The sequence below is a fragment of the Streptomyces polyasparticus genome, from assembly GCF_014493765.1.
Taxonomy (GTDB): Bacteria; Actinomycetota; Actinomycetes; order Streptomycetales; family Streptomycetaceae; genus Streptomyces; species Streptomyces polyasparticus.
Map to the genome: position 1 here is coordinate 115,034 of NZ_JACTVJ010000019.1, position 54,903 is coordinate 169,936.

Below are 54,903 nucleotides of genomic sequence, written 5' to 3' on the forward strand. Positions count from 1 at the left end.
AGCCGCGACCTCGATCTGCTGCTCGCGGTCGGCCAGCTCTTCGCACTGGTCGTGCACGGCCAGCTGGTCCTGGAGCAGGCCGCCCTGACCGGCCTCGACGAGGACGTGCTCGACGAGCTCTTCGCCGTGCTCGTACGGGACTTCTCCGCGCACGCCGTCGAACTGCACGGCAAGGACTCGGCCACCGAGCAGCAGCAGGCCTGGGCGCTCGGCGCGGTCCGCCGCCCGGTCGTCGACACGGCGCGTGCGGAGCGGGTCTGGCAGCGGGTGGAGGCGCTCTCGGGCGCGTATGAGATGAAGCCCTGACCTTCTGCGTCAGCCGGCTGCGGTGCGGGGCCCCGCCGCGCGCCGCAGCCGGTTGGCGATCGCGAGGCCCAGGCCTTCCTCGGCCGGCAGCGAGGCGACGATGAGGTCGCACCCCTGCTCGTCGAGCTCGCGCAGAAACCCGAACAGGCCGCGCGCGTACGCGGACATCGCGTCCGGGACCGTCACCACGGCGTGCGCCTTCACCGGCGTATCGGCCAACGCGGGAGGCAGGAAGACCCCCACCTGGCGGCCGGCCTCCTGCGCGCGTGCGGCCTCCTGGACGATCTCGTCGGGCTCGACGAGGACGACCCGCGCCCGCGGCGCATAGTGCGACGGGTGCTGGCCCGGCACGCGGACATTGCTCGTGGCGGGCACCGCGAGCGGAAGGCCGAGCACCGCCTCGAGGTCCTCGCGCGTCACACCGCCGGGCCGCAGGATGGTCGGCACTTCGCCCGTGACATCGACGATCGTGGACTCGACCCCGACCTCGCAGGCGCCGCCGTCCAGGACGAAATCGACGGCGTCGCCGAGCTCGGTACGTACGTGGGCGGCCGTGGTGGGACTGACCGACCCGAAGCGGTTGGCGGACGGTGCCGTGACACCGCCGCCGAACGCCGCGAGCAGTTCGAGGGCGACGGGGTGGTCGGGCACGCGCACCGCCACCGTCTCCAGACCGCCCGTTGCTTCGAGAGGAACCCGGCGGCCGCGCCGCAGGACCAGGGTCAGCGGACCCGGCCAGAAGTGCTCGGCCAGCACGCGTGCGGTCGCGGGCACGTCCTCGACCCAGTCGTCCAGCTGCTCTGCACCGCCGATGTGCACGATCAGCGGGTGGGACGGCGGGCGGCCCTTCACCTCGAAGATCCGCGCGACGGCCACAGGGTCCTCCGCATTGGCCCCCAGGCCGTAAACGGTCTCGGTCGGCAGGGCCACGAGCCCCCCGGCCCGCAGCACATCGGCCGCCTGCTCGACGGCGCTGTTTTGTGCGCTCACGTCCCTCAGTCCTCTCGTTGCACGGAGCCGGTGCCCGCGGTGCCCGCGCGGATGAACCGGTGTGCTCGAGAACGGCAACGATCCACAGGACCGAGCGCCGGCTGCGCGCTCCGGTCCTCGCCGGACAGACGCTGCAGAATACCGGAAATGCACCGCACCCATTGAGCCGCGGTCTCCGCACACCCGGGGCGCCCGGCGCGGGCCGGGCGGCTCGCGTAGGTCTCGCGGAGTGCGGGTACTCGGGTGGCGTCCCCGTCGTCGAGCCAGGTACGGAGCCATGGCGGACCAGCAGCTCAGCGCACACGAACAGCGCATCCTGCACGAGACCGAACAATCCTTGGGGCAGGACCCGCAATTCGCGGCCCTCTTCGACGGCTTCGCCCGGGAGCCGGCCGACCGGGGCTTACCGCTCGTGCGCGTCCTGTACTGGATCGGGCTCCTTGCGGCACCCCTCGCCTTCGCGCTGCAGTTCGCCGCCGGGGTGCTCGTGACCGCGGTCCTGTGCACCCTCGTCGGCACGGTGAAAGCCGTCGGGATGACCCGCCGGACACCCCGCGGAGGTCCGCAGATCAGGCACCCGAAGCAGCCGTGATCAGCTGCCCGCGCGACCGGCCGGCAGACGGCCGCCTCCCGGACCGCTCTGCCCGCTGACCAGGGGCCATGCCTCGACGTCCTGGTAGCGCCGGTGGCCTCTGTGGCCTCTCGGCGTGCTGCCGACCAGATGGAGGCGTTCGGTCCGCCAGGCGTGCCCGGTGAAGCCGTCAAGGCAGGAGACAGCAGACGTCACGGACGCGGTGTCGTAGCGACGAGCACGTGCCAGCGTGAGGTGGGGACGCAGCGGACGCTCGGCGAAGTCGACGCCGCAGTCCCTGACCCTCGCCCGCACAGCTACGGCCAGCTCGTGCAGCCGGTCGAGATCACCCCCGATGCCGCTCCACAGGACACGCTCGTCGAAGTGACCGCCGCCGAGGAGAGACAGTTCGAGCGAGGGACGGGTGGCCGCAAGCTCGGCGAGGGGAGCGCGGAGCCGCTGCACGGTCTGCACCGGCAGCTCGCCCAGGAACGCCAAGGTGATGTGCCAGTCCTCGATGCGATTCCAGCGCAGCTCCGGAAAGTCGGCGTAGGCCGGGCTCAGCGCGTGCGCCAGCTCGTTCTTCGCCTCGTCGGGCGGCGCGAGGGCGATGAACGCGTGCTGGGTGGCGGTGTGGGGAGGCGGCTCGGTCACGCACGACTTCTTATCAGCCGGGACGCTGCGTGACCTCGCCGGACCCAGCCGTGGGCGCGCGCATAATCCGTTGCCCCCGCCAGATGGCGTGGCCCACGATGCCCGGATGCGCTTCTCGATCAACATCCCGAACTTCGGCGACTTCGCCGACCCCCGCAATGTGGCCACCGCAGCGGCGGCGGCCGAGGAAGCCGGGTGGGACGGGCTCTTCATCTGGGACCACGTCCACTACCGGGCGTACTCGGGGCGGCCGTTCGGCGATGCGTGGATGCTCCTGACCGCAGCCGCCCTCGCGACCTCACGGATCCGGCTGGGCACGCTGCTCACACCGGTGGCTCGCTACCGGCCGCAGCAGCTCGCGCGGCAGGTGGCCACCCTGGACAACCTCAGCGGAGGCAGGGTCGTCTTCGCCGCGGGCCTGGGCGGTCCGGTCGACGACGAGTACGGCACCTTCGGCGACGAGACCGACCGCCGCGTCCTCGCCGAACGTCTCGACGAAGGGCTCGACCTGCTGGCGCGGTTCTGGACGGGTGAGACCGTGGACCATGCCGGCCGCCACTACCAGGCCCGGAACGTAAGCCTGCAGCCCGCCACAGTCCAGCAGCCCCGGCCGCCGATCTGGATCGGCGGCTTCTGGCCCAACCGCCCACCCATGCGCCGAGCGGCGCGGTGGGACGGGGCGGTCCCGCTGTTCGAGAACGCCCTGCACGGACATCCCCCCGAGCCCGATGACGTATGGGAGTTGGCCGCCTATGTGCACGATCACCGAGACGCCGACGCCCAACGCCCCTTCGACCTCGTCATCGGCGGCGCCACCCCGACCGACGCGTCCAAGGCCAAGGACGTGATCGCCCCACTGCGCGACGCGGGCGCCACCTGGTGGGACGAACGCCAACTCGACCCCGGCCCTGACGTGGACTGTCTGGCTTCGGTCCTGCGCCGCATCGAGGCGGGGCCACCGGAGCTCGATTAGAGGCAACCGGACCACCTGTCCCGCCTCGCCCTCGCGCATGTGCTTCGTATGTGTGTTCTGAATGGAGGATTCAGCAGTTATGTTCGGCCCCATGGACAAGCCGAGCATCTTCGAGCGCATTGGCGGCGAGCCCGCGGTCGCTGCCGTGGTGGACGTTTTCTACCAACGGGTCCTCGCCGACGAGCAGTTGGCGCGCCACTTCGTCGGCACCGATATCGCCGCCCTCAAGGGGCACCAGCGAAGCTTCATCGCCCACGCCCTCGGCGCCGAATTGCCCTATGCCGGCCGCTCCATGGAGCACGCCCACGCCGAACTCGGCATCACCGAGGACGACTTCGACCTCGTCGTCGGCCACCTCGCGGCCGCCCTGGCCGACAGCGGCGTGGACCAGGCCACCATCGCCGACATCGCGTCGGCTCTCGTTCCCCTCAAGGAGGCCATCGTCACCGGGGCGTGAGGGCGAGCACCTGATCGCGCGCCCGCGGAAACCGCCTCGTCGCCCGGTCCCGCACCGCTGGCCGCAGCCACTGTGGGCGCCCCCGACGTTGAGGTCATCGTGCGTGTGCGAGGCGTCGGCAGTGCGCGCGATGCGGGGCGAGCGAGACCGGACGGGGCAGGCGGTTGGCTTCGCGGACACTGGCCATCTGGGCCCGAGGGTGTGGTGAGTTGAGCCTGTGGCGCGACAGAGGCTGGTGAGTCACCTCGCCTTGGGAGCCACCTCGCTCAGAGGTGGCTCTCCACGAGCTTTCGTACCTCCGCGGTGGCCAAGAGCCCCGGCCCGTGCGCCGCCACCACCTCTCCCTCCTTCAGCAGGACACACGACGGGGCTCCCGTGACCCCGTATCGCTCGGTCGCGGCCGGACAACGCGTGATGTCGGCGCGGACGGCCGTCAGGCGCCCCGCGTATTCGTCGGCGATGCCGCCCACGACGAGGTCCGCCACCAGGCAGGGCTCGATGGCCTTGGGCCAGGTCCCGATGAAGTAGGCGAGGACCGGAACCGTGCTCATCCCGAGGATGAAATCGAACTCCGCGTCCTCACGGGGTCGGTGAACCCGTTGCGCCATGAGAGCTCCTGACCTTGCGTTCCGTCATTCCGGCATTCCGTCTGCATCATCCCTCGCGCGGCGTGCCGGCCGGCCGCGTCGATCGTCTGACCGGCCCCGTACACGTGCGCGGACGGTAGGCGTACGCGTCAGCCGCTCCGCAGACCGACCGCCAGCGTCAGCTCAAGGACCTTGTGCGGCGATGCGAGATCCGGGAAGAGCTCCCGCAGCTGCGACATCCGGTAGCGGACTGTCTGGGGATGGACGAACAACGCCGCCGCCGCCTCGTCCCGCCTGCCCTGGTGCAGCAGCCACGCCCGCAACGTCTCCTCAAGGCGCCGCGCTGTCGCGACAGGCAGGGCCTGCAACGGTGCGAGAGCTCGGGCACGCAGGTCCGCGAACGCGTCCGCGTCGGCGCTCAGCACCAGTGCGGGGAGGTGTTTCTCGGTGTCGCGGATATCGGGGGAGAGGGAGCGCGCGCGTACGGCTCGCGCGTAGGAGGCGGACGCGCGAGCCCATGGCCGGGCCGGGCCGACCACGGCGGTGCGGTCGGCGAGTTGCCGCAGGAGACGTGCACGGTCGGCATCGGGGACGAGCAGGACACCGGTGGCGTCCGGCAGATCGTCGAGGACGAGGGTGCTCGGGTCGAGCGCGCGATAGGCGGGCCGGGCCTGGGCGGCGGGGAGCAGGACCGCGGTCAGCGAATCCGGCGGCTGCCAAAGGGCTCGTTGTGCGGAGGCAAGGAGTACGTCAGGGGCTGCGCCGGCGAGGAGGTCGCGGGCCAGGTGTTCCAGGTGGCGCTCATGGTCCCTGCCGCGGGCTGCCAGTTCGTCGGCGTGGCCTGCGGCGCTCGCGGCGGAGAGCTCGTCGATGTAGGCGAAGGTCAGCTCGGCGAACTTGGCGACCTCGGCGGCAGGCAGACCCGCGGGTACGGCACCCGCCGCCAGGCATCGCCAGGCCACGCGGGCGCCGACGCGGTAGGCGCTGAGCAGGGCATCCATCGAACGGCCGTCGCGCACCTCGCCGCGGCCGAGCTCGTAGGCCGCGTCACCGGCGTCGCCGCGGCCTGTGGCGTTTCCGCTCGCGAGGTCCAGGTAGTGCCCCAGGGCAGTACGGACGGCTTTGCGGATGGTGGCGCCCATGCGGCCCGAGAGGGCGTTGGCGTAGGGAGGCACCTCGTCGATGATCGCCTGGACGATCTCGTCGGCGGTGGTCTTCAGGGAGGCCCGAAGCACCGTGACCGTCGTCTCGTCCAGGGCCAGTTCGCTGACCCTCCGGATTGCTTGGTTCACGTTTTTGTTCCCACCGAACAATTCTGGCGACCAGTTTCACGTCCTGCGGTCAGGACTTTACGCCTTGAGGCGCAGCAAGCTGAAGTCATGACGAGTAAAGCCCTCCGCAGCAGGGCGTGGAAGCTCCTTGAGATGGTCACGACACCGCTGCTGCCGTCGGACTACCTCGACCTGGTCAGCCCGCTGCGTGCGGGCGCCGACCTGCGCGGGCGCATCGAGGCCGTGCACCCCGAGACGGGTGACGCCGCGACCATCGTGATCAGACCCGGACAGGGCTGGCGCGGCCACACGGCCGGCCAGTACGTGCGGATCGGCGTCGACGTCGACGGGGTGCGCCTGTGGCGTGCCTACTCCATCACCTCGCCGACGGACTGCCAGGACGGCCGCGTCACGATCACCGTGAAAGCGATCCCGGACGGCAAGGTCAGCAACCACCTGGTCCGCAGGGTCGAGCCCGGCACCCTGATCCAGCTCGACCAGGCGACCGGTGACTTCGTGCTGCCGCAGGCCAGGCCTGCCAAGGTGCTCTACCTGACGGCCGGCAGCGGCATCACGCCCGTGATGGGCATGCTGCGCGACACCGAGTTCGACGACGTCGTCATGGTCCACTGCGCGCCGAAGGCGCAGGACGTGATCTTCCGCAGTGAACTGCACAGCCTGGTCGCGGACGGAAAGCTGCGCCTCACCGAGGTGCACACCGACACGGACGGCATGCTCGACATCACCCGCCTCGACGAACTCGTGCCCGACTGGGCCGAGCGCGAGACCTGGGCCTGCGGGCCCGCGGGGCTGCTCGACGCCGCCGAGAAGCACTGGTGTGAGCACGGCGTACAGGATCGCCTGCACACCGAACGCTTCCGCCCGAGCATCGTTGCCGCCGGCGACGGCGGCGAGGTCACGTTCAGTGCCACCGGAAAGACCGTCGAGGCGGATGGCGCCACGCCGCTCCTCGACGTGGGCGAGGAGGCGGGCGTGCTCATGCCGTCCGGGTGCCGTATGGGCATCTGCTTCGGCTGCGTCACGCCGCTCAAGGCGGGCGCCGTCCGTGATCTGCGCACCGGCGAGATCACCGAGGCCGAACCGGGCGTCCTCATCCAGACCTGCGTGTCCGCCGCCGCGGGCCCCTGCGACATCGAACGGTAGGAACAGCTTGACTGCCATCGACCCCACCGCCCACCTGACCGCAGAGCAGATCGAGGAGCTCGGCCGCGAGCTGGACGCGATCCGTGACGAGGTGATCGCCGACCGCGGCGAGAAGGACGCCGCCTACATCCGCAAGGTCATCTCGGCGCAGCGCAAGCTCGAACTGGCCAGCAGGGGTGTGCTGCTGTTCTCGATCTTCCCGCCCGCGTGGCTGATCGGCACCGCCGGTCTGTCCGTGGCGAAGATCATGGACAACATGGAGATCGGCCACAACGTCCTGCACGGGCAGTGGGACTGGATGCGGGACCCGAAGATCCACTCCACCACCTGGGAATGGGATCACGTCTCGCCGGCCGACCAGTGGAAGCACTCGCACAACGAGCTGCACCACACGTACACCAACGTGATCGGCAAGGACAACGACCTCGGCTACGGCATCATGCGCGTCGACGAGGACCAGAAGTGGCACCCGTTCCATCTCGGCCAGCCGCTGTGGAACTTCATCAACGCCTGCTTCTTCGAGTACGGCATCGCGGCGTACGACCTGGAGCTCGGCAAGAACCTGAGCAAGCGGCGCCGCAAGGACCCGGAGTTCCGCGCGCGGGCCAAGGCCGTGGGCCGCAAGATCCGCAAGCAGATGCTCAAGGACTACGTGATCCACCCGCTGCTTTCGGGTCCCTCCTTCCTCCCGACGCTCGGCGCCACGTTCACCGCGAATCTGGTCCGCAATCTCTGGACCCACTCGGTGATCATGTGCGGGCACTTCCCCGAGGGCGTGCAGGTCTTCGAGCGCCGGTCGATCAAGGGTGAGACGCGCGGCCAGTGGTACCTGCGCCAGATGATGGGCTCGGCGAACATCAGCGGCAGCAAGGCCATGCACTTCATGACCGGCAACCTGTCGCACCAGATCGAGCACCACCTGTTCCCGGACCTGCCGAGCAACCGGTGCGCCGAGGTCTCGGTGAAGGTGCGCGCACTGTTCGAGAAGTACGAGCTGGAGTACGTCACCGGGCCGCTGCCCAAGCAAGTGTTCTCCGCTTGGCACAAGGTCTTCCGGCTTTCGTTGCCGAACAAGAAGCCCAAGGTCAAGAAGCCCGAGGTCAAGAAGCCCGAGGTCAAGACGCCGGACCGCGAGCAGGAGCTCGTCGCGGTCTGACTCCTGTGGGTGCCTGAAGGGGGGAGCCCCCTTCAGGCAACCGACTTGAGCCTCCAGAAGAACCCGAGCTTGTCCAGCGAGTAGCTCACCAGCATGTTCTTCGTCTGCTGGTGGTACGCGCCTCTGAGCGCTCCTGAAGTGCGGCTAAGGATGAGATCAGTTGGCATGGCATCGAGTTGGTCCGGATCTGGTCCGCATCATGTCGTGCAGCCAGGCGTCTGAAGTGTGGGTCACCGCGGTACCACATGGCATGCTGGCGGGTCTCGCTGGCCAGGGCTTGAGGAAGTCCTGCAGTTCGGTGTATGCCGTGCGGAAGTAGAGCGGACGCCGCAGGTGATCTGTTCCGGGCCGCCCGGCATCCTGCCGGGTGTCGATCCACTGGCCGACGGTGGTGGCGACGAGAGCGGCCTGCGGTTGCATCACACCCCGGACGGGGCATACGGGGATCGGCTATCACGCGCCCCCTGGCCCAAGCGGTAACCGAAGGCCGAAGCCAGAGGTCTTGCGGTGCCCCCTACCTGTGACGCCGGTCCACATCCGCAGCCAGGGCGAGTGCGCCAACCGGGCACCATGCGCCCCTGACGCATACGCCCCAATTCTGCTGCCTGCCAGCGCTGATGGGGACACACCGGTCCGTGAGAAGAGCGGGCAGTCAAGACGGTCCTCCTGGATCGACCTACTGCTGCTCCAGACCCAGAAGGCCAACACCCCAGCACGACCAGCGGGATGCGACCTCGGTGGAGACCACGCGCCCGCGACCTTCAGGTACTCCTGGCCAGGATGGTCGGTTCTCGGAGCCATCCGGCCTCGGATAGGGGACACGTGGTCCCGTCCCGGCGGCCGCAGTGCGGTGGAGCATTGAAGCAGATAGTTCAACTGGCCTTGAAATGACCGGAGGCGCCCGATGAGCGGTGCCGTGCTCGTGATCGTGGCCGGACTGCTTGTGCTGTCCGTGGTCTCGGGCATGCTCGGGCTCGGGGCTCTGGCCGCCGGTGCGGTCATCGGCATTGCGCTCGGCGCCCTCGGGGGTGGTGGCAGTGTGCTGGCCGTTCCCGCGCTGATCTATCTGCTCGGTTTCAGTCCGGTCGGGGCGACGGCCGCGAGTCTCGTCATCGTCACGCTCACCTCGGTCACCGGGCTCGTCGCGCACGCCGGTGAAGGCAACGTTCGCTGGCGTACGGGACTGCTGTTCTCGGCGGCCGGGATCGGCCCCGCGATGCTGGGCGGCGCGCTTGCCGTGCAGATCCCGGCGGCCGTGCTGACGGCGGCCTTCGGCGTGGTCGCGGGAGCAGCCGCCTTGCGTATGCTGCGGACCCGGCGGGCCGTGGAGGGCGCCGTGACGGTGCGGCCGGGGCGGGTGGCGGCCGCCGGCGGCGGACTCGGCGCGGTCACTGGCGTCCTCGGCGTCGGCGGTGGCTTCCTGGCTGTGCCGGCACTGGTGAGCGTGGTGGGCCTGCGGATGCAGAACGCGGTGGGTACCAGTTTGCTGGTCATCACCGTCAACTCGCTGGCCGCGCTGGCGACGCGCGCCGGCACGGTCGAGGGGCTGGACTGGGCGGTCGTCGGACCGTTCGTCGCGGCTGCGGTGCTCGGCGCCTGGGACGGCAAGCGGCTGGCCGCGCGGGTCTCGGGCCCCACGCTGCAGCGGATCTTCGCACTGGTACTGCTGGCGGTGGCGGCCTTCATGCTCCTCGACGCGGCGCTGTGACGGCAGACGTGGCGGGAGTTCTCATGCCAGCGACAGGAACAACTTCTCCAGACGGGTACGCATCTGCTGGGCGTCCTCTCCCGTCTTGCGGCCGGACTCGATGTCGGTCATGCACTGCTGCATACCGGTCGCGATGATGGCGAAGCCGGCTCGGTCGAGGGCGCGGGACGCGGCGGCGAGCTGCGTGACGACGTCTTCGCAGTCGCGCCCCTCCTCGATCATCCGGATCACGCCGGAGATCTGACCCTGCGCACGGCGCAGGCGGTTCAGCACGGCCTTCAGGTCCGCACCCTCAAGTTCCAGTTCCACGGCCACTCCTCGCATAACATACCCCTAGGGGTATTATACGTCCCGATTCGAGGCGGCGTCGATCAGAAGGAAGCGCACCTGCCGTGAGCACTCCGGTCGACCACGTCCGCCGGGTCCTGTCGGTGATGCGACGCTAGGCGCTGTGGCCCTTCTGAGCGGCCGCTGAACCAGCGTTGAGGGGCGCCCGCACGGGCTCCCCGCGCGGCCCGAAGGCCAGTTCACTCTGTCGAGCCCGAGGCTCGTCGGCGCACGTCGTCCATGTCGACGGCTCGGACCCTGCTGATGAGCTCTTCCAGGGCCTTCGGCGGTATGGCGCCCGGGCGCGCGTACAGGACCGTCCGGTCGCGGACGGCCACGAGTGTGGGGATGGACGTGACGTGGAAGGCGCCCGCCAGTTCCGGCTGCGCCTCTGTGTCGACCTTGCCGAACACGATGTCCGGGTGGCGCTCGGCCGCCTTCTCGAATACGGGGCCGAACGTTCGGCACGGGCCGCACCATGCCGCCCAGAAGTCGATCAGCACGATCTTCGAACTGGTCACAGTCTCCTCGAAGTTGTTCCTGGTCAATTCCACGGTGGGCATGGCTTCCCGTCTCCTCTCGTATACCCGGCGGGGTATCCTCTGCACGGTTCAACCAGTGCCGTTCCGGTTCTGTTCCAGGCAGTCGCGCGGCAGCTGAGGGCGCCACATGCGCTCGGAGACGTTCGGCTGCCGGGTGGGCCCCGCTCCGGGAGGCCGATGGACGGCGAACACCCTGCGAGCGCGGTCGAGTTGCCAGGCCGGCGCTTCCCGGCCCAGTCGGCCATGGCGGAGTGCAGGGTCGCCGCCCAGGCGGTCTGCCGTGAAGCGCACGGCGGTCGTGCGCGGCGGCGGATCGGCATGGCGGCGCCCCTGGCCGGTGTACCAGTGGAAGGCATACCCCGGCGGGTACCGGGGTGGGGACCTGTGGCCTGTGGCCCATGTCCAGCTCTCTTCACCCGCACAACAGTGGGGGCATGGGTAAACACATCGTGATTCTCGGCGTCGGAACCGCGGGCACCATGACGGCCAACCGCCTGCGCCGCACATACGGCGCGAGGGAAGTGCCGGATCACGGTCGTCGACCAGGACGGCGACCACCTCTACCAGCCGGGGCTGTTGTTCGTCCCCTTCGGGATGGCCCAGCCGCACCACCTCGTCCGGTCCCGACCATGGCAGATTCCTACCGGTATCGACTACAGGGAGGCGCGGATCGAGGGGGTCGACTTGGGTGCGTGGACCGTCCGTCTCGCCGGCGGCATCCGGCTCGGCTACGACGTCCTCGTGATCGCCACCGGCGCGGTGCTGCTGCCGGAGGAGACCGAAGGCCCGACGGGCCCCGGCTGGGGCGAGAACGTCTGCACGTTCTACGACCTACCCGGTGCCGTGGGTCTGCACCACGCCCTGGAGCGCTTCGCCGGTGGCCGGGTCGTGATCGACGTGGCGGACCTGCCGGTCAAGTGCCCGGTGGCTCCGCTGGAGTTCGCCTTCCTCGCCGATCGGTACTTCCAGCGCTGCGGCATCCGCGACAGAGTTCAACTGGCCTACGCCACACCGCTGGACGGCGTCATCACCGACCCGGTCGCGGCGAAGGCACTGGGCAGCCTGCTGGCGCGCAAGGGTATCGAGTTGGTCACCGAGTTCACATTCGGCGAGGTCGACGGCATTGTTGGTCGGCTGGTGTCGTACGACGAACGTGAGGTGCCCTTCGACCTGGCGGTGGTCGTGCCGTTGCACGGCGGTGCCGAGTATGTGGGCCGTTCGGAGGGTCTCGGTGACGAACTGGGCTTCGTGCCCCGTCGATCAGCACACTCTCCAGCATCCCGAACATCCGGAGGTGTTCGCGATCGGTGACGCGGCGGGCCTGCCTGCTTCCAAGGCAGGTTCGGTGGCCCACTTCGAGGGAGAGGTGCTGGTGCGCAACATCGGCCGCTTCCTGGGCGGGCAGGAGCCGGACGCCCCCTGCGACGGGCACGCCTACTGCTTCGTGGAGACCGGCTTCCACAAGGGCTGCTCATCGACTTCAACTACGAGGCCGAGCCGCTGCCGGGCATTACCCGGCCGGAGTCGGCCTGCCGCTCCTGAAGGAGTCGCACGCCAACCACCTCGGCAAGCTCGCTTGCGAGTGGCTGTCATGGCTCAGCTTGCTGCCGGGACGGGACATGCCGGGCATCGGTTCGGCGATGCCCGAGCGCGGCAAACTTCACGTCCATGTCTGAGCGAAGGAGAGCAGTTATGCCTACAGCCACCTACGACTAGAGGGCCATCCCCTAGGGAGCGGCGTGTGTCGGCTGTGGGCGCCCTCATGGTCACGCGGGCCAGTCGTCGGGCAACCCGGCGCCCCGGCACAGAACTCGTCGGCCACCGCGCGTACCGGCAAACGCCGGAGCGTCGCGTCCGACCGCAGAAGTCAGGAGGCAGGGCCGCTGTTCCGCGGCGACCCGAAGGCTGCAGCGTCACGCTCGGCCAGGTCGACGTGCAGAAGGAGCAGACGCGCCAGGTGACGCGCCTCGTCGGCGGTGAGTGCCGCCCACACGCCCGGCTCACCGCCCTGGTCCCGGCCCACGTCCAAGGCGATCCGGGTGATGGGAAGGTCCGCCGGAGCAAGCCGTAGACACCGCACAGCGATCCTGCGCCCGCAGGTCGTCACCACACATGTGTCGTCGGTCGCCCTGGCTGGTCCGTCAGGCCCTGCTGTCGTCATCGGTCTCACGCTCCTTCACCGGGTCCGGTCACTGTCTGCGGCTCGTACACCTGGAGGGGTACAAAGGACAGCGCGGTGCGCGGTTGAATTGTTCCGCCCTGGCCCGGCCCGCATGCTTTCGCGCGGTGCGATGCCGAATGGCGTTGGCCGTCGCAGCAGCTCACGAACACCGGCTGGTCGGTGGGCCGTTCGCCGCATCCGCGCCGGTGTGGTGCGCAGTGGTTTCGTTCGCACTCGCGGGGGAGGCGTCCTGCTCCGTCGGTTTACGCATTCGCCGTCCCAGGCGTCGACGATGAGCGTGGCCGCGGCCCTGGCCGCCGCGAACGCATGCCCCTCTACGGATACTTGCCTGGACGTCGCGGCACGACGCCTGGGCCTGGTAGGTGGCGTGATCCATGAGGTGCGACCCTTGGCAGCCGAAGGGTCAAGCGCGTCCCGCCGTCTGGCCCTGAGTCCGCAGTGACCGTGCCGCCGTGGGCGGTGACCAGCTCCTTGACCACGGCCAGACCGATGCCGCTACCGCCTCCGGCCCGAGCGCGGGTACCGCGCCACAGACGGTCGAAGACATGGGGCAGCTCTTCGGCGGGGATCCCCGGACCGCTGTCCGCCACCTCCACGAGGGCCTCGAAGGGCGTGGCGGAGGTGGTGACTGTGACGGTGTCGCCGGGACGGCAGTGGCGGGCGGCGTTGCTCAGCAGGTTGCCGAGGGCCTGGTGCAGCCGGTCGCCGTCCGCGCGGACCAGCAGAGCGGTGGGGCCGGGGGCGGAGTGCACGGTCAGTCCGGCGCTGCGCAGCTCGGCCTCGCGCTCGGCCACAGCGGCGCCGGCCAGGGCGGCCAGATCCACCTCGGCCAGATGCAGGGACAGCCGGGCCGATTCGGCCTCCGCCAGTTCCCCGAGGTCACCGACGATTCGGCTCAGCCTCAGTGCCTGGTCGTGCAGGGAGACCAGGCGCACGACCGACGCGTCGACGTAGCCGTCACGCAGCTCCTCGAGACCTGCTTGCAACGAGGCCAGCGGCGTACGGAGTTCGTGGGCGACGTCCGCGGCGAGCCGGTGGCGTGTCTGCTCGGTGTGCGCGACGTTGTCGGCCATGGCGTCGAAGGCGCGGGCGAGGTCGCCGAGTTCGCCCGGTGCGTCGATCTGGGTTCGCGCGGTACGGTCCCCCGCGGCCAGCGCGCGGGCGGTGGCGGCGACTCGGACCACCGGAAAGGTCAGCCGCCGGGTGACGAACCAGCTCACGACCAGAGCCAGCGCCACGGCTCCGGCGGCGGCCGCGGTCACCCAGCCCCAGGCGACGGACCGGCCCGTCGACCCGGAGCCGGCAGGGAAGACGACGCGTACGGAGCCAACGGTGCTGCCGTCGACCACTACGGGCGTGCTCGTGCTGGGACCCGAGCCGGCGCCCCGCCCATGCCCGGGTCCCGAGCTGGACATGCCGGGCTCCCTCTCGACCCCGGAACCTCCGAAGATCATCTTGCCGTCCGTGTCGCGCACCGTGAGCACCGCGTCGGCGGCTTCTGCGACGGAGCGCGCGGTGGACAGGTCGGCCGATGCCCAGTCGCCCGCAGTCCGGAAGGCATCAGCGGCCGCCGTGGCCACCTGGGCGGCGACGCTTTGCCGTGCCTCCTGGCGGGCGCTGCTGATCCCGCGGTCGGTCCCGACGAGCGCAGCGATGGTCAGCAGGGCCACCGATGCCAGCGCCACCACGGCGAACGCGGCGAACAGCCGACGGCCGAGCGGGCCGAGTCCGCCGGGCGGCCGAGCACCGGAGCGCGGCGTACGTGGGTCACGCGTCATGGGCCCATCCCAGCCGGTAGCCCACGCCCAGCACGGTTTCCACCAGCTCGGGACCGGCGGCCCCGAGCTTGTGCCGCAGGTTCTTCACATGCGAGTCGATCGTCCGCTCGTACCCGGCGAACTCGTAGCCGCGCACCCGGTTGACCAGCTCATAGCGCGAAAACACTCGCCCGGGCGCGGAGGCCAGGGTGGTCAGCAAACCCCATTCGGTGGGTGTCAGTTCCAGAGAGGAGCCGTCAAGAAGCGCCTCATGCCGGCCCTCATCGATCCGCAGCCGTCCTCCGCCGTACGACGCGATGGCTGCCGCTTCCGCCGCCGCCCGCCCGACCCGTTGCAGCACCGCGCCTACCCGAAGGACCACTTCGGTGGGGCTGAACGGCTTGGTCACGTAGTCGTCGGCGCCCAACCGCAGTCCGTGGATACGGTCCTCGACGGTGCTGCGCGCCGTCAGCACCACCAAGGGCGTTCGCCCGTGCTCACGGGCCGCACGCAGCACCTCGTCACCGTCTACGTCCGGCAGCCCGAGATCCAGCAGCGTCAGGTCGATCCGATGCTCACTCAGCAGCCGTAACGCCTCGGCGCCGGAGCCTGTCGTCAACACCCCGTATCCGGCGCGCTCCAGATAGCGGCGGAGCAACTCGCGGATCTCCCTCTCGTCCTCGACGACGAGCACCGTGGCGGCCATGTTCCACACATACGCGCCACGCGCACGCCTCAGGGAGGGGCCGACCAGCCCCAACCCGCTCCGACGATGTCTCCATCCGGTCTCCACAGGCACCACACGGCAACTGCAGCGCCCGCGGCGAGGGTGACGGTGTGGAGAAGGCAAGACCCCTCCCAAGAGCCGAGGAGGTTCGCCATGAAGCGCAGTATCAAGGTCGCGACAGCGGTCGCCGCGAGCGCTCTCGCCATCGGCGGCGTGCTTGCGGCGGGACCGGTGATCGCGGACCCCGACAGCGGTGGCCCGGTTGCCGCACAGACCACGTCCCAGAACATGGTGACGGACGCCCAGCACCAGGCCCGCCACCACGGCGACCCCACGACCGGCATCCGCCGGCACGACGGAATCTGCGACGGAGCCGCCCTGGCCGCGCAAGGCACCCTGACGGCTGCTCAGAAGGCCACACTGGCGGGCATGGCCGAGGAGGAGAAGCTCGCGCACGACCTCTACGCGGCCTTCGCCGAACGCTACGACGCGCGCGTCTTCGAGCGGATCGCGGTTGCCGAGACCCATCACCTGGCTGCAGTACGCACCCTGCTGGACCGGTACGGCGTCGTCGACCCGACCGTCGGCAAGCCGGCCGGTGAATTCACAGATCCCGCCGTGCAGTCCACCTACGACCGCCTTCTGAGGCAGGGTGAGGGCAGCCTGATCGGGGCACTGCAGGCGGGCCGTACAGTTGAGGCCGACGACATGGACGCACTGAACAAGGCGCGGACCGGGCTCGCCGCCCCGGACACGCGCCAGGTGTACACCACCTTGCTGGCCGGCTCCGAGCGGCATCTGACGGCATTCGAGCGATGGATGGTCAACGAGTAGGACAAGCAAGGGAGACGGTCCTGGCCTGTACGTCGCCAGGACCGTCAGGTCCTGTGGGGCCCGCACCCGTTCGGCGTGTGGCAGGTCGTCCGAGGGAGAGCACCCGCGGTACGCACGGCGCGGCACCGACGAGGCCATCGGCACAGGCCCAGCCAAGAGTACGTGGGAACGGGCACTCCTCACGGATAGTGATTGCAGGGACGGGTTGCCCCGAGGGGGACAGCTCTCCAGGTAGCCGACTTGAGGTTCTAGAAGAACCCAAGCTTCTCCGCGCTGTACGAAACCAAAAGGTTCTTCGTCTGCTGGTAATGATCCAGCATCATCTTGTGGTTCTCCCGCCCGATCCCCGACTGCTTGTAGCCGCCGAAGGCCGCATGGGCCGGATATGCGTGGAAGTTGTTCACCCACACGCGGCCGGCCTGGATCGAACGGCCCGCCCGGTAGGCCGTGTTGATGTCGCGGGTCCATACGCCCGCGCCGAGGCCGTAGAGCGTGTCGTTGGCGATCTTGATGGCGTCGTCGTAGTCGTTGAAGGACGTGACCGAGACGACCGGGCCGAAGATCTCCTCCTGGAAGATCCGCATGCGGTTGTCGCCCTCGAAGACCGTGGGCTGGACGTAGTAGCCGCCCGCCAGTTCACCGTCGTACTCGATGCGCTGGCCGCCCGTGAGGACCTTCGCGCCCTCGCGCTGGCCGATGTCGAGGTACGAGAGGATCTTCTCCAGCTGGTCGTTGGAGGCCTGTGCGCCGATCATCGTGTCCGTGTCGAGCGGGTGGCCCGTCTTGATCTGCTCGGTGCGGGCGATCGCCGCTTCGAGGAACTCGCTGTAGTGGCCGCGCTGGATCAGGGCCCGCGAGGGGCAGGTGCAGACCTCGCCCTGGTTGAGCGCGAACATCGTGAAGCCTTCGAGCGCCTTGTCGCGGAAGGCGTCGTCGCGTGACCAGACGTCGTCGAAGAAGATGTTGGGCGACTTGCCGCCGAGTTCCAGGGTCACCGGCTTGATGTTCTCGGAGGCGTACTGCATGATCAGCCGCCCTGTCGTGGTCTCGCCGGTGAAGGCGACCTTTGCGACGCGCGGGCTGGACGCAAGGGGCTTTCCGGCCTCGGCGCCGAAGCCGTTGACGATGTTCACGACGCCCGGCGGCAGCAGGTCGGAGATCAGCGAGAGCCAGTAGTGCACGGAGGCCGGGGTCTGCTCGGCCGGCTTGAGGACGACCGCGTTGCCCGCGGCGAGTGCGGGGGCGAGCTTCCAGACCGCCATCAGGATCGGGAAGTTCCAGGGGATGATCTGCGCGACTACGCCGAGCGGCTCGTGGAAGTGGTACGCGATGGTGTCGTCGTCGATCTCGCTGAGCGAGCCTTCCTGCGCGCGGATCGCGCCGGCGAAGTAGCGCAGGTGGTCGATGGCGAGCGGGATGTCGGCGGCGAGGGTTTCGCGTACCGCTTTGCCGTTCTCCCACGATTCGGCGACGGCGAGCTTCTCGAGGTTCGCCTCCGTACGGTCGGCGATCTTGTTGAGGATGTTGGCGCGTTCGGTGGTGGAGGTGCGCCCCCACGCGGCAGCGGCGGCGTGTGCGGCGTCGAGGGCCCGCTCGATGTCCTCCGCGGTGCCGCGCGCGATCTCGGTGAAGGTCTGTCCGTTGACCGGGCTGGGGTTCTCGAAGTACTGGCCGCGGGCGGGCTTCACGTACTCCCCGCCGATGAAGTGGTCATAGCGAGACTGGTAGTCGACGATCGCACCTTCGGTGCCGGGTGCGGCGTAACGGGTCATCTCGGTGGCCTCCCGGTTCCTGCCGCCCGCCGTTGGGCGGCACTGCCGGGGACGCTAGGTGCGCGGGGGTTGCAACCACGTTGCGGCCGACTGTTCCCGGTCGACGGCCCGCATTTCCGCCTGTACGTGGGCCCGCGAGGCCCGCGGGGACACCTCTGCGAGCGCCTGCCAGATGTCGAGGTCGTCGCCGCCCCACGGGCTGTGCACCCAGTCGGCGAGCAGCTGCGGATCGGCCCGGTCCACCAGCGCGGCCCGCAGCCCCATGGCGAGCCGGTCGCGGAGCCGGACGATCTCCGGCGCGCAGGAGGAGGGCAGCAGTGGTCCGTCGTACGCCCCCATCGCACCGGACACCGCACCCGCCGCGAGCCGTCGCTCCACCAGGAGGAAGTCCGCCTCTACGGGGACGGTCAGACGGTACGGCCGCGAGGCGAGCAGATCCGTCCCCAACAGGCCGCGCATGCGCGAGAGTTCGGCCCGCAGTGTGACGGGGGGCATGGACTCGTCCTCGTACAGGGCGATGAGCAGCTGATCCCCGGTGAGCCCCTCGGGGTGGCGGGCGAGCAGTGCGAGGAGTTCGCTGTGCCGGCGGCTCAGGCGCAGCTTGCGGCCCCGGGCGACGAGCAGGGCCTCGTCGCGGCCGAGCGCGTGCAGGGTGAGGGTCTCCGTGTGCTGGGGCGGGTGTTCCAGGGCGAGTTGGGCCTCGGCGGCGCGGGCCACGGCCTGGACAAAGGCCAGGCTGTGCGGATGGGCGAGTCCGTCGCCGCCGGTGATGTCCACGGCGCCGAGCAGCCGCCCGGTGTGCGGATGGTGGATCGGTGCGGCCGCGCAGGTCCAGGGCTGTACGGGCCGGCTGAAGTGCTCGGCCGCGAACACCTGTACCGGGCGGTCCACCGCCACCGCCGTACCCGGCGCGTTGGTGCCCATCGCGGACTCGGCCCAGCGGGCGCCCGGCACGAAGTTCATCCGCCCGGCCCGCCGACGTGTCACCGCGTGCCCCTCGACCCACAGGAGCCGTCCCTGTGCGTCGCACACCGCGAGCAGGTGCTCGCCGTCCTTCGCGTACGTGGAGACGAGTTCCCGTACGAGGGGCATCACGCGCGCGAGCGGATGGTCCGCGCGGTAGGCGCCCAAGTCACCGTCCGCGAGCTCCACTTGGGCTGTGCCGTCGGGGCTGACATGGGCGCGCGCGGAACGCCGCCACGAAGCCGCCACCACCGGCCGTACCGGGCGCTCGACGGTGCCCGCCGTGGTGAACACGGCGTGCGCGTGGCGCAGCGCGCGTGTTTGCTCGGCCGGGTCGGTGCCCGGCTCCAGGGCCACCCAGGGATCGCTCAACTCGGCCTCCGCGGCGAAAGATCCGGTGTCCGACCGGTGCGCTTGCGGCCATCGTCACCCCGGGCGCGAAAACCGGCAACAGCTCGCACCGCGCCAACCCGCAACAGCTCGCACCGCCCCATCCCGCAACAGGCCGTCGATCAGTAGAAGTTGACCATGCGGATGTATCGCGTCCAGTCCCACAACGGCCCGGGATCGGTGTGCGTCGCGCCCGGCACCTCGTGGTGCCCGATGATGTGCTCGCGATCGCGCGGAATGCCGTACGTCGCGCACAGGTGCGCGGTCAGCGCTGCCGAGGACTCGTACATCGCGTGCGTGAACCACTCGGGCTGATCCACCCAGCCCTCGTGCTCGATGCCGATGCTCTGCGTGTTGTACGTCCAATTGCCCGCGTGCCAGGCGATGTTGCGGTCCCGTACGCACTGCGCGACGTTGCCGTCCGAGGAGCGCACCACGTAGTGCGCGGAGACCTGCTGCGCCGGGTTCTGGAAGATGCCGAGCGTATCCGCGTACGTCTCCTGCGTGACATGGATGACGATGCGCGTGATCGGATACGTGGTGGGGCGGTTCGAAGTCGTCTGATTGGAGCTGCTCGCGGGGACCCAGTCGGCGTCCGGATAGTCGGCCGCGACGGGCGGCCGCGCGGCGGTCGTGCCGCCGACGAGCAGTGCGGTGGGGACGGCGAGTGCGGCGCCCTGAAGCAGGCGCCGTCTGCTGGGCAGAGCGCGGGCCGGTTCCATGGTGCTCCTTCCACGGTCGGTGCGGCCGCGGGGGATGCGGAGGGCCACGCGTGGTGACGACGTTACGTGCAGGGGCAGTTGGGCCGGAAGAGGGTGCGTCGCGCCGTTGACGGGCCGGGGGCGGTACCGGACTCTCATCAGGGGGAAGTGCACGTGCGGGGGATCGGGGGATCATCGTGCGACGAATGCGTACTGCTGTGCACACGGGGGCGGTGACGCTCGTGGGCGTCCTGCTCGCGGCGGGCTGCGGTTCCGGCGACGGGGACGGGGACTGGCTGCGCGATCTGCGCTCCTCCGCGTCGGCGGACGGCGGTGCAGACGGGGATGGTGACGCAAAGGAGCCGCCGCCGTCGCCGAGCACCACGCCACCGATGAGTGACGCGGCGTACGACGCGCTGCTCGCCGAGGCCATCGATCCGCTCAACGCGGCGCTCGGCCTGATCGGCAAGGCGAAGTCCGACAAAGCGGCCGACGAGGCGTTCACCGCGGCCGGCACCGCGGCGGGCGACGCGGACAGGCTGCTGCGCCAGGTCGACACGCCCGACCGGGCCGACCTGGCACACCAGGATCTGCTCACGGCGCTCGCCGGGGTCTCCGGCGACCTGGAGAACACCGAACAGGGCCGCACCGACGGCACGTTGTGCACCGGCAAGGCGGCCGTCGCCCGTTTCGGCTCGCAGAAGGCGCTCGGCACACTCGATGCCGCCGCGCAGGCGGTGAGCGCGCTCGGCTACACCGTCGACATCGCCGTACCGAAGTTCCCGAAGGAGACCACCAAGCGGCTCTCCAACGGGCGGATGGTCAAGGACGGATCCCGGGGCGGCCGTGGCGTGCTGAAGATCGACGGCGCCGACCAGGACGCCGTGGTGACCTTCGCACGCGGCGGCAAGGCCGCCTTCTCCGTGTACGTGCGCAAGAACTCCAAGACCCAGGTGCAGCGGATCTCCGACGGTACGTACACGATCTACTTCACCACGGGGGAGGACTGGAACGCCTCGGCCCGCGGCTTCAACCGGAGCTGTGCGCACGAGAAGTTCGAGAAGAAGGCGCCCTTCAAGACCACGACGACCTCGACGAGGATCACGTACACCATCTTCACGATCGGCCTGAAGACCACGATCGGCGGGAACTCACCGGTCGCTCCCGTCGCACCCGGCGACATCCCGAAGTAGGCCTGGGGGTGCGATCCTTCAGGCCTTCGGGCCGCCCCGCACCGGTTTGCCCGCGACGGTGCGCTGTTCGTTGTCGCGCAGCCGGGGTTCGTAGTGTCCGTAGAAGACCTTGGCGACGAGGTCGCGCCGGCTTCGTACGTCGGCTTTGCCGAAGATGCTCTTGAGATGCTGGCGCACCGTGTGCACGGAGATCACCAGGTCCTGGGCGACCTCCGCGGTGGAACTTCCCTGCAGGATGTGGCTGGTCACCTCCCGCTCGCGGGCGGTGAGGCTGTACGCCGACATCAGGAGCGAGTGGATACGGGCAGGACGGGCCGGCTCGATGATGATCGCGATCCGGGGCGGACCGGCCGACTGCAGGCACGCCCCGTGCAGCACCAGCCAGGTCCCGGACGATGACAGAACGCGGGCGACCGTCATCTCGCCCGGCCGCCCCGGGTGTTCGGCGGTACGCAGGACCCGGCCCGCCAGGGCCGGCACCACGGACGGCAGCCGCCCCGCGTCGAAGTCCCCGTCGGGGAGCTCCCGCATCCAGCGTTCGACGCCGGGCGTGACCGATTCGACGTCCAAGGCGGCGGTGAGGATCAGCAGGCCCGGTGCGTAGGGACCGTCCGGATCCGCGGCCTCGCCCGCCAGCAGGGCGCGGCGGGCGCTCCGCCAGATACGGGGCAAGCGCCAGCAGTAAGCGCTTCTCCGTCTCGTCGAACATCGGCTGTTCCTGCTCGCGGTACAGACCGAGCGCTCCCCAGACGTCCCCGGACTTCGAGCGCAGCCCGGCGATCAGCTCCTGGTCCCCGCCGAGGGCCATGTTGCGCCGCCAGCGAGGGCTGCGGGAGGGATCGCCTCCGGTGGCCTCGTGCAGCGTGCTGATGCCCGGGCCCGAAAGTGCCACGTCGGCAAGGTGGTTGACGTCCTCGCCGTAGTACTCCTCGGCGAGCCAGTCGGCCGGGAAGGCCGTCATGCCGGGGTGGTAGTGGCTGGTGATGAGCAAGGACGCCGGGTCGAGGGTGTACCAGCAGGGCGCCGTGTAGAACGGCACGGCGCCGGCGATAACCTCCGTCGCCTCCTGCCAGAACGTGACGAGGTCGCCCGGCTGCCGGGACATGCGCGCGATCTTCTCCAGTGCCCGCTCCCTCACACCATCGACTGTAGGACCGATCGCAGGCCGTGCGGATACCCCAAGTGAGGTATATCGGGCCGGGCGGCACGTGGTTAGCGTCCCCTGCGACATCTGGGAAGGGCGACACCTCGGAAAGGGGGAGCCATGAACGACAAGCCGGACGTCCGCGTTCTGGGCGCGCAAGAGGGCAGGGTCATTCCGAGCATCGGCCATGTGGCCAACCGGTTCCTGGTCGACGGGACGGAGACCGAGGCGCCGGACCGGGTGACCTGATCTTCAAGCCGCGTGGCCAGTGGCACACGTTCTGGAATGCCACCGATGAGCCCGCGAGCGTGCTGGAGATCATCTCTCAGGCCGTTCTGGAGAACCTGTTCAAGTCCTTCGAGCAGCTGACCGGCATGCCGACACCGCAGGAGCTCACGGAGATGGCCGGCAAGCGTCACGTCGACCTGGACTTCGACAGCACCTTCCCGCTTATCGAACGCCTGGGCCTCCCCTTCTAGAGGGACCCAGGCGTGTCGTTCCTCAGCGCTGCGCTCCCGCCACCGACGCCGGATCGTCCAGGACCGCCCGTACGACCGAATGCGCCGCGCCGAGGAGCGGGCCCTCCGAGCCGAGCCGGGACACGGTGACGGTGCCGCCCCTCGGGCGCGCGGGATCCGCCGTGCGGCGGGCCAGTTCGCGCTCCAGGGACGGAAGGAGCCAGGGGGAGAGGCGGGACAGGGCGCCGCCCAGGACCACCGTCTGCGGATCGAGGAGATTGACCGCGCCGGACAGCGCGATCCCGAGTGCCGCACCTGCTCCGCGCAGCGCCCGGCGCACCTGGGCATCGCCCTCTTCCGCGCGGGTCGCGAGCAGCCCTATGCCCCCTTCTCCGTACGGGAGTCCGGCCGCGCGGAGCACCGCCTCCTCGCCCGCGTACTGCTCCAGGCAGCCGCGTCCGCCGCACGGGCAGGCGGGTCCCTCCGGGCGCACCGGCATATGTCCCAGCTCGCCCGCGAAGCCGTGCGTACCGCGCAGGAGCCGGCCGCCGACGACGACCGCGGCACCGATGCCGATCTCCGCCGACACATGGACGAAGTCCTGCGGGGCCGGATCGCCGCCGATCCACAGCTCGGCGAGCGCGCCCAGATTGGCCTCGTTGTCCACGCTCAGCGGCAGCCCGTCGAGCAGGTAGGGGCCGAGGTCGAGTTCGCTCCAGCCCAGGTTCGGGGCGCGCACCACGGTGTGCGAATCGCGGGCCACCAGGCCGGGTACCGCCACCGCGAGCCCGGCGGGGCGCAGGCCTGCGCTGCGGCTCGCGGTGATCACCTCCCGTACGAGACGGGCGAGTTCCTTGAGTACGGGCTCCGGCGGGCGGCCGCGGTTGTCGCTCGCCAGGGAGGCGCGGGCGCGGACTTTGCCGTGCAGATCGACCGCGCACACCGCGAGATGGTCGACGCCGATCTCGGCGCCGAGGCCGACGGGCCCGCGCTCGCCCACGGTCAGGGCGCTGCCCGGTCGGCCCACGGTGCCGGGGCGTTCGGGGCCGAGCTCGACGAGCAGGTCGGCGCGGATCAGTTCGTCGACGAGGGTCGAGACAGCCGCCCGGGTCAGGCCGATCCGGGAGGCCACGGCGGCGCGGGAGAGCGGGCCGTGCGCGGTGATGGCCTGGAGGACGAGGGAGAGATTGCGCCGGCGGATGCCCTGCTGGGTGTTCGGCAGGAACGCGGGGTCGCCGAAACCGCCGTTGCCGGGGAGCTCGGTGGTCATGATGGGGCTCCTCAGGGGGTGGAGTTGCGGTCGGCGGACAGGAGGGGTGTCGCGTCGCCGAGGACGGCGGCGATGCGGTCGAGCGCTTCGTCGTCCCTGGCCGTCGGTTCGAGCACCGGCCCCTCGGCCGTGCCCCAACGCCGGGCCACTGCCGCCGGATCCTCGCCGGTCAGCAGCCCCGCGGCCTGGGCGGCCGCGCCGAGCGCGACCAGTTCGGCGGCCCGGGGGACCTGTACGGCGCGGCCGCTGAGCCTGCGTACGGTCTCCTGCCACGCGCGCCCGCGCGCCCCGCCGCCGATCAGGAGCAGGGGCTCTTCGGTGGGTGCGCCGTCCACGGCGAGCACCAGATCGAGGGCCTGCAGGAGCGCGAACACCGCCCCGTCGTAGGCGGCTTGGAGCAGCTGGCCGGGGGTGGTGTCGTGGCGCAGGCCGTGCAACAGGCCGGACGCGCCCGGCAGGTTGGGGGTCCGCTCACCGTCCAGGAACGGCAGCAGTGTCGCCGAGCCGCCCGCCTCGACGGCCTCGCGGTCGCGGCCGAGCAGCGCGGCGATCCGATCCACGGCGAGGGTGCAGTTCAGGGTGCAGGCCAGCGGCAGCCAGTCGCCGCGCGCATCCGCGAACCCCGCGACCGTGCCGGTCGGATCCGCGGGACGCTGCCGCGCCACCGCGTACACCGTGCCGGACGTGCCGAGGCTGAGCACGGGCGCGCCGGGACGCAAGCCCAGGCCGAGTGCGGCGGCCGCGTTGTCGCCGGTGCCCGGGGCCACCAACACGCCCTGCGAGAAAGGCAGTTCCGGCAGCGCGCGCACGGTGCCCGCCACCTCGCCGGGCTGTACGACCCGGGGCAGCAGTGCGGGATCGAGGCCGGCCAGCTCCAGGACCTCTTCGTCGTACGAGCCGGTCGCCGCGGACCACCAGCCGGTGCCCGAGGCGTCACCGCGGTCGGTGGTGCCCTCGCCCGTGAGCCGGCCCGTGAGGTAGTCGTGCGGCAGCCGCACCGCGGCCGTCGCCGCGGCCGCGTCCGGCTCGTGCTCCGCGAGCCAGGCCCACTTGCCCACGGTGAACGAGGCGCCCGGCACACTGCCGATCCGCTCCGCCCAGGCCTTGGGGCCGCCGAGCGCTTCGACCAACCGCTGCGCCTGAGGGGCCGAACGCACGTCGTTCCACAGCAGCGCCGGACGCACCGGGCGGCCCGCCGCATCCAGCGTCACCAGGCCGTGCTGCTGGCCGCCGACCGACACCGCGGCAGCCTCGCGCGCCGCGGGGCCGCAGGCGTCGACAGCGGCGCACAGCGCCTGCCACCACTGCTCGGGATCGCTCTCGCGGCCCGCGCCGGAGGTGACGGTGTGCGGCGCCTGGCCGCTCGCCACCACACGGCCGGTCGAGGCGTCGACGACCACGGCTTTCGTGGACTGCGTGGAACTGTCCACACCGACGACGAGCGGTCCTTCGGCTGCGGTCATGGCGTTCTCCGTTCGGCCTCGGTCCGGGCGGCGGCGTTGCTGGCCGTCCATCGTCCGCCCGACGACTGGGGGGTTTCCAGGCGCGTCCCCGGATACTAATTTGTCAATCGGCATGACGAAATAGCTCTGACAGCCACACCCGCAGGTGTGATGGACCCGAGACCAAGCGGCCCGGGCCGTCGCCGCACGAGAAGGAGCAAGGGCGATGACGTATCAGCCGGTACCCGAGGACAAGTTCAGCTTCGGTCTGTGGACCGTGGGCTGGCAGGGCAAGGACCCGTTCGGCGACCCGACCCGGGCGGCGCTCGACCCGGTCGAGACGGTGCAGCGCCTCGCCGAACTGGGCGCGTACGGCGTCTCCTTCCACGACGACGACCTGATCCCCTTCGGGTCGACGGACGCCGAACGCGAGTCGCACATCAAGCGGTTCCGGCAGGCGCTGGACGCCGCCGGCATGAAGGTGCCCGCGGCCACCACGAACCTGTTCACGCACCCGGTGTTCAAGGACGGCGCCTTCACCGCCAACGACCGCGACATCCGCCGCTATGCCATCCGCAAGGTCATCCGCAACATCGACCTCGCCGTCGAACTCGGCGCCGAGACCTATGTCGCCTGGGGCGGCCGCGAGGGCGCGGAGTCGGGCGGCGCGAAGGATGTGCGCGACGCGCTCGACCGCATGAAGGAGGCCTTCGACCTGCTCGGCGAGTACGTCACCGAGCAGGGCTACAACCTGCGCTTCGCCATCGAGCCGAAGCCCAACGAGCCGCGCGGCGACATCCTGCTGCCCACGGTGGGCCACGCCCTGGCGTTCATCGAGCGGCTCGAACGCCCCGAACTGTTCGGCGTCAACCCGGAGGTGGGCCACGAGCAGATGGCAGGCCTCAACTTCCCGCACGGCATCGCCCAGGCCCTGTGGGCCGGCAAGCTCTACCACATCGACCTCAACGGCCAGAACGGCATCAAGTACGACCAGGACCTGCGCTTCGGAGTCGGCGACGTACGTGCTGCGTTCTGGCTCGTGGACCTCCTCGAGTCGGCCGGGTACAGCGGTCCGAAGGTCTTCGACTTCAAGCCGCCGCGCACCGAGGACTTCGACGGCGTGTGGGAGTCGGCCGCGGGCTGTATGCGCAACTACCTGATCCTGCGCGAGCGTTCGGCCGCCTTCCGGGCCGACCCCGACGTGCAGCAGGCACTGCTGGACGCCCGCCTCGACCAGCTCGCCAAGCCCACCGCCGCGGACGGCCTCGCCGGGCTGCTCGCGGACAAGGGCGCGTTCGAGGAGTTCGACGTGGATGCCGCCGCCGGGCGCGGGATGGCCTTCGAGCGGCTCGACCAGCTGGCGATGGACCATCTGCTGGGGGCGCGCGGCTGATCGGGGTGCGGGGGTGGCGGGGGCTGTCCGGTGAGGTGGCCCCCGCTCGACCGCTCGCTCGACAGCCCGACCGCCCGACCGCCCGGCGGGGCAGGGCCCACCCGGTTGGTCCGGCGGACGGCCCCGACCGGACTGTCCGCCGGGCAGGCCTTATCCGGACGGGAGCCGCCAACTTCCATGCGGGGGTCGCGTCCTGAGCGATTCGGGGTGACTCTTGACGGTATGGCCATGCCTCCCGTGCCGCCGCAGCCACCGATCCAGCCGCCGTCGGGCGGAGGCTTCGGACCCCCTTCCGACGGCGCCGGTTACGGTCCGCCCGGTGGGCAAGGGCCCCCGGGTGGCCACGGATCCGGCGCATACGGCCCGCCGGGCGACAGCGGCGGATACGGGCCTCCCGGCGGTTACGGTCCGCCGGGGGAGCCTCCGGACGGCGGCGGCCCTGGCCGGCGCACCGGGCTCCTGTTGCTGCTCGCCCTCATCGTGGCCGTGGGCGTCATCGCCGCCGTGGTCCTGGTCGCCAGGGGCGACGGCGGCGGGAACGGGGACGGGGACAAGCCCGACCCCACCACCACGAAGAAGCCGACCCCGTCCCTGAGCATCCCCTCCGAACTGCCCACCGCCCTGCCGACGGAGCTGCCCAGCGACTTCCCCACGGAGTTTCCGACCGCCCTGCCCACGGACCTGCCGAGCGGGTTCCCCAGCGCGCTGCCGACGGGCTTCGGCGCACCGTCCGGCGAGGACGTCGTGGCCAGGGGGCTGCCGGGCGGCGAGCAGAGGTGAGGCGAAACTCGGCTCAAGGAGGACCGCCGGGCGGGCCGTGCCCTAGTCGCCCTGCTCGCCCGCCACCAGACCGGCCAGCGCCGCCGCCGGATCCTGCGCCGCCGGACCGGCCGGCGTCCAGCGTCCGCGCTCCTTGCGATAGGGCCACCAGCGGCCGTCACGCCCGAAGCGCAGTTGGGCCGGCGCGTCGGCCAGCGTCCAGCGGTTGCGCGAGGCGTTGAGGCGCGGGCGTTCGTCCTCCTCCCAGGCCGCGTCCAGCGCGGCCCGTGCGCGCACCGCGTCGTCCGTGTCCGGTGTCCACGCGTTCTCGAGTACGTCGAGAGCCGCCGCGCCACCGAACTCCCAGGCCTGCACGGCCAGTTCGAGCGCGTCCCGGCTGCGCCCGGTGCCCTCGGCAAGGCGTGCGCGGACCTCGGCGGGTGCGCCGACGGCCAGCCGTACCGCGTCCTGGTCCTGCGCCGGAAGCGCGGCGAGCGGTCGGTCCGACAGCGCCGCGGTGAGCAGCTGATGGGCGGTCGTGGTGGCGCTGCGCGCCAGGAACTCCACGGCGCGGACGTCGAGTCCGGGCGCGGGCGCCGTCTCGGTGTCGAGGGCGGGCGGCTGCCCCGGTGCCTCCGGCAGCGCCGGGAGTGCGGGCAGCGGCGGCAGGATCGCCCCCATCGCGTATGCCTCGTCGGCCCTCACGCCCTGGGCGAGCACCGGTTCGGCGGGCTCCTGCGGCGCTGCGGAGGCCCGCGCGACGCTCCGTACTTGCAGCTCGTCCAGGAGCGCTCGCTCGCTCCTGCCGCGCATCAGAAGCAGCACGAAGGGATCCTGGTCGAGCAGCCGCGCCATCTGATAGCTGAGCGCGGCCGTATGGCCGCAGTGGTCCCAGGCCTCGCAGCTGCACTCGGGCTCCAAGTCGCCGATGCCCGGGAGCAGTTCGATGCCCACCGCGGCCGCGTCCTCGACCAGGTGCGGCGGCATCTCGCGGTCGAGCAGCGCCGCGATGTGCCCAGAGCTCTCCACCGCCATGTCGAGGAAGCGGTCCCAGGCCTCGTCGGACAGCTGCTGCAGCAGCACATCGGAACGGCAGGGCTGGCGCCCCTTGTCCTGGACCACGGCTGTGATCCGTCCCGGACGCACCGACACGGCACCGACCGCGCCGGCCCGGGCGAGCCTGCGGCCCACCTTGGTCTGCTGGTTGTCCAGTGCCGTGTCCTCCAGGGCCTTGAGCCAGGCCTGGCCCCACCAGGTCATCGCGAAGCCGCGTCCGTGGGCGGGCGGCAGGGGTTCGAAGGTGCGCTCTTCACCGACGGTCATCGGGCATCTCCTCGCAGCTGGACCAGCTCGGCCAGTTCGGCATCGGTGAGTTCGGTCAGGGCTGCCTCGCCGGAGCCGAGCACGGAGTCGGCGAGATCCTGCTTGCGCTCCAGGAGCGCGGCGATCCGGTCCTCGATCGTGCCCTCCGCGATCAGGCGGTGCACCTGCACGGGACGGGTCTGGCCGATCCGGTACGCGCGGTCGGTGGCCTGGGCCTCGACGGCGGGGTTCCACCAGCGGTCGTAGTGCACGACGTGCTCGGCCCGCGTCAGGTTCAGCCCCGTGCCCGCCGCCTTCAACGACAGGAGGAACACCGGCACTTCACCTTCCTGGAACCGGCCCACCATGGCCTCGCGCTCGGCCACCGGCGTCCCGCCGTGCAGGAACTGGGTGCGTACACCACGGGCGGCCAGATGCTGCTCGATGAGGCGGGCCATCTGCACGTACTGCGTGAAGACGAGGACGCTCGCGTCCTCGGCGAGGATCGTGTCGAGCAGCTCGTCGAGGAGCTCCAGCTTGCCGGAGCGTCCTGTGATGGCCGGGCGCTCCTCCTTGAGGTACTGCGCAGGGTGGTTGCAGATCTGCTTGAGCCCGGTGAGCAGCTTGACGATCATGCCGCGGCGCTCCATGCCGTCCGCCTCCGAGATGGCGGCGAGTGTCTCGCGCACCACGGCCTCGTAGAGCCCGGTCTGCTCGGCCGTGAGCGAAACGGCGCGGTCCGTCTCGGTCTTGGGCGGCAGTTCGGGCGCGATACCCGGGTCGGACTTGCGGCGGCGGAGCAGGAACGGGCGGACCAGCTTCGCGAGCCGTTCGGCGGCCGCCGGGTCCTGTCCGCTCTCCACGGCCTGCGCGTAACGGCCGCGGAAGGTGCCGAGGCGGCCGAGCAGCCCGGGCGTGGTCCAGTCGAGGATGGCCCACAGCTCGGAGAGGTTGTTCTCGACCGGCGTGCCGGTGAGCGCGACCCGGGCCTGCGCGGGCAGAGTGCGCAGCTGCTTGGCGGTGGCGGAGTAAGGGTTCTTCACGTGCTGGGCCTCGTCCGCCACGACCATGCCCCAGGTCCGGGCGGCGAGCGTGCCCGCGTCCAGGCGCATCGTCCCGTACGTGGTGAGCACGAACTCGTCGCCACCGAGAGCGTCGAGGCTGCGGGCCTGGCCGTGGAAGCGCCGTACGGGCGTACCCGGCGCGAACTTCTCGATCTCGCGCTGCCAGTTGCCCATCAGGGAGGTGGGGCAGACGACCAGCGTCGGGCCGGCCGTGGTCTCGGTCTGCTGCCGGTGCAGATGCAGGGAGATGAGCGTGATGGTCTTGCCGAGACCCATGTCGTCGGCGAGACAGCCGCCGAGACCGAGCTCGGTCATCGTGGCGAGCCAGCCGAGACCGCGCAGCTGGTAGTCACGCAACGTCGCGGTGAGCGCGGCCGGTTGGGCGACCTCGCGGGCCGCCTCGGGGTCGGCGAGACGGTCGCGCAGCGCGGCCAGCCAGCCGCTCGCGGTCACCTCGACGCGGCGGCCGTCGACCTCGGTGGAACCGGTGAGGACCGCGCCGAGCGCGTCCACCGGCGTGACCTTGCGGTCCTCGTGGGCGCGGGCGCGCCGGGCCTCCTCGGGGTCGATGAGGACCCACTGGTCACGCAGCCTGATCAGCGGGCGGTGCGACTCGGCGAGCGCATCGAGCTCGGCGCGCGTCAACTCCTGCTCGCCCAGGGCGAAACGCCAGTTGAACGCGAGCAGCGCGTCGGGCGAGAGCATCGACGGGGCACCGTCGCTTCCGCGACCGTCATCGCCCGGAGGTCCGACCACCGCGCGTGCCGTCAGCTTGCGGGCCAGCTCACGCGGCCAGTGCACCTCGACACCCGCACCCGCCAGAGCCCGTGCGGCATCGCCGAGCAGTTCGGCGATCTCCTCGTCGGCGAGCTCCACCGCATCCGGCACGGCCGCCGTCAGGAGCGGCGTCAACGGCGTCCACGCGCGCACCGCACGGCGCAGCGCAAGGAGCGCGTCCATCCGGCTGCGCGGCCCGAACGCCCCTGCCGCGGCGCCGGATTCGGCCCAGACGTCGGCGGCATCCGCGATCGCGGTCGGATCGGCGGCGCTGTGCATCTGCAGCACGGCACGGAAGAGGGCCGCGCCCTCCTGCAGCCCGGGCACCTCGATCCGCAGGGACAGCCGCACTCCGGCGTCATGACCCGCCGCCACGTCCGCCGCCCAGTCGCGCTGCTCCGGCAGCCGCTGCGGCTCGTCCACCGCGTACGCCTGCCGGCCCGCGGCGAGGTGGGCCGCGGGGGAGCGGGGCAGGGTGTCGGCGACCGCGTCAAGGAACTGCCGTACGAGCAACTCGGGCTCGGGCAACAGCAGTTCGTCCCCGGCGGAGGAGAGGGGAGCGGCGTGCGCCTGCGGCGGCATCGCGGCGGCCAGCTCGCGCACCAGCTCCAGATCGTCCGCGGTCAGCGGGCCGGCCCGCCAGGCGTCCTCGTCCTGAGCGGTCAGCCCGGGCAACAGCAGTCCCCGCGCGGTCAGTTGGAGAGCGAACAGCGTGGCGGCGCCCCAGAACGCCGCGGCGGGATGCGCCTCGTCGCGGGTGCGCGCACGGGCGAGTACGGGCACTGCCGCGCGTACGCCGAGCACGCGCACGGGCACCTGTACCTGCTCCACGCCCTCCTCGCCGGGCAGTACGACGGTCAGAGTCTCGACGGCTCCTTCGGGGGCGCCTCCGTCCTCGCTCCAGAACGCGAACCGGCTGGTACGTGCGGGCGTGGCGGGCAGGAACACCACCGCGCAACGGGTGAGTTGAAGCATCTCGGCAGCGGTGGGCGGGACGAACCTGTGCACAGCGATGGCTGATTCCTCAAGTTTGACTAGCGACGGGAGCGGCCGAGGATACACGACGATCTTCCGGCGGCGAGGGGTGCCGGGTGTGAGGCCCGTCACATCCGCGGGTGATGGTGGTGTTGGGGCCACCGCGGCCGGGTGCTGGCCCCCCGTGGGAAGGGGGTCACCACCCCCGCAGGGCCGGGTGGTGGCGCCATGGTCACGGCAGGTAGCGGAAACCTACGTTTAAGCAGGTCAGACCGATCGTGAAGAGACCGGAGACCTGCCATGACCACCGCAGCACCCCTACTGGAGCGTCCTGCCCCCGCACCCCGCGGAAGCGAGTTCGCGCCACTCCTGCGCGCCGTCAAGGGCCAGGGACTCCTCGAGCGCCGCACCGGCTGGTACGCCCGCAGTATCGCCGTGAACGCCCTTGCGCTCGCCGCCGTGGTGACCGCCATGGTGCTCGTCGGCAACTCCTGGTGGACTCTGCTGCTCGCGGTGCCCCTCGCGCTGTTCTCGGCGCGCACCTCGTTCATCGGGCACGACGCCGGCCACTCGCAGATCGCCGACAAGCGCCAGGTCAACCGGGTGCTCGGCCTGATCCACGCGAATGTCCTCGTCGGCACCAGCGCCGCCTGGTGGAACGACAAGCACAACCGCCACCACGCCAACCCCAACCACGTCGACAAGGACCCGGACGTGGCACCCGATGTCCTGGTCTTCGCCGACCAGCATGTCGCGGGCCGTACAGGCTTCAAGGCCTGGCTCACCCGTCACCAGGCGTGGCTGTTCTTCCCGCTCTGTCTGCTCGAAGGCATCAACCTCAAGATCCAGGGCTTCAAGGACCTGCGCCGCCAGTCCCCGCGCGAACGCACCGTGGAAGGCCTGCTCCTGCTGCTGCACGTCGCCGCGTACGCGACGCTGCTCCTCACCGTCCTCCCGCCCGGCAAGGCCCTGCTGTTCGCCTTCCTGCACCAGGCGCTGTTCGGACTGCACCTGGGCATGGCCTTCGCGCCCAACCACAAGGGCATGCCGATGCCGGACAGCAGCACGGAACGCTGGGGCCATCTGCACCGCCAGGTCCTCACCTCGCGCAACATCCGCGGCGGCCCGGTCACGGACTGGCTGCTCGGCGGCCTGAACTACCAGATCGAGCACCACCTCTTCCCGAATATGCCGCGCCCGAACCTGCGCCTCGCCCAGCCGCTGGTGCGCGCCCACTGCCGTGATCTGGGCATCCCTTACGCGGAGACCGGAGCCGTGGACTCGTACCGGCAGGCGCTCGGGCATCTGCGGGAGGTGGGGGAGCCGCTGCGGGTCGAATAGGCGGAGGAGACGAGGAGCCGAGTAGGGGAACTCTCCGGGGCGGACCTCAGGGTCGAGTCAGGGTTCAGACTGGAACCAGGGCGGCGGCGGGCCCGTTCTCCACTGCAGAGAGCGGCTGCGGCCGCGAAGGAGGCGACACTGATGTCCAGGAACGCGAAAATCGCCGCGGGTGGTGTGGCGGCCGGGATCATCCTGCTGATCTGGCTGCCCTGGTGGGCAGCGCTGCTCATCGTCCTCGGAGTGCCGACCGCGGCGTATCTGACCCTCGACGAATCACAGCGGCGCCGGCTGCGGCGGGTGTCACGCAAGGAGCTGGGGCGCTGAGCGCCTTCTTTCCTGACACGGATTTCCTGTAGCGCGTACGGGAGCGGGGTGCGGACCGTCGAGGTCCGCACCCCGCTCGCCTACGGGCCCGTGGATGTGCCGGTCCGCCGAAGCGGCGGGTCAGGACGGGCGGACCGCCATCTTGTCCAATGCTTCGAGGAGTCCCGGGAGTTCGGGGCCGCGGCCCACGGGGAGCACCTCGCCCGGCTCCTCGTCCAGCAGCACGAACGCGATGTCGTCGGTGCGGGCCACCATCGACCAGCCGGGACCGTCGGCCCGCAGCGTGCGCGCCTCGCCCGAGGCGAAGGCGGACCGCACCCGGCCGAGCGGCGGGGGAGTGTCGATGTAGGCACGGGCCTCGGCCAGGACACGGCGGATGGGGGACCCGTCGGCTGCGGCTGCGGCGTCCTCAGGGTCCGGGTCGGCTCCGTCGGGCTCGGGCTCCGGCTCGGAGTCCGTCGAGTCCTGCGGCTCATCGTTCACAGCGTCGCTGTCGCCCTTGGTGTCGCTGCTGTCGTCGCCGGCCGTATCGCCGCCGGTCTCGCCGTCCGAGGCTGCGCCTGCGTCCGAGCCCGCGTCCACGGCGTCACCTTCAGCGGATACCGCGACCTCGGCCTCCTCGACCCGCTCGGCCGCCTCGGCTTCCTCTGACAGCTCTGCGTCCGCGGGCCCCTCATCCGCCTCATCGACCCGCGCCCGCCAGATCGCCCACTGCAGCGCTATCTCGTCCGCGCTCAGGCGTCGTTGGGCCGGTCCCCAGGTGCTGCTGTCCGGCGGGGAGAGGACCAGGCCGTCGGGGTCGTCGGGGTCGGGCTCCGGGTCGTGCGGCGCCGGGATACCCGGCGCCGCCACGGCGACCGCGAGCGGCCAGCCCGGCAGCGCGCTGACCACCGTGCTGTCGCCGGGGGAGAGTTCGTACTCCATACCGCAGTCCCAGGAGGCGATCGCGACCGCCACAAGCGACACGTCGTCGGTCACCACGGTCCACCGGGCACCCTGAGAATCCTGCCCGAGCACCAGGCCGTACCCGTCGACGATCGGCAGCAGACCGAGCGCCGCGCAGGCCTCCGGGTAGTCGTCACCGAGCACGCTCGGAAACTTCGCAGGCGTCAGCAGCACCGCGGTCAGCACATACAGCGCGTCGTCGTCGACGGCGGTATCCGCGTCGCTCCCGGCCATGGCAGTGCCCTCCCCTTTCGCAGACTTCGTCGGCGCACCCTAACCAGTGGGTAACCGACTCGTCGAGGGGCAGGTCAGACGGCCGGCAGACCCAGGAGGGTACGGGCCACGTCCCGCGGCGACTCGTCGCGCTCACGGGCCAGTGCGATGACCGCCCGGCAGGCGAGCTCGTTGATCCCGAAATGCAGCGCCTCGGGCTGCACCCAGCCTGCCGCTTCGTCCTGCTTCTCCTGATCGTCGTCGACGCACGCGGTCACGTATGCGGCCGCCGCCTCGAAGATGTTGTGCGTACGGTGCTCCGGTCCTGCGGGCTGTCGCGGCACCGTCTTCCCCGTGACGTCGGGCGGCGCGGTCTGGCCGGGCTCACGTCCGTCGGCCTGGAAGAGTCTGCCTATTTTGCGCAGCACCGGATGACGCTCGGACATATGCGATCACCTTCCCCCTGTGCGGCACGGCCGTGCGGTCCGTTCTCCGGCCGATCTTTCCAAGTGTGCCGTATCCAGAAGCGGTTGCTCAGACCTCGCGTACCGACAGAGCGAGAAACTGTGCGTCCTCGTCCACGTACGAGATCATCCGCCAGCCCGAACCGGCAAGCAGCGGCCGCAGGTTGGGCTCGGCCCGCAGGTCATCGGGGGTGATCCGGCGGCCGCGGCGCGCGGCGAGAGCCTTGCGTCCGATGGGGTGGAAGAGTGCGAGGTGACCGCCGGGACGTACCACCCGGGCCAACTCGCGCAGATTCGCGGCCGGTTCGGGCAAATGCGAGATCAGCCCCGCGCCGAACACGGCATCGAGTACGCCGTCGTGCAGCGGCAGTCGGCCCACATCGGCGAGCAGCAGGGAGCCGGCCGCGTCGCGTCCCGCGCGGACCGCCTCGTGGAGCATGGCCGGCGTGAGATCGGCGCCGAGTACGGTCCCCTCGGACCCGACCGCCGCGCGCAGCACTGGAAGTGCGCGGCCCGTGCCGCACCCCGCGTCGAGCACCCTGTCCCCATGGCGCAGGCCGATCGCGGCGACACCTCGCTCGTACGCGGGGCCGTCGTCGGGGAAGCGTGAGTCCCAGTCGGCCGCGCGGGCACCGAAGAACTCCTGCACATCTTTCGGGTCGTCGCTCATGCGGTTCATGATCCCCCAACTCGGGCCACGGTGGACGGCATCGTTCGAACCTCCGCGCGGAATGGATTCAGGTTCCGTACGTCCGTGCGGTGCGCATGTTCGAGCGCGCGACGATCGTTCTTGCACATCTCCCTGTCATATTCGGCCAGCTTTCGAAATGCGCCCCCTCTTCACGCCGCCTTCACGACTAGCGTCCCGGAGGCATGGGACACCTGGACCACGCCGCCTTCGGCTGGCTTACACCCGCGCTGTCGTATGTGATGGCCTGTATTGGCGCCGCACTCGGACTGCGCTGCACCGTACGCGCGCTCGCCGCCACTGGGCGATCGCGCCGCAACTGGCTGATCACGGCGGCCTCCGCGATCGGCACCGGCATCTGGACGATGCACTTCGTGGCGATGCTGGGCTTCAGCGTCACCGGCACGGAGATCCGTTACAACGTGCCGCTGACGATTCTGAGCCTGGTCGTCGCGATGCTCGTCGTCGGCGTGGGCGTCTTCGCCGTCGGCTACAGCAAGGACCGCGGCCGCGCGCTCTTCCTCGGCGGGCTCACGACCGGTCTCGGCGTCGCGAGCATGCACTACCTCGGCATGGCCGCACTCCGGCTGCACGGAAAGGTGGAGTACGACCCCGCCCTGGTCGGCCTCTCCGTGGTCATCGCGGTCGTCGCCGCCACCGCCGCCCTGTGGGCGGCACTCAACATCAAGTCACCCGTCGCCGTCGCCGTCGCCTCGGTGGTGATGGGCGGCGCGGTGAGCAGCATGCACTACACCGGGATGATGGCCGTCAGCGTGCAGGTCGCGCCGGATTCCGTCGCACTCCCCGGGGCCTCGGCCATGCAGTTCATCTTCCCCCTTGCCGTGGGCCTCGGGTCCTACCTCTTCTTGACCTCAGCCTTTGTCGCGCTCTCCCCGACCGCCACCGAGCGCGAGGCCTCCGCCTCGGCCCAGCGGCCCCTCGAGGGCGCACTTCCCTAGCGGTGCGGCCGGGTCGCCCGCCGACCGGCCCGGCCGCACCGCACCGTCCCTGATCCAGAGCGAGGAGGCCATGCGTACACCCCGCAACACCCCAGGCTCCCCGGGCCGAAACGGCCCCGAAGCGGCATCCGCGCCCCCGGTGCGCGGCCGCCGTGCCCACGCGGGTCCGCCTGCCGACGAACAGCCTGACGAAGGCCCCACGGCACCGGCCGACATATCCCTGCCGCCCGAGAGCGGCCCCGTGTGGCAGCTTCGGCCCCGGCGGGTCCGGGCGAAGATCGTCTGCCTCCTGATGGTCCCGGTCGTCTCGCTGATCGCCCTGTGGGCGTACGCCACGGTGACCACCGCCCAAGACGTCAGCCGGCTCAGCCAGTTGCAGCGCGTTGACGAAACGGTTCGCACGCCTGTGGCCTCGGTCGTCGCCGAGCTCCAGGCCGAGCGCGCCGCCGCCATCGCCTATGCGGCCCGCCCCGACGACTCCCGCGCCGACGAACTGCGCGGCCAGGCCGCACAGACCGACAAGGCGCTCGGGAAGCTGCGCCTCGGCAAGACCCACACCGTGGCCGACGGCGCCGACCTCCCTTCCGGAGTCGCCACCCGCCTCGGCTCCTTCGTCGACGACGCCGACGGCCTGGCCGCCCTGCGCGAGACGGTCCTCGACCGGCGTACGGGATGGGACGAGGCCTACGACAAATACACCGAGACCATCGGCAAGGCCTTCGCCGTCGGCGGCGCGCTCACCGGCGTCCAGGACGCCGAAGTCGGCTCCGACGCGCGCGTGGTGCTCGAGTTCTCCCGGGCCGCCGAGATGCTCGCCCGCGAGGACGCGCTGCTCTCCACCGCCCAGCTGACCAAGACCCTCGAAGGCGCGCGGCTGCAGAGTTTCATCGGCGCCGTCGAGACCCGCCGCACCCTCCTCGGCTCCGCCGTCCAGGATCTGCGCGGCGAGGAGCGCGACGCCTGGCGCGAGCTGGAGAAGGGCAGCGCCTACGCCGACGTCCTCGCGGTCGAGGACAAGGTCCTCGCCGCACCGTCCGGCGCCAAGGCCGCCGACGCCATCGACGCGGGTGTCTGGGACAAGGCGTACACCGAGGTCCAGGACGAACTGCGGGGCATCGAGACGGACGCCGGACAGCGCGCCGCCGACCGCGCCGACCCGTTCGCCCGCGGAGTCCTCACCCCCGCCGGTGCCGCGGTGCTGCTCGGCCTCATCGCCGTCGCCGCCTCGCTGGTGATCTCCGTACGGATCGGCCGCGCGCTCGTCGTCGAACTGGTCTCGCTGCGCAACACCGCCCTGGAGATCGCCCGCCGCAAACTCCCCAGCGCCATGCGGCGGCTGAGGGCGGGCGAGGACATCGACATCCAGGCCGAGGCCCCGCCGGGACCGCCCGCGCAGGACGAGATCGGCCAGGTCTCCGAATCCCTCGGCACCGTGCACCGCGCCGCACTCAGCGCGGCCATCGAGCGCGCCGAACTCGCCAGCGGCATCTCCGGCGTCTTCGTCAACCTCGCGCGCCGCAGCCAGGTCCTGGTGCACCGCCAGCTCAACCTGCTCGACTCCATGGAGCGCCGGGCAGAGGACCCCAACGAGCTGAGCGACCTGTTCCGGCTCGACCACCTCACCACCCGTATGCGGCGGCACGCCGAGTCCCTGATCATCCTCTCCGGCGCCGCACCCGGACGTGCCTGGCGTATGCCGGTCTCGCTCACCAACGTAGTACGGGCCGCCGTGTCCGAGGTCGAGGACTATGCGCGCGTCGAGGTGCGGCAGCTGCCCGAGAGCGCCGTCGTCGGCGCCGCGGTCGCCGACCTCACGCACCTGCTCGCCGAACTCGTCGAGAACGCCGCCTCCTTCAGCCCTCCGCACACCAAGGTGCGCGTCAGCGGCGAACCCGTAGGCAACGGCTACGCCCTCGAAGTCGAGGACCGCGGCCTCGGCATGGGCAAGGAGCGCCTCGCGGAGGCCAACCGCCGCATCGAACAGTCCGAGGCACTCGACCTGTTCGACAGCGACCGGCTCGGCCTGTTCGTCGTCAGCCGGCTCGCGGCCCGCCACGGCATCAAGGTGCATCTGCGCACCTCGCCGTACGGAGGTACCACCGCGGTCGTCCTGCTGCCGACCGCGCTCCTGCAGGACTCGCTGCCCAAGGGCGGCGGCCGTCCCGCACCCGAGGAGATCGAGCCCGCCGCCGAGCACGCCCGCGTACCCGGCGCCGGCCCCCTGCGCGAAGTCGGCGGAGGCGCACCCGTCCCCGGGCCCCGGCCCGCGCTCGCGGCCATGCCCGAGGCACCCGCTCCGCGCGGGGTGACCGCCTTGCGGCTGCACACCCGCACCAGCGAGGAGCAGACACCGCCGCGCAACGGAGCCGCGGCCCAACCGGCAGCCGACGAGGACGCCACCGCGGATCTCCCGCGCCGTGTACGCCAGGCGAACCTCGCACCCCAGCTGCGCGAGGAACCCGCCCCCGAGGCGCCCGAACCACCCGCCCAGGCGCAGGGCACCGAAGAACGCACCCCGGAGCAGGTCAGGGACCGGATGACCGCCTACCGCGACGGCTGGACCAGAGGCGGAGGCCGCCCCGCGGGCCGCAGGTCCGACGAGACCCCTGACTTCACGCCGGGCAGCGCCGGTGAGCTCCGTACGCCCGGCAGCAACCGCGAAGGAGACCACGCATGATCCAGGACCCGAGAATCGGCACAGCGACCCGCTCCGGCGAACTCGACTGGCTCCTGGACGATCTCGTCCTGCGCGTCACCGAGGTCCGCCATGCCGTGGTCCTGTCCAACGACGGCCTGGCCGTGGGCTCTTCGAGCGCGCTGCGCCGCGAGGACGCCGAGCACCTGGCCGCCGTCGCCTCCGGATTCCACAGTCTCGCCAAGGGCGCGGGCCGGCACTTCGGGGTCGGCGGGGTGCGCCAGACCATGGTCGAGATGGACGACGGCTTCCTGTTCGTGGCCGCAGCCGGTGACGGCTCCTGTCTCGCCGTCATGTCCACCGCCACCGCCGACATCGGGCTCATCGCGTACGAGATGGCCCGTCTGGTGAAGCGGGTCGGCGAACATCTCTACACGCCGCCGCGGTTCGCCGTACAGCCGCCGGCCGCGGGCTGAGCGGGGAGGCTCGCCATGAGAAAGCTACGGGGCGACACCGAGCCACCCGAACCCGGCGCCCAGTGGTACGACGCCGAAGCGGGACCCCTGGTGCGCCCGTACGCGATGACCGGCGGGCGCACCAGCCCGGGCCCCAGCGGAGTGCGGTTCGACCTGATCGCCCTGGTCAGCCTGGACACCGCGGCGCCCGAGATGGGCGACGACACCGCGCTCGGCCCGGAACACCGCGCACTGATCGAACTGTGCCGCACCGAAACCCAGTCGGTGGCCGAACTGGCCGCGGACGCCGACCTTCCGGTGGGTGTGGTCCGTGTGCTCCTCGGCGACCTGCTCGAACTGGGCGTCGTCAAGGTGACCCGTCCGGTGCCGCCCGCACAGCTACCCGACGAAAAGATCCTGAGAGAAGTGATCGATGGCCTCCGAGCACTCTGAAGGCGCCGGCGCCGATACCACCGCGCTTGCGCTGAAGATCCTGGTCGCCGGGGGGTTCGGGGTGGGCAAGACCACCCTGGTCGGTGCGGTCAGTGAAATACGTCCGCTGCGCACCGAGGAACAACTCAGCGAGATCGGGGAGTCCGTCGACGACGTGGCCGCCGTGGACCAGAAGACCACCACCACGGTGGCCATGGACTTCGGACGCATCACGATTCGCAGCGGTCTTTCGCTGTACTTGTTCGGCACCCCGGGCCAGGACCGCTTCTGGTTCCTGTGGGACGAGCTCTCGCAGGGTGCGCTGGGCGCCGTCGTCCTCGCGGACACCCGGCGGCTCGAGGACTGCTTCCCCGCGGTGGACTACTTCGAGCATCGTCGCATCCCCTTCGTCGTCGCCGTGAACTGCTTCGCGGGGGCGCGTGCCTACGGTGCTCAGGACGTCTCCCGCGCCCTCGACCTCGACCGGGGCACACCGGTCGTGCTGTGCGACGCACGCGACCGTGATTCGGGAAAGGAGGTGCTCATCCGGCTGGTCGAGTACGCCGGGCGGATGCACACCGCCCGGCTGCTCGACTCGGTGGGGTGAGCGGTTCCAGCTCGACCCGGTCGGGTCAGCGGTTCTAGTCGGATACGGCGCCCTGGGCGAGCACCTTCGTGATCTTCACTCGGACGAGGAGCTCGCCCGGGACGCCGTTGCGCGCGCCGTACTCCTCGGCCCGGTCCTCACCCATGTAGCGCGCGGCGATCCGGGTCGCCCAGTGCCGTACCTCCTCGAGGTCCTCGCTGATCCGCGCCTCGCCCTGGATCACGGCGAACGCGAACGGCGGCCGGTCGTCGTCCACACACAGCGCCACGCGCCCGTCGCGGGCGAGATTGCGGCCCTTGACGGTCTCCTTGCCGGTGTTGAACACGAGGTCGTCACCGTCGAGCAGGAACCAGACCGGTGCGATGTGCGGTGAGCCGTCGGCGCGGACGGTGGAGAGCTTGCCGGTACGCGTGCCTTGCGAAACGAAGGCGCGCCACTGTTCCTCGGTCATCTTCTGTGCCATATGGCCATCATCGCTTGCCCGTCGGGCATCTCTGGTGAAGGCTTGCGGCGAACTGCACTAGGGGGAGGGGCACGTGATGGCAGAGGGCACGGGACTGGGTTGGCTGCTGGACGACTTGACCAAGCGGGTCGACCACGTCCGGCATGCGCTGGTGCTGTCCAACGACGGCCTGGTGACCGCCACGAGCAGCGGACTCGTCCGCGAGGACGCCGAGCATCTGGCCGCGGTCTCCTCCGGACTGCACAGCCTCGCCAAGGGCTCCGGGCGCCACTTCGGCACGGGCAAGGTGCGCCAGACCCTGATCGAGTTCGACGACGCCGTCCTGTACGTGATGGCGGCGGGCGAAGGCAGTTGCCTGTGCGTGCTCAGCTCCGCGGAGGCGGACATCGGGCAGGTCGCCTACGAGATGACCCTGCTCGTGAACCGGGTCGGCGAGCATCTCGGGGTCGAGGCCCGGCAGCCGGGGCGGACCCCTGTGGTCGACTTCTGATGCGCTTGTGATCCGCTTCCGATTCCCTTCCGATTCCCTTCCAATTCCCCGGACACGGCTTTGACCTGGCCTTATATGAGTTATCCACAGGCTCGCACGCTCGGGCGTCGATCGGGCTAACTTCTTCACCGAGAGTAATCGCGCTCCTCGCCTTGAGCGCACTCACGGGGGAGACCGTCATGACCGTCATCGACACAACTGCCGCGCTGTACCCGCCGATCGAAGACCTGGAACGGCGGTCGGCCGAGGCGCCCGAGGAGACCCATCCGGCATCCTGGGCCGCCAAAGAGCTGCTGCTCACACGCGGGGAGTTCGAACTCGCCGTCCTGCGAGGGCTCATCGCCACCGTGCCCCCACCGGACGGCGGACGCCCACGCCATGTCACGCGCACGGAACTGGACCGGCTGCAGGCAGGCGAAGGCTTCCCGGCCACGCTCGGCAACCGCGTACGGCTCGCGGGCACGTCCGGGGCAGCCGAGATGCTCGGCATCGCCAAGGACCGCTTCACCCGGATCGCCAGAGCGGGCCTGCTGGCCCCGGCCAGATTCCAGCTGAACCGCTACCGGTCGGTGGTCTGGCTCTACTTCGCCGAAGAGGTCCGCGAGTTCGGCGCCGCCCACCCCGATCTGCTCGTCGGCCGTGCACCCGACGCGATGAGCCGCAGGCTGCGCGGCGGCGAGGACATGCGGCCGGCGAGCTGGCGGGACCGTATGCACCAGCACCTGCTCGGGCAGGCCGTGGGGCCCTGGGAACGGGCCGCCGTCACGGCCTCGTTCCTCGACCCGACCGACGTCGCCGACGTCATCACCGACCCACACGACCGCGCCCGCCTCAACCGCCTGCGCCACGATCCGGCCCCGGGCCGCCCGGGCGCCGTCCCCTCACCGGGCGAACTCCTCGCCGAACACATGATGTGCGCCGCCCTCCCGGAGGAGATCCACGGCTACCGGGTGCTGCTTGCGCTGGCGGTTTCGGTGGCGCGGGGGGAGGTGGGGGTGGGGGGTTGAGGGGGTGAAGTTGGGCAGGGGCAGGGGCAGGGGCAGCGCGGGAGGGGAAGGGAGGGGAGGGGAGGCTGTCGAAGGGTGGAGGCCGAAGGGTTGAGCCTGGGGTTCAGGCGTGGTCCGGGATTCGCCGGCCGGTGGCCGGAGTTGGCCAGAAGCCAGAAGCCAGAAGCCAGAAGCCAGAATCAGAAGGTGGCGTCGAGATCCTTGGCGTACTCCTCCAAGGCCGGCCGGTACGAGGCGATCTGTGGGTCACTGCTGGTGGTGGCAAGGAGCGTGAGGAGCAGCTCCATGCCCTCCTTGCCGCGCCCGACGTTGTGCAGCGCCATGGCGAAGAAGGTCTGCAGCGCCGTGTCCTCGGGGAACTCCGCACAGGCCGCCTCCAGCGTGGCGACGGCCTCCGCATACCGGCCGAGCGCACGGTAGGTCGACCCGAGCCCGAGCAGCGAACCGGCTCGGTCCTCGGGCGACAGCCCGGGCGCCGAGACGGCCGTGACGTAATACGGCACGGCCTCCGCCTCGAGCCCGAGCGCGTCATGCACCCACGCGGTCTGACATGCGACCTCGACATCATCCGGATACTGCTCGGCAAGCGCCACGAGCATCTCGCGCGCCTCTTCCCGCTGCCCCTGCTCACGCAAACGGACCGCTGCGCGCAGCTGTTGGTCACGCTCGCCCGACGTGCTCGTCTCGGTGCTCATGATGTGCACCGTACAAGGCTGCCCAACGTGCTGATCAAGCCCCCGGCTTCGGCGCCCACGTACGGAACAGCCCCTCCTGCACCACCGACACGAGCAGCCGCCCCTCGCGGTCGTAGATCCGGCCGCGGGCCAGGCCGCGCCCGCCCGTGGCGATGGGGGACTCCTGGTCGTACAGGAACCACTCGTCCGTACGGAACGGGCGGTGGAACCACATCGCGTGGTCGAGCGAGGCCATGTCGAAGCCGCGCCGTCCCCACAGCGGCTCCACCGGGATGCGGACCGCGTCGAGGAGCGTCATGTCACTCGCGTACGTCAGCGCGCAGGTGTGTACCAGCGGATCGTCGCCGAGGGGGCCGACCGCGCGCATCCACACCGCACTGCGCGGCTCCGCGTCCTTGACCTCCTCGGGCGTCCAGCGCAGCCGGTCGACGTAGCGGATGTCGAAGGGCTGGCGTCGCGCCATGCGCTCCAACTGCTCGGGCAGCGCGCCGAGATGCTCACGGATCTCGTCGACGACGCTCGGCAGCGTCTCCGGGTCCGGTGCGTCCAGGCGCGGCGGCAGCTGATGCTCGAAGGGCCCTTCCTCCGGCTGATGGAAGGACGCCGTGAGGTTGAAGATCGTGCGGCCCTGCTGTACGGCCGTCACGCGCCGCGTGGTGAACGAGCGCCCGTCGCGCACCCGCTCCACCTGGTACACGATCGGCACGCCGGGTCGGCCCGGTCGCAGGAAGTACGCGTGCAGCGAGTGCACCGGACGGTCGCCGTCCGTGGTGCGGCCGGCGGCGACCAGGGCCTGGCCCGCCACCTGGCCGCCGAAGACCCGCTGCAGGGACTCCTCGGGGCTGGCGCCGCGGAAGATGTTGACCTCGATCTGCTCCAGGTCGAGCAGATCGACCAGGCGTTCGGCGGGGTTCGTCATCGGTGGTGTTCTCCGGTGGTCACAAAGGGTCCTGCGGAAAGGGCTCGGAGGGCTACAGCTGGCCGACATCCGTGACCCGGATGACCGCGAGGCCCTCCGCGTCGGACGCCGTGAGGTCGACCTCGGCGCTGATACCCCAGTCATGGTCGCCGTTCGGATCGGCGAACGTCTGCCGGACGCGCCAGAGACCGTCCTGCGGACGCTCCTCGATCTGCAGCAGCTTCGGCCCGCGGGCGTCGGGACCGGTGCCGAGCTCGTCGTACTCGTCCCAGTACTTGTCCATCGCCTCGCCCCACGCTTCCGCGTCCCAGCCCGCGTCGGCGTCCAGCTCGCCCAGCTCGCGGACGTTGTCCAGGGCGGCGAGTTCGACGCGGCGGAACATGGCATTGCGGACGAGGACACGGAACGCCCGCGCGTTGGAGGTGACCGGCTTGACCTGGTCGGCCTTCTCCTGGGCCTCCTCCGCCGTCATCACCTCGGGGTTGGCCAGCTGCTCCCACTCGTCGAGCAGGCTGGAGTCCACCTGGCGCACCATCTCGCCGAGCCAGGCGATCAGGTCCTCGAGGTCCTCGGACTTGAGGTCGTCCGGGATCGTGTGCTCAAGGGCCTTGTACGCACTGGCGAGATAGCGAAGGACGATGCCCTCGGTGCGCGCCAGCTCGTACCAGGCGGTGAACTCGGTGAAGGTCAGCGCCCGTTCGTACATGTCGCGGATGACGGACTTGGGGGAGACCGGGTGGTCGGCCACCCAGGGGTGCGACTTCTTGTAGAGGTTGTACGCGTGCCACAGAAGTTCTTCGAGGGGCTTCGGGTACGAGATGTCCTGGAGCCGCTCCATGCGCTCCTCGTACTCGACGCCGTCCGCCTTCATCTGGCCGACGGCCTCGCCGCGCGCCTTGTTCGTCATGGCGGCCAGGATCTGGCGGGGGTCGTCGAGGGTGGACTCGACCACCGAGACCATGTCGAGCGCGTACGAGGGCGACTCCGGGTCGAGCAGGTCGAAGGCGGCCAGAGCGAAGGTCGACAGGGGCTGGTTGAGGGCGAAGTCCTGCTGGAGGTCGACGGTGAGGCGGATCGTGCGGCCCTCGGCGTCCGGTGTGTCCAGCTGTTCCACGACCCCGCCGTCGAGCAGCGAGCGGTAGATGGCGATGGCGCGGCGGATGTGCCGCAACTGGGCCTTGCGCGGCTCGTGGTTGTCCTCGAGCAGATGGCGCATCGCCTGGAAGGCGTCGCCGGGCCGGGCGATCACCGAGAGCAGCATGATGTTGGTGACCCGGAAGCGGGAGGTCAGCGGCTCCGGCTCGGAGGCGATCAGCTTCTCGAAGGTGGTGTCCGACCAGGCCACGAAGCCCTCGGGGGCCTTCTTGCGGACGACCTTGCGGCGCTTCTTCGGGTCGTCGCCCGCCTTGGAGAGCGCCTTCTCGTTCTCGATGACGTGCTCGGGCGCCTGCGCGACCACGAAGCCCGCCGTGTCGAAGCCCGCGCGCCCCGCACGTCCCGCGATCTGGTGGAACTCGCGCGCCCGCAGAGTCCGCACCCGGTTGCCGTCGTACTTCGTCAGCGCCGTGAACAGCACCGTACGAATGGGCACGTTGACACCGACGCCGAGCGTGTCCGTACCGCAGATGACCTTGAGCAGACCGGCCTGCGCGAGCTTCTCGACGAGCCGGCGGTACTTGGGCAGCATGCCGGCGTGGTGCACACCGATGCCGTGCCGTACGTAACGCGAGAGATTGCGGCCGAACTTGGTGGTGAAGCGGAAGTTGCCGATCAGCTCGGCGATCTGGTCCTTCTCCTCGCGCGTGCACATGTTGATGCTCATCAGCGACTGCGCACGCTCGACGGCCTGCGCCTGCGTGAAGTGCACGATGTAGACCGGCGCCTGCTTGGTCTCCAGGAGCTCGGTCAGCGTCTCGGTGATCGGCGTGAGCCGGTACTCGTACGACAGCGGCACCGGGCGTGTCGCCGAGCGCACCACCGAGGTGGGCCGGCCGGTGCGCCGGGTCAGGTCCTTCTCGAACATCGAGACATCGCCGAGCGTCGCCGACATCAGGATGAACTGCGCCTGCGGCAGCTCGAGGATCGGGATCTGCCAGGCCCAGCCGCGGTCCGCCTCGGCGTAGAAGTGGAACTCGTCCATGACGACCTGGCCGACGTCCGCGTCCTTGCCGTCGCGCAGCGCGATGGAGGCGAGCACCTCGGCGGTGCAGCAGATGACGGGTGCGTCGGCGTTGACGGACGCGTCGCCCGTCAGCATGCCGACGTTCTCGGTCCCGAAGATCTTGCACAGCTCGAAGAACTTCTCCGACACCAGCGCCTTGATCGGAGCGGTGTAGAAGGTGACCTCGTCGCGGGCGAGCGCCGCGAAGTGCGCGGCCGCGGCGATCATGGACTTGCCGGAGCCGGTCGGGGTGGAAACGATCACGTTCGCCCCGGACACGACCTCGATCAGCGCCTCCTCCTGGTGGGGATAGAGGGTGATGCCGCGTTCCGTCGCCCAGCCTTCGAAGGCTTCGTAGAGGGCATCGGGGTCGGCTTCCGGCGGCAGCTGATCGATAAGGGTCACGCCCCCATCTTGCCTGCCCTGTCCCCCGTAAGGGGAATCGGCCGTCCGTACGAAGATCACGAACGCTACGCTGTGCAGCCGACCGGGGGACGGCGCAGCGCAACCGCGTGGCCGCCCTGGGCGTCAACTGGGCATACGTACAACAGAAATGGGGCGGGTAGCGGCCATGATGGGTCCGGCACACTCACTGTCCGGCGCGGCGGCGTGGCTGGGGGTGGGTGCGGCAGCGGCGGCCATGGACCACACGATGCCCTGGCCCGTCCTGCTCGTCGGTGCGCTGATCTGCGCGGGCGCGGCGCTCGCCCCCGACCTCGACCACAAGTCGGCGACCATCTCGCGCGCCTTCGGACCGCTCTCGCGTGCGCTGTGCGGCATCGTCGACAAGATCTCGTACGGGGTCTACAAGGCGACGAAGTCGACCAGGGACGCACGCCGCACCGGCGGCCACCGCACGCTCACCCACACATGGCTGTGGGCGGTCATGATCGGCATCGGGTTCTCGGCCCTCGCGGTGCTCGGCGGCCGGTGGGCGGTGCTCGGCATCCTCTTCGTCCACCTGGTCCTCGCGGTCGAGGGCCTGCTGTGGCGTGCGGCGCGGATGTCCAGCGACGTGCTGGTCTGGCTGCTCGGTGCGACCAGCGCCTGGATCCTCGCCGGCGTCCTGGACAAGCCGGGCAACGGCGCGGACTGGCTGTTCACCGGTGAGGGTCAGGAGTACCTGTGGCTGGGCCTGCCGGTCCTCCTCGGCGCGGTCGTCCACACCATCGGCGACGCGCTCACGATCTCGGGCTGCCCGATGTTCTGGCCCCTGCCCATCGCCGGCAAGCGCTGGTACCCGGTGGGCCCACCGAAGCTGATGCGCTTCCGCGCGGGCAGCTGGGTGGAGCTGAAGCTGTTGATGCCTGCGTTCATGCTGCTCGGCGGGGTGGGCGGAGCGGCTGCGCTGGGTTACATCTGAGGCATCGGCTCGGGCGCCGTCGCATCAAGCAGCGGCCGAGGTGGACGGACAGCTCGCCCACCTCGGCCCTCGGATCTCACCCGTGCCACGACCTCCACAGCGCCGCATACGCCCCATCGGCGGCCACCAGCTCGTCATGGCTGCCGAGCTCGCTGATCCGCCCCCGCTCGACCACCGCGATCACATCCGCGTCATGCGCGGTGTGCAGCCGGTGGGCGATCGCCACGACCGTACGGCCGTCGAGTACCCGCGCGAGCGAGCGCTCCAGATGCCGCGCGGCCCGCGGGTCCAGCAGCGACGTGGCCTCGTCGAGCACCAGGGTGTGCGGGTCCGCGAGCACCAGGCGGGCCAGCGCGATCTGCTGCGCCTGCGCCGGTGTGAGCGTGAACCCGCCCGAGCCGACCTCCGTGTCGAGCCCGTCGCAGAGCGCCCGGGCCCACCCGTCGGCGTCGACCGCACCGAGCGCCGCCCACAGCTCCGCGTCCTCGGCGCCCGAGCGCGCGAGCCGCAGGTTGTCGCGCAGCGAGCCGACGAACACGTGGTGCTCCTGGTTCACCAGGGCCACATGCTCGCGCACCCGCTCCGCCGGCATCTGCGACAGCTCCGCATCGCCGAGCGTCACCTGCCCCGTGCGCGGAGCGTAGATCCCCGCGAGCAGCCGGCCGAGCGTGGACTTGCCCGCACCGGACGGACCGACCAGGGCGAGCCGCGTGCCGGGACGCAGCCCGAGCGACACCTCGCGCAGCACGTCCACCCCGGGCCGGTACCCGAAGTGCACATCCGCCGCCTCGACATGGCGCCCCTCGGGCCGTACGGAATCGTCACCCGCACCGGGCTCGATCTCCCGCACGCCCACGAGCCGGGCCAGCGAGACCTGGGCGACCTGCAACTCGTCGTACCAGCGCAGGATCAGGTTCACCGGGTCGACCATCATCTGCGCGATCAGCGCGCCGGTCGTCATCTGCCCGACTCCGATCCAGCCCTGCAGGACGAAGACGCCGCCGATCATCAGGGTCGAGGCGAGCACCGTCATATGCGTGAGGTTGATGACGGGGAAGAGCACCGAGCGCAGGAACAGCGTGTACCGCTCCCACTGGGTCCACTCGCGCACGCGCCGGTCGGAGAGCGCGATCCGCTCCTCGCCCAGGCGGTGCGCCTCGACGGTACGGCCCGCGTCCACGGTCTCAGCGAGCACCGCAGCCACCGCCGCATAGCCCGCGGACTCCGAACGGTACGCGGAGGGCGCCCGCTTGAAGTACCAGCGGCAGCCCACCACGAGCAACGGCACGGCGAGCAGCACGGCCGGGGCCAGCGGCGGCGCCGTGACCACGAGACCGCCGAGAAGGAGCACGACCCAGACCACGCCGATGGTGAGCTGCGGCACGGCCTCGCGCATCGCGTTCGCCAGGCGGTCGATGTCGGTGGTGATACGCGACAACAGATCGCCCGTACCCGCCCGTTCGAGCACACCGGGCGGCAGGCCGACGGAGCGTACGAGGAAGTCCTCGCGCAGATCGGCCAGCATCCGCTCGCCGAGCATCGCCCCGCGCAGCCGTACCAGACGCACGAAGAACGCCTGGGCCACCAGCGCCGCCACGAACAGGGCGACGGTGCGCTCCAGATGGAGGTCGGCGGCGGTGTCCGCGGCGCGGTCGACCAGCGAGCCGAGCAGCGCGGGCCCGACCATGGAGGCGACCACGGCCGCGGTGTTCACGGCGATCAGGACCGCGAAGGCCTTGCGGTGCCGGCCGAACAGCTCGCGGACATAGCCGCGCACCGTGGCGGCCGATCCCACCGGCAGCGTGTTCGCGCTGCGCGGGGCCGCCGGATCGTAGGCCGGTGGCGCTAGCCCGATCATGCCGACTCCTCCGTTTCTTCGTACGTCTGCTGGATGTAGGCCTCTTGCTCGGCCTCGGTCTCGCGCGTGACGATCGCGCGGTAGCGCGGCTCGCTGTGGACCAGCTCGCGGTGGAGGCCGACCGCCGCGACCTCGCCCTCGTGCACCAGGACGACCCGCTCGGCGCGGTCGAGCAGCAGCGGCGACGAGGTGAGGACCACCGTCGTACGTCCCTGGCGCAGCTTGCGCAGGCCTTCGGAGATCCGTGCCTCGGTGTGCGAGTCGACCGCGGAGGTCGGCTCGTCGAGTACGAGGACCTCGGGATCGGTCACCAACGAACGCGCCAGGGCGAGCCGTTGCCGCTGCCCGCCGGACAGCGAACGGCCGCGTTCGGTGATCGGCGCCTGCATCGGGTCGTCGTCGATGGCGGCCTGCGTGAGCGCGTCGAGCACATCCGCGCACTCGGCCGCCGCCAGCGCCTCCTCGGCGCCGACCTGCCCGGACGCCGGTACGTCGAGCAGCTCGCTCAGCGTGCCCGAGAGCAGCACCGGGTCCTTGTCCTGGACGAGGACAGCCGCACGCGCGGCGGCCAGCGGCAGCTCGTCGAGCGGGATCCCGCCGAGCCGCACGGAGGCGACCGGTTCGTCGAGTGCGGGGTGGCCGCCGAGCCGTTCGGCCAGGCGCCCGGCCTCGTCCGGGTCTCCACACACCACCGCGGTGAGGCGGCCCGCCGGTGCGAGCAGCCCGGTGACCGGGTCGTACAGGTCGCCCTCGGCCTTGGCGTCGTCGAGCTCCCCGCTGCCGTCCGTCGCGCGTTCGATGGACAGCACCCGTGCCGCACGGCGGGCGGAGGGGCGCGAGAAGGAGTACGCCATGGCGATCTCCTCGAAGTGCCTGAGCGGGTACGTCATCAGCATCACGGCGCTGTAGACCGTGACGAGTTCACCGATCTGGATCCGGCCGTCGCGCACGAGCCCGATGCCGTACCAGACCACCGCGACGAGCAGCAGTCCGGGCAGCAGCACCTGGACGGCACTGATCACGGACCACATGCGCGCACTGCGCACAGCGGCCTTGCGCACCTCCTGCGAGGCCTCGCGATAGCGCGTGAGGAACAGCTCCTCACCGCCGATCCCGCGCAGCACCCGCAGGCCCGCGACGGTGTCGGCGGCCAGCTCGGTGGCCCGGCCCGCCTTCTCGCGCTGCACGTCGGCGAGTTGGGTGGCCTTCGGCAGCAGCGGCAGCACGCCGAGCGCGAGCACCGGCACACCGATCGCGACGACCACGGCGAGCGCCGGCTGGTAGAGCGCGAGGGCGACGCAGGTCAGGACGACGGTCATGGCGGCGGCCAGGAAGCGCGAGAGCGCCTCCACGAACCAGCCGATCTTCTCGACGTCACCGGTGGACACGGCGACCACTTCGCCGGCGGCCACCCGCCTGGTCAGCGCGGAGCCGAGCTGGGCGGTCTTACGGGCGAGCAGCTGCTGGACGCGGGCCGCGGCGGTGATCCAGTTGGTGACGGCGGTGCGGTGCAGCATCGTGTCGCCGAGTGCGATGGCCACGCCCGACAGGACGAGCAACACACCGGAGAGGGCGAGCCGGCCGCCGGAGCGGTCGACGACCGCCTGTACGGCCGAGCCCACCGCGAACGGCAGGGCCATGACCGAGGCGAAGTGCAGCAGGCCCCAGGCGAAGGACCGGGCCTGGCCGCTGATCTGGTTCCGCCCCAGCCACAGCAGGAATCGGGGACCTGAGCGTGCGTCGGGCACACCCGGGTCGGCATACGGAAGGTCACTGATCTGCATGATGTCCAGAGCTCGGCAGGCGGTTGCGGGCAGGCGGCCGTGCTGGGCCGCGGTGGAAAAGGGAACGTGCAAGGTTCCCTGCCGGACGGTGGCGGGGGCAAACGGTTTTCCTGCCCGGAGTGCGCTTTTCGGACGTGCCGTCCGGGACGTACGGAGGTGCCGTCCGCGAGCGCGCGGAAGGGACGGCACGTGAGTCCGCCACGCGGCGCGTGCGAGCATGGAACGCATGCGCTTCACCGGCACCCGGCGCTCTCCCGGCACCCTGCGGTCCTCGCTCCTCGCCGTGGCCCTGGCCACGGCCCTGACCTCCTGCGGCACCGACGGCGGTACGCAGGGAAGTCCCGGCGAGCCGGGGACCGATTCCCGCCCCAGCGCCTCGCCGACCACCGACCTCGCGCACCTTCCCGGCATCGGTGAACGCCTGCGGGACCGCATCCCGTCCGACTCACGGCAGGTGATCGCCGTCTACGGCCGGGGCGAGAACTCCGCGCGGTCCACGGTCGCCCTGTTCACCAAGCACGGCACCACCTGGGACCGCGAGCGCAGCTGGCCCGCGCACAACGGCAAGAAGGGCTGGACCACCGACCACCGCGAGGGAGACAAGCGCAGCCCCGTCGGCGTCTTCACCCTCAGCGACGCGGGCGGTGTCCTCGCCGACCCCGGCACGAAGCTCAGGTACACGCGTTCCGCGGCGGCCTTCACCGCACCTCGCTCCTGGCCGAAGACCCACTGGCACGACTTCGACCTGGTCATCGCGATCGACTACAACCGCGTCAAGGGCACCTCGCCGGGCGATCCGACCCGCCCTCAGGGCCGCGCCAAGGGCGGCTCGATCTGGCTGCACCTGGACCACGGCAGCGGCACGTCCGGCTGCGTGAGCCTGCCGGAGCAAGCCATGACGTATCTGCTGACCACCCTGGACCCGGCGCAGAAGCCCGTGATCGTCATGGGTGACGAGGACCGCCTCAAGGCCTGATCCCCGAAAGCCCGATCCGTCCAACTCCCGCCGTACGGAAATCCATTGGCGCCCGGGGGAGTCCGCGCCAGGATGTCCGGGGACTCGCATGCCCCATGTAGCGTCGGGGACTCGCAGGCCCCTCGTACCATCGGCGACTCGCATGCCCCTCGTACCGTCGAGAGAGGACGTCCATGACCCCGCACGGCAACAGGCTCGGCTCCACCCAAGTGCACGTCGGCGAGCTGGGGTTCGGCGGCGGACCGCTCGGCGGCCTGTTCGCACCGCTCGACGACGAGACGGCCCAGGGTGCGCTCGACGCGGCCTGGGACGCGGGGATCCGCTACTACGACACCTCGCCGCACTACGGCATCGGCCACTCCGAACGCCGCATCGGGAATCTGCTCGCGGACAAGCCGCGCAACGAGTACACCCTCTCGACCAAGGTCGGCCGGCTGCTCGTGCCGCAGGACGACGAGGGGCGCCTCGACGGAGCCTTCCACGTACCGGCGACCCACCGCCGCGTCTGGGACTTCTCCCGCGACGGGATCCTCAGGAGCGTCGAGGACTCCCTGAAGCGGCTGCGTACCGACCGTATCGACGTCCTCTTCCTGCACGATGCCGAGCAGCACTTCGAGGACGCGCTCCGCAACGGCTACCCCGCGCTGGCCGAACTGCGCGCGCAGGGCGTCGTCGGCGCGATCGGCGCCGGCATGTACGACCCCGCTCTGCTCGCGCGCCTGGTCACCGAGGCCGATCCCGATGTGGTGATGCTGTCGGGCCGCTTCACGCTGCTCGACCACAGCGCGCTCGACTCGCTCTTCCCGGCGTGCGCCGCCCGCGGGGTCTGCGTGCTCGCCGCGTCCGTCTTCAACTCCGGTCTGCTCGCGACCGAACAGCCCGTGGAGGGCGCGACGTTCGACTACGCACCGGCCTCCGCCGAGCTCCTGGGGCGAGCCCGGCGGATCGCGCAGGTGTGCCGCGCGCACGGGGTGACCCTTCCGCAGGCCGCCCTCGCGTTCGCGCGCCGCCACCCCGTCGTCGCGAGCGTGGTGGTCGGGATGCGGGCCGCGGAGGAAGTCGCCGCCAACATCGCCGCGTTCGGCGCCGACGTGCCCGACGCGCTGTGGCCGGCCCTGCACACCGAGGGCCTGATCGACGCCCGCGCACTTTAGGCGCGCCGGTGCCGCCCGCGTCAACGGGACGGCACCGGGGATGAGTTCGCCTACGCGGAGGGCTTCTCCGAGTCCACCCCCGACCGCTTCTTGCGCCACTCGCCACGCGTGAAGTCCGGGATCTCCTGCGGCTGGCCCTTGGCCCTGATCGACAGATGGCTCAGCGGTACGGGCGCGGTCCAGGTGGCCGCGTCGTACACGTCGAAGTCCGGGACGATGCCCTTCTGCATGCACTGCATCAGGCGGAACAGCATGATGTAGTCCATGCCGCCGTGCCCGCCCGGCGGGTTGGCGTGCTCCTTCCACAGCCAGTGGTCCCACTCGGCGTAGTCGCCGAAGCTGTGCCACACGTCGTCGCTGTGGTCCGGCTCCAGGTAGATCCGGGCCGGGTAGTCCTCGAAGACGCCCTTGGTGCCGCCGAGTTGGTTGATCCTGCTGTACGGGTGGGGCGTGGACACGTCGTGTTCGAGACGGATGACCCGGCCCTTGGCCGTCTGCACCAGGCTGATCGTGCGGTCCGACTCGATGTAGGTCTCCTTCCAGCTAGGGTCGCCCGGCGGCATGTTGGCCTTGCGGTACTCGGCGAGACCGAGCGCCGGGGTGCCGAAGCTGGAGATGTGTGTGACACGGTCGCCGCGGTTGATGTCCATGTAGTTGGACACCGGTCCGAAGCCGTGGTTCGGGTAGAGGTCGCCGCGCAGCCGCGTGTGCCACAGACGGCGCCAGGGGCCCTCGTAGTAGTCGGGGTCGAACATCAGGCCGCGCAGGTCGTGGTTGTACGCGCCCGCGCCGTGCAGGAGTTCACCGAAGAGCCCGGCGTGCGCCATGCGCAGCACACGCATCTCGTTGCGGCCGTAACAGCAGTTCTCCAGCTGCATGCAGTGCCGGCGCGTGCGCTCGGAGAGGTCGACCAGCTCCCACAGCTCGTCGAGGCGCATCGCGATCGGACACTCCACGCCCACGTGCTTGCCGTTGAGCATCGCGGTCTTGGCCATCTCGAAGTGCCAGTCCCAGGGGGTGGCCACGTACACGAGATCCAGGTCGGCGCGCTTGCAGAGGTTCTCGAAGTCATGGTCGCCCTTGGTGTAGGTCCCGGGAGCGGGCTGGCCCGCGTCCGTCACCTTCTTCGCACAGCGCTCGACCTTCTCCTTGACCGGGTCG

Annotated in this window: 53 protein-coding genes (2 of these 53 only partly in view); 26 read left to right on the plus strand and 27 right to left on the minus strand. The window is 70.8% G+C overall.

Annotation, left to right across the window (positions count from 1 at the left end; all coding sequences use genetic code 11):
* A protein-coding gene (locus H9Y04_RS33385) for an acyl-CoA dehydrogenase family protein (RefSeq protein ID WP_187817879.1) crosses the window boundary here: on the plus strand, positions 1-306 show its 3' end. It extends 1,419 nt beyond the left edge of the window; only the last 306 of its 1,725 coding nucleotides appear in the window; its start codon lies off the left edge, out of view; it ends in the stop codon at positions 304-306.
* A gap of 9 nt (positions 307-315) precedes the next feature.
* Here H9Y04_RS33385 and H9Y04_RS33390 read toward each other — a convergent pair whose 3' ends face one another.
* Positions 316-1,296 (minus strand): L-threonylcarbamoyladenylate synthase, encoded by a 981-nt coding sequence (locus H9Y04_RS33390; protein ID WP_187817880.1) that lies wholly within the window; start codon positions 1,294-1,296, stop codon positions 316-318.
* 277 nt (positions 1,297-1,573) lie between these two features.
* Between H9Y04_RS33390 and H9Y04_RS33395 the strand changes: the two genes are divergently transcribed.
* Positions 1,574-1,888 carry a DUF3040 domain-containing protein gene (locus H9Y04_RS33395; protein WP_187817881.1) on the plus strand — a complete coding sequence of 105 codons (315 nt, stop codon included), beginning with the start codon at positions 1,574-1,576 and terminating at the stop codon, positions 1,886-1,888.
* On the opposite strand, the gene thpR is transcribed toward H9Y04_RS33395, so the two are convergent.
* Positions 1,889-2,521: an RNA 2',3'-cyclic phosphodiesterase gene (thpR, locus tag H9Y04_RS33400; RefSeq protein ID WP_308801417.1), complete on the minus strand. Its 633-nt coding sequence runs from the start codon at positions 2,519-2,521 to the stop codon at positions 1,889-1,891.
* A 106-nt stretch (positions 2,522-2,627) separates the two neighbouring features.
* Here thpR and H9Y04_RS33405 point away from each other — a divergent pair, with 106 nt between their 5' ends.
* A complete protein-coding gene (locus H9Y04_RS33405) occupies positions 2,628-3,494 on the plus strand; it encodes an LLM class flavin-dependent oxidoreductase (protein WP_187817883.1) in 867 nt (288 codons plus the stop codon).
* A 91-nt stretch (positions 3,495-3,585) separates the two neighbouring features.
* Positions 3,586-3,951, plus strand: coding sequence for a group I truncated hemoglobin (locus H9Y04_RS33410; protein WP_236071797.1), 366 nt, complete (start codon positions 3,586-3,588; stop codon positions 3,949-3,951).
* Positions 3,952-4,217: 266 nt separating this feature from the next.
* Here H9Y04_RS33410 and H9Y04_RS33415 read toward each other — a convergent pair whose 3' ends face one another.
* Positions 4,218-4,559, minus strand: a complete 342-nt coding sequence (locus tag H9Y04_RS33415) for a thioredoxin family protein (protein WP_187817885.1) — start codon at positions 4,557-4,559, stop codon at positions 4,218-4,220.
* A gap of 128 nt (positions 4,560-4,687) precedes the next feature.
* Entirely contained in the window at positions 4,688-5,830 is a 1,143-nt protein-coding gene (locus tag H9Y04_RS33420; protein WP_187817886.1) for a PucR-like N-terminal domain-containing protein, read from the minus strand.
* Between the two features lie 87 nt (positions 5,831-5,917).
* On the opposite strand from H9Y04_RS33420, the gene H9Y04_RS33425 reads away from it, so the two are divergent.
* The 3 genes from H9Y04_RS33425 (at position 5,918) to H9Y04_RS33435 (ending at position 9,837) form a co-directional block, all read left to right on the plus strand.
* Positions 5,918-6,973, plus strand: coding sequence for a ferredoxin reductase (locus H9Y04_RS33425; RefSeq protein ID WP_187817887.1), 1,056 nt, complete (start codon positions 5,918-5,920; stop codon positions 6,971-6,973).
* 7 nt (positions 6,974-6,980) lie between these two features.
* Positions 6,981-8,129 (plus strand): fatty acid desaturase family protein, encoded by a 1,149-nt coding sequence (locus H9Y04_RS33430; protein WP_187817888.1) that lies wholly within the window; start codon positions 6,981-6,983, stop codon positions 8,127-8,129.
* Between the two features lie 964 nt (positions 8,130-9,093).
* Positions 9,094-9,837, plus strand: a complete 744-nt coding sequence (locus tag H9Y04_RS33435; protein WP_187818003.1) for a sulfite exporter TauE/SafE family protein — start codon at positions 9,094-9,096, stop codon at positions 9,835-9,837.
* A gap of 21 nt (positions 9,838-9,858) precedes the next feature.
* Here H9Y04_RS33435 and H9Y04_RS33440 read toward each other — a convergent pair whose 3' ends face one another.
* Both H9Y04_RS33440 and trxA read right to left on the minus strand, forming a co-directional pair.
* Positions 9,859-10,146: a metal-sensitive transcriptional regulator gene (locus tag H9Y04_RS33440; protein WP_187817889.1), complete on the minus strand. Its 288-nt coding sequence runs from the start codon at positions 10,144-10,146 to the stop codon at positions 9,859-9,861.
* 218 nt (positions 10,147-10,364) lie between these two features.
* The gene (gene trxA / locus H9Y04_RS33445) at positions 10,365-10,727 is read right to left on the minus strand and encodes a thioredoxin (RefSeq protein ID WP_187817890.1); all 363 of its coding nucleotides are present in this window, start codon (positions 10,725-10,727) and stop codon (positions 10,365-10,367) included.
* A gap of 573 nt (positions 10,728-11,300) precedes the next feature.
* On the opposite strand from trxA, the gene H9Y04_RS47030 reads away from it, so the two are divergent.
* Positions 11,301-12,017: an NAD(P)/FAD-dependent oxidoreductase gene (locus tag H9Y04_RS47030; RefSeq protein ID WP_236071798.1), complete on the plus strand. Its 717-nt coding sequence runs from the start codon at positions 11,301-11,303 to the stop codon at positions 12,015-12,017.
* A gap of 556 nt (positions 12,018-12,573) precedes the next feature.
* Here the strand turns inward: H9Y04_RS47030 and H9Y04_RS33455 are convergent.
* The 3 genes from H9Y04_RS33455 to H9Y04_RS33465 form a co-directional block, all read right to left on the minus strand.
* Positions 12,574-12,867 (minus strand): hypothetical protein, encoded by a 294-nt coding sequence (locus H9Y04_RS33455; RefSeq protein WP_187817891.1) that lies wholly within the window; start codon positions 12,865-12,867, stop codon positions 12,574-12,576.
* A gap of 335 nt (positions 12,868-13,202) precedes the next feature.
* A complete protein-coding gene (locus H9Y04_RS33460; protein ID WP_187817892.1) occupies positions 13,203-14,666 on the minus strand; it encodes a HAMP domain-containing sensor histidine kinase in 1,464 nt (487 codons plus the stop codon).
* Positions 14,656-15,351, minus strand: a complete 696-nt coding sequence (locus H9Y04_RS33465; RefSeq protein WP_187817893.1) for a response regulator transcription factor — start codon at positions 15,349-15,351, stop codon at positions 14,656-14,658. The genes H9Y04_RS33460 and H9Y04_RS33465 overlap by 11 nt, the downstream gene beginning before the upstream one ends.
* A 174-nt stretch (positions 15,352-15,525) precedes the next feature.
* Here H9Y04_RS33465 and H9Y04_RS33470 point away from each other — a divergent pair, with 174 nt between their 5' ends.
* The gene (locus H9Y04_RS33470) at positions 15,526-16,206 is read left to right on the plus strand and encodes a DUF2202 domain-containing protein (RefSeq protein WP_187817894.1); all 681 of its coding nucleotides are present in this window, start codon (positions 15,526-15,528) and stop codon (positions 16,204-16,206) included.
* 248 nt (positions 16,207-16,454) lie between these two features.
* On the opposite strand, the gene exaC is transcribed toward H9Y04_RS33470, so the two are convergent.
* The 3 genes from exaC to H9Y04_RS33485 form a co-directional block, all read right to left on the minus strand.
* Positions 16,455-17,978 (minus strand): acetaldehyde dehydrogenase ExaC, encoded by a 1,524-nt coding sequence (gene exaC / locus H9Y04_RS33475; RefSeq protein WP_187817895.1) that lies wholly within the window; start codon positions 17,976-17,978, stop codon positions 16,455-16,457.
* 54 nt (positions 17,979-18,032) lie between these two features.
* Positions 18,033-19,313 (minus strand): GAF domain-containing protein, encoded by a 1,281-nt coding sequence (locus H9Y04_RS33480; protein WP_187817896.1) that lies wholly within the window; start codon positions 19,311-19,313, stop codon positions 18,033-18,035.
* Between the two features lie 140 nt (positions 19,314-19,453).
* Positions 19,454-20,053, minus strand: a complete 600-nt coding sequence (locus H9Y04_RS33485) for an N-acetylmuramoyl-L-alanine amidase (RefSeq protein ID WP_187817897.1) — start codon at positions 20,051-20,053, stop codon at positions 19,454-19,456.
* A gap of 185 nt (positions 20,054-20,238) precedes the next feature.
* On the opposite strand from H9Y04_RS33485, the gene H9Y04_RS33490 reads away from it, so the two are divergent.
* Positions 20,239-21,225, plus strand: a complete 987-nt coding sequence (locus tag H9Y04_RS33490; RefSeq protein ID WP_187817898.1) for a hypothetical protein — start codon at positions 20,239-20,241, stop codon at positions 21,223-21,225.
* Between the two features lie 18 nt (positions 21,226-21,243).
* On the opposite strand, the gene H9Y04_RS46240 is transcribed toward H9Y04_RS33490, so the two are convergent.
* Positions 21,244-21,897 (minus strand): helix-turn-helix transcriptional regulator, encoded by a 654-nt coding sequence (locus H9Y04_RS46240; RefSeq protein WP_214661881.1) that lies wholly within the window; start codon positions 21,895-21,897, stop codon positions 21,244-21,246.
* Between the two features lie 592 nt (positions 21,898-22,489).
* Here H9Y04_RS46240 and H9Y04_RS47570 point away from each other — a divergent pair.
* On the plus strand, positions 22,490-22,618 hold the full coding sequence (locus H9Y04_RS47570; RefSeq protein WP_268980527.1) for a hypothetical protein: 129 nt from the start codon (positions 22,490-22,492) through the stop codon (positions 22,616-22,618).
* Between the two features lie 59 nt (positions 22,619-22,677).
* Positions 22,678-22,848: a hypothetical protein gene (locus H9Y04_RS46245; protein WP_236071817.1), complete on the plus strand. Its 171-nt coding sequence runs from the start codon at positions 22,678-22,680 to the stop codon at positions 22,846-22,848.
* Positions 22,849-22,870: 22 nt separating this feature from the next.
* Here the strand turns inward: H9Y04_RS46245 and H9Y04_RS33505 are convergent, their stop codons facing one another.
* Both H9Y04_RS33505 and xylB read right to left on the minus strand, forming a co-directional pair.
* Positions 22,871-24,097, minus strand: a complete 1,227-nt coding sequence (locus H9Y04_RS33505; protein WP_187817900.1) for an ROK family transcriptional regulator — start codon at positions 24,095-24,097, stop codon at positions 22,871-22,873.
* 11 nt (positions 24,098-24,108) lie between these two features.
* Complete coding sequence (xylB, locus tag H9Y04_RS33510; protein WP_187817901.1) at positions 24,109-25,560, minus strand: xylulokinase; 1,452 nt, start codon at positions 25,558-25,560, stop codon at positions 24,109-24,111.
* Positions 25,561-25,765: 205 nt separating this feature from the next.
* On the opposite strand from xylB, the gene xylA reads away from it, so the two are divergent.
* Together xylA and H9Y04_RS46250 are read left to right on the plus strand one after the other, a co-directional pair.
* Positions 25,766-26,932, plus strand: coding sequence for a xylose isomerase (gene xylA, locus H9Y04_RS33515; protein WP_187817902.1), 1,167 nt, complete (start codon positions 25,766-25,768; stop codon positions 26,930-26,932).
* A gap of 222 nt (positions 26,933-27,154) precedes the next feature.
* Entirely contained in the window at positions 27,155-27,712 is a 558-nt protein-coding gene (locus H9Y04_RS46250; RefSeq protein ID WP_214661882.1) for a hypothetical protein, read from the plus strand.
* A gap of 42 nt (positions 27,713-27,754) precedes the next feature.
* On the opposite strand, the gene H9Y04_RS33525 is transcribed toward H9Y04_RS46250, so the two are convergent.
* The gene (locus H9Y04_RS33525) at positions 27,755-29,014 is read right to left on the minus strand and encodes an SWIM zinc finger family protein (RefSeq protein WP_187817903.1); all 1,260 of its coding nucleotides are present in this window, start codon (positions 29,012-29,014) and stop codon (positions 27,755-27,757) included.
* Positions 29,011-31,809: an SCO1167/SCO6262 family helicase gene (locus H9Y04_RS33530; RefSeq protein ID WP_187817904.1), complete on the minus strand. Its 2,799-nt coding sequence runs from the start codon at positions 31,807-31,809 to the stop codon at positions 29,011-29,013. Before H9Y04_RS33530 ends, H9Y04_RS33525 begins: the two co-directional genes overlap by 4 nt.
* Before the next feature lie 300 nt (positions 31,810-32,109).
* Here H9Y04_RS33530 and H9Y04_RS33535 point away from each other — a divergent pair, with 300 nt between their 5' ends.
* Positions 32,110-33,150 carry a fatty acid desaturase family protein gene (locus H9Y04_RS33535; RefSeq protein ID WP_187817905.1) on the plus strand — a complete coding sequence of 347 codons (1,041 nt, stop codon included), beginning with the start codon at positions 32,110-32,112 and terminating at the stop codon, positions 33,148-33,150.
* Positions 33,151-33,291: 141 nt separating this feature from the next.
* Positions 33,292-33,474, plus strand: a complete 183-nt coding sequence (locus H9Y04_RS33540; protein ID WP_187817906.1) for a tail-anchor membrane protein — start codon at positions 33,292-33,294, stop codon at positions 33,472-33,474.
* Between the two features lie 120 nt (positions 33,475-33,594).
* Here H9Y04_RS33540 and H9Y04_RS33545 read toward each other — a convergent pair whose 3' ends face one another.
* From H9Y04_RS33545 to H9Y04_RS33555, 3 genes are all read right to left on the minus strand, one after another.
* Positions 33,595-34,653, minus strand: a complete 1,059-nt coding sequence (locus tag H9Y04_RS33545) for a hypothetical protein (protein ID WP_187817907.1) — start codon at positions 34,651-34,653, stop codon at positions 33,595-33,597.
* A gap of 74 nt (positions 34,654-34,727) precedes the next feature.
* Positions 34,728-35,078 (minus strand): hypothetical protein, encoded by a 351-nt coding sequence (locus H9Y04_RS33550; RefSeq protein WP_236071799.1) that lies wholly within the window; start codon positions 35,076-35,078, stop codon positions 34,728-34,730.
* 88 nt (positions 35,079-35,166) lie between these two features.
* Positions 35,167-35,766, minus strand: a complete 600-nt coding sequence (locus H9Y04_RS33555; protein ID WP_187817908.1) for a class I SAM-dependent methyltransferase — start codon at positions 35,764-35,766, stop codon at positions 35,167-35,169.
* Positions 35,767-35,969: 203 nt separating this feature from the next.
* Between H9Y04_RS33555 and H9Y04_RS33560 the strand changes: the two genes are divergently transcribed.
* The 5 genes from H9Y04_RS33560 to H9Y04_RS33580 all read left to right on the plus strand — a co-directional run bounded on the left by H9Y04_RS33560 (position 35,970) and on the right by H9Y04_RS33580 (position 40,872).
* The gene (locus H9Y04_RS33560) at positions 35,970-36,743 is read left to right on the plus strand and encodes an MHYT domain-containing protein (RefSeq protein ID WP_187817909.1); all 774 of its coding nucleotides are present in this window, start codon (positions 35,970-35,972) and stop codon (positions 36,741-36,743) included.
* 70 nt (positions 36,744-36,813) lie between these two features.
* Positions 36,814-39,420, plus strand: a complete 2,607-nt coding sequence (locus tag H9Y04_RS33565; protein ID WP_187817910.1) for a sensor histidine kinase — start codon at positions 36,814-36,816, stop codon at positions 39,418-39,420.
* Positions 39,417-39,854, plus strand: a complete 438-nt coding sequence (locus H9Y04_RS33570) for a roadblock/LC7 domain-containing protein (RefSeq protein WP_187817911.1) — start codon at positions 39,417-39,419, stop codon at positions 39,852-39,854. Before H9Y04_RS33565 ends, H9Y04_RS33570 begins: the two co-directional genes overlap by 4 nt.
* A 15-nt stretch (positions 39,855-39,869) precedes the next feature.
* A complete protein-coding gene (locus tag H9Y04_RS33575; protein ID WP_187817912.1) occupies positions 39,870-40,286 on the plus strand; it encodes a DUF742 domain-containing protein in 417 nt (138 codons plus the stop codon).
* Complete coding sequence (locus H9Y04_RS33580; RefSeq protein WP_187817913.1) at positions 40,267-40,872, plus strand: GTP-binding protein; 606 nt, start codon at positions 40,267-40,269, stop codon at positions 40,870-40,872. Before H9Y04_RS33575 ends, H9Y04_RS33580 begins: the two co-directional genes overlap by 20 nt.
* Positions 40,873-40,906: 34 nt before the next feature.
* Here the strand turns inward: H9Y04_RS33580 and H9Y04_RS33585 are convergent, their stop codons facing one another.
* Positions 40,907-41,335: a PPOX class F420-dependent oxidoreductase gene (locus H9Y04_RS33585; RefSeq protein WP_187817914.1), complete on the minus strand. Its 429-nt coding sequence runs from the start codon at positions 41,333-41,335 to the stop codon at positions 40,907-40,909.
* 76 nt (positions 41,336-41,411) lie between these two features.
* On the opposite strand from H9Y04_RS33585, the gene H9Y04_RS33590 reads away from it, so the two are divergent.
* Together H9Y04_RS33590 and H9Y04_RS33595 are read left to right on the plus strand one after the other, a co-directional pair.
* Positions 41,412-41,825: a roadblock/LC7 domain-containing protein gene (locus H9Y04_RS33590; protein WP_187817915.1), complete on the plus strand. Its 414-nt coding sequence runs from the start codon at positions 41,412-41,414 to the stop codon at positions 41,823-41,825.
* 179 nt (positions 41,826-42,004) lie between these two features.
* Positions 42,005-42,832 carry a DUF6397 family protein gene (locus H9Y04_RS33595; protein WP_187817916.1) on the plus strand — a complete coding sequence of 276 codons (828 nt, stop codon included), beginning with the start codon at positions 42,005-42,007 and terminating at the stop codon, positions 42,830-42,832.
* A gap of 179 nt (positions 42,833-43,011) precedes the next feature.
* Here H9Y04_RS33595 and H9Y04_RS33600 read toward each other — a convergent pair whose 3' ends face one another.
* Genes H9Y04_RS33600 through H9Y04_RS33610 form a run of 3 tightly spaced genes read right to left on the minus strand, consistent with a single transcriptional unit; the run spans position 43,012 to position 47,072 of the window.
* Positions 43,012-43,527 carry a tetratricopeptide repeat protein gene (locus H9Y04_RS33600; RefSeq protein ID WP_187817917.1) on the minus strand — a complete coding sequence of 172 codons (516 nt, stop codon included), beginning with the start codon at positions 43,525-43,527 and terminating at the stop codon, positions 43,012-43,014.
* Between the two features lie 34 nt (positions 43,528-43,561).
* Entirely contained in the window at positions 43,562-44,446 is an 885-nt protein-coding gene (locus H9Y04_RS33605; RefSeq protein WP_187817918.1) for an acyl-CoA thioesterase, read from the minus strand.
* Positions 44,447-44,498: 52 nt separating this feature from the next.
* Positions 44,499-47,072, minus strand: a complete 2,574-nt coding sequence (locus H9Y04_RS33610) for a DEAD/DEAH box helicase (RefSeq protein ID WP_187817919.1) — start codon at positions 47,070-47,072, stop codon at positions 44,499-44,501.
* A 106-nt stretch (positions 47,073-47,178) separates the two neighbouring features.
* Between H9Y04_RS33610 and H9Y04_RS33615 the strand changes: the two genes are divergently transcribed.
* Complete coding sequence (locus tag H9Y04_RS33615; RefSeq protein WP_187817920.1) at positions 47,179-47,970, plus strand: metal-dependent hydrolase; 792 nt, start codon at positions 47,179-47,181, stop codon at positions 47,968-47,970.
* Positions 47,971-48,046: 76 nt separating this feature from the next.
* On the opposite strand, the gene H9Y04_RS33620 is transcribed toward H9Y04_RS33615, so the two are convergent.
* Both H9Y04_RS33620 and H9Y04_RS33625 read right to left on the minus strand, forming a co-directional pair.
* A complete protein-coding gene (locus H9Y04_RS33620; RefSeq protein WP_187817921.1) occupies positions 48,047-49,828 on the minus strand; it encodes an ABC transporter ATP-binding protein in 1,782 nt (593 codons plus the stop codon).
* On the minus strand, positions 49,825-51,612 hold the full coding sequence (locus H9Y04_RS33625; protein ID WP_187817922.1) for an ABC transporter transmembrane domain-containing protein: 1,788 nt from the start codon (positions 51,610-51,612) through the stop codon (positions 49,825-49,827). The genes H9Y04_RS33620 and H9Y04_RS33625 overlap by 4 nt, the downstream gene beginning before the upstream one ends.
* Positions 51,613-51,838: 226 nt before the next feature.
* Between H9Y04_RS33625 and H9Y04_RS33630 the strand changes: the two genes are divergently transcribed.
* Together H9Y04_RS33630 and H9Y04_RS33635 are read left to right on the plus strand one after the other, a co-directional pair.
* Entirely contained in the window at positions 51,839-52,588 is a 750-nt protein-coding gene (locus tag H9Y04_RS33630) for a L,D-transpeptidase family protein (RefSeq protein ID WP_438818184.1), read from the plus strand.
* Between the two features lie 173 nt (positions 52,589-52,761).
* Entirely contained in the window at positions 52,762-53,742 is a 981-nt protein-coding gene (locus H9Y04_RS33635) for an aldo/keto reductase (RefSeq protein ID WP_187817924.1), read from the plus strand.
* A gap of 50 nt (positions 53,743-53,792) precedes the next feature.
* On the opposite strand, the gene H9Y04_RS33640 is transcribed toward H9Y04_RS33635, so the two are convergent.
* A protein-coding gene (locus tag H9Y04_RS33640) for a Gfo/Idh/MocA family protein (protein WP_187817925.1) crosses the window boundary here: on the minus strand, positions 53,793-54,903 show its 3' portion. Its footprint extends 326 nt past the window's final position; only the last 1,111 of its 1,437 coding nucleotides appear in the window; the start codon falls outside the window, past its right edge — the gene reads right to left on this strand; the stop codon is at positions 53,793-53,795.

Excerpts from the sequence above, each read along its gene's own strand:
- H9Y04_RS33395 (WP_187817881.1), top strand. The coding sequence starts at position 1,574 with ATGGCGGACCAGCAGCTCAGCGCACACGAACAGCGCATCCTGCACGAG.
- H9Y04_RS33405 (WP_187817883.1), top strand. The coding sequence starts at position 2,628 with ATGCGCTTCTCGATCAACATCCCGAACTTCGGCGACTTCGCCGACCCC.
- H9Y04_RS33410 (WP_236071797.1), top strand. The coding sequence starts at position 3,586 with ATGGACAAGCCGAGCATCTTCGAGCGCATTGGCGGCGAGCCCGCGGTC.
- H9Y04_RS33415 (WP_187817885.1), bottom strand. The coding sequence starts at position 4,559 with ATGGCGCAACGGGTTCACCGACCCCGTGAGGACGCGGAGTTCGATTTC.
- H9Y04_RS33425 (WP_187817887.1), top strand. The coding sequence starts at position 5,918 with ATGACGAGTAAAGCCCTCCGCAGCAGGGCGTGGAAGCTCCTTGAGATG.
- H9Y04_RS33435 (WP_187818003.1), top strand. The coding sequence starts at position 9,094 with ATGCTCGGGCTCGGGGCTCTGGCCGCCGGTGCGGTCATCGGCATTGCG.
- trxA (WP_187817890.1), bottom strand. The coding sequence starts at position 10,727 with ATGCCCACCGTGGAATTGACCAGGAACAACTTCGAGGAGACTGTGACC.
- H9Y04_RS47030 (WP_236071798.1), top strand. The coding sequence starts at position 11,301 with ATGGCCCAGCCGCACCACCTCGTCCGGTCCCGACCATGGCAGATTCCT.
- H9Y04_RS33455 (WP_187817891.1), bottom strand. The coding sequence starts at position 12,867 with ATGACGACAGCAGGGCCTGACGGACCAGCCAGGGCGACCGACGACACA.
- H9Y04_RS33460 (WP_187817892.1), bottom strand. The coding sequence starts at position 14,666 with ATGACGCGTGACCCACGTACGCCGCGCTCCGGTGCTCGGCCGCCCGGC.
- H9Y04_RS33465 (WP_187817893.1), bottom strand. The coding sequence starts at position 15,351 with ATGGCCGCCACGGTGCTCGTCGTCGAGGACGAGAGGGAGATCCGCGAG.
- H9Y04_RS33470 (WP_187817894.1), top strand. The coding sequence starts at position 15,526 with ATGAAGCGCAGTATCAAGGTCGCGACAGCGGTCGCCGCGAGCGCTCTC.
- exaC (WP_187817895.1), bottom strand. The coding sequence starts at position 17,978 with ATGACCCGTTACGCCGCACCCGGCACCGAAGGTGCGATCGTCGACTAC.
- H9Y04_RS33485 (WP_187817897.1), bottom strand. The coding sequence starts at position 20,053 with ATGGAACCGGCCCGCGCTCTGCCCAGCAGACGGCGCCTGCTTCAGGGC.
- H9Y04_RS33490 (WP_187817898.1), top strand. The coding sequence starts at position 20,239 with ATGCGTACTGCTGTGCACACGGGGGCGGTGACGCTCGTGGGCGTCCTG.
- H9Y04_RS47570 (WP_268980527.1), top strand. The coding sequence starts at position 22,490 with ATGAACGACAAGCCGGACGTCCGCGTTCTGGGCGCGCAAGAGGGCAGG.
- H9Y04_RS33505 (WP_187817900.1), bottom strand. The coding sequence starts at position 24,097 with ATGACCACCGAGCTCCCCGGCAACGGCGGTTTCGGCGACCCCGCGTTC.
- xylB (WP_187817901.1), bottom strand. The coding sequence starts at position 25,560 with ATGACCGCAGCCGAAGGACCGCTCGTCGTCGGTGTGGACAGTTCCACG.
- xylA (WP_187817902.1), top strand. The coding sequence starts at position 25,766 with ATGACGTATCAGCCGGTACCCGAGGACAAGTTCAGCTTCGGTCTGTGG.
- H9Y04_RS46250 (WP_214661882.1), top strand. The coding sequence starts at position 27,155 with ATGGCCATGCCTCCCGTGCCGCCGCAGCCACCGATCCAGCCGCCGTCG.
- H9Y04_RS33525 (WP_187817903.1), bottom strand. The coding sequence starts at position 29,014 with ATGACCGTCGGTGAAGAGCGCACCTTCGAACCCCTGCCGCCCGCCCAC.
- H9Y04_RS33530 (WP_187817904.1), bottom strand. The coding sequence starts at position 31,809 with ATGCTTCAACTCACCCGTTGCGCGGTGGTGTTCCTGCCCGCCACGCCC.
- H9Y04_RS33535 (WP_187817905.1), top strand. The coding sequence starts at position 32,110 with ATGACCACCGCAGCACCCCTACTGGAGCGTCCTGCCCCCGCACCCCGC.
- H9Y04_RS33540 (WP_187817906.1), top strand. The coding sequence starts at position 33,292 with ATGTCCAGGAACGCGAAAATCGCCGCGGGTGGTGTGGCGGCCGGGATC.
- H9Y04_RS33545 (WP_187817907.1), bottom strand. The coding sequence starts at position 34,653 with ATGGCCGGGAGCGACGCGGATACCGCCGTCGACGACGACGCGCTGTAT.
- H9Y04_RS33550 (WP_236071799.1), bottom strand. The coding sequence starts at position 35,078 with ATGTCCGAGCGTCATCCGGTGCTGCGCAAAATAGGCAGACTCTTCCAG.
- H9Y04_RS33555 (WP_187817908.1), bottom strand. The coding sequence starts at position 35,766 with ATGAGCGACGACCCGAAAGATGTGCAGGAGTTCTTCGGTGCCCGCGCG.
- H9Y04_RS33560 (WP_187817909.1), top strand. The coding sequence starts at position 35,970 with ATGGGACACCTGGACCACGCCGCCTTCGGCTGGCTTACACCCGCGCTG.
- H9Y04_RS33565 (WP_187817910.1), top strand. The coding sequence starts at position 36,814 with ATGCGTACACCCCGCAACACCCCAGGCTCCCCGGGCCGAAACGGCCCC.
- H9Y04_RS33570 (WP_187817911.1), top strand. The coding sequence starts at position 39,417 with ATGATCCAGGACCCGAGAATCGGCACAGCGACCCGCTCCGGCGAACTC.
- H9Y04_RS33575 (WP_187817912.1), top strand. The coding sequence starts at position 39,870 with ATGAGAAAGCTACGGGGCGACACCGAGCCACCCGAACCCGGCGCCCAG.
- H9Y04_RS33580 (WP_187817913.1), top strand. The coding sequence starts at position 40,267 with ATGGCCTCCGAGCACTCTGAAGGCGCCGGCGCCGATACCACCGCGCTT.
- H9Y04_RS33585 (WP_187817914.1), bottom strand. The coding sequence starts at position 41,335 with ATGGCACAGAAGATGACCGAGGAACAGTGGCGCGCCTTCGTTTCGCAA.
- H9Y04_RS33590 (WP_187817915.1), top strand. The coding sequence starts at position 41,412 with ATGGCAGAGGGCACGGGACTGGGTTGGCTGCTGGACGACTTGACCAAG.
- H9Y04_RS33595 (WP_187817916.1), top strand. The coding sequence starts at position 42,005 with ATGACCGTCATCGACACAACTGCCGCGCTGTACCCGCCGATCGAAGAC.
- H9Y04_RS33600 (WP_187817917.1), bottom strand. The coding sequence starts at position 43,527 with ATGAGCACCGAGACGAGCACGTCGGGCGAGCGTGACCAACAGCTGCGC.
- H9Y04_RS33605 (WP_187817918.1), bottom strand. The coding sequence starts at position 44,446 with ATGACGAACCCCGCCGAACGCCTGGTCGATCTGCTCGACCTGGAGCAG.
- H9Y04_RS33615 (WP_187817920.1), top strand. The coding sequence starts at position 47,179 with ATGATGGGTCCGGCACACTCACTGTCCGGCGCGGCGGCGTGGCTGGGG.
- H9Y04_RS33620 (WP_187817921.1), bottom strand. The coding sequence starts at position 49,828 with ATGATCGGGCTAGCGCCACCGGCCTACGATCCGGCGGCCCCGCGCAGC.
- H9Y04_RS33625 (WP_187817922.1), bottom strand. The coding sequence starts at position 51,612 with ATGCAGATCAGTGACCTTCCGTATGCCGACCCGGGTGTGCCCGACGCA.
- H9Y04_RS33630 (WP_438818184.1), top strand. The coding sequence starts at position 51,839 with ATGCGCTTCACCGGCACCCGGCGCTCTCCCGGCACCCTGCGGTCCTCG.
- H9Y04_RS33635 (WP_187817924.1), top strand. The coding sequence starts at position 52,762 with ATGACCCCGCACGGCAACAGGCTCGGCTCCACCCAAGTGCACGTCGGC.